General features: G+C 72.0%; 53 protein-coding genes, 1 tRNA gene and 1 pseudogene (1 of these 55 cut by a window edge). 16 read left to right on the forward strand and 39 right to left on the reverse strand.

The window, feature by feature from the left end:
• Positions 1-829, reverse strand: a pseudogene (locus tag ISG29_RS14345) (hypothetical protein); the annotation flags it as partial.
• A 648-nt stretch (positions 830-1,477) separates the two neighbouring features.
• Here ISG29_RS14345 and ISG29_RS14350 point away from each other — a divergent pair.
• Positions 1,478-1,843, forward strand: a complete 366-nt coding sequence (locus tag ISG29_RS14350; protein WP_194504144.1) for a VOC family protein — start codon at positions 1,478-1,480, stop codon at positions 1,841-1,843.
• Here the strand turns inward: ISG29_RS14350 and ISG29_RS14355 are convergent.
• Complete coding sequence (locus ISG29_RS14355; RefSeq protein WP_235959945.1) at positions 1,840-3,594, reverse strand: chloride channel protein; 1,755 nt, start codon at positions 3,592-3,594, stop codon at positions 1,840-1,842. The two genes, ISG29_RS14350 and ISG29_RS14355, sit on opposite strands and share 4 nt — an antisense overlap.
• Positions 3,595-3,657: 63 nt before the next feature.
• Between ISG29_RS14355 and ISG29_RS14360 the strand changes: the two genes are divergently transcribed.
• Complete coding sequence (locus ISG29_RS14360; RefSeq protein WP_207793153.1) at positions 3,658-4,149, forward strand: MarR family winged helix-turn-helix transcriptional regulator; 492 nt, start codon at positions 3,658-3,660, stop codon at positions 4,147-4,149.
• A gap of 40 nt (positions 4,150-4,189) precedes the next feature.
• Entirely contained in the window at positions 4,190-5,530 is a 1,341-nt protein-coding gene (locus tag ISG29_RS14365; RefSeq protein WP_194504147.1) for an ABC1 kinase family protein, read from the forward strand.
• A 31-nt stretch (positions 5,531-5,561) separates the two neighbouring features.
• Here ISG29_RS14365 and ISG29_RS14370 read toward each other — a convergent pair whose 3' ends face one another.
• Genes ISG29_RS14370 through ISG29_RS14385 form a run of 4 tightly spaced genes read right to left on the reverse strand, consistent with a single transcriptional unit; the run spans position 5,562 to position 7,712 of the window.
• On the reverse strand, positions 5,562-6,062 hold the full coding sequence (locus ISG29_RS14370; protein WP_328829238.1) for a GNAT family N-acetyltransferase: 501 nt from the start codon (positions 6,060-6,062) through the stop codon (positions 5,562-5,564).
• On the reverse strand, positions 6,059-6,577 hold the full coding sequence (locus ISG29_RS14375) for a DinB family protein (RefSeq protein WP_194504289.1): 519 nt from the start codon (positions 6,575-6,577) through the stop codon (positions 6,059-6,061). The genes ISG29_RS14370 and ISG29_RS14375 overlap by 4 nt, the downstream gene beginning before the upstream one ends.
• Entirely contained in the window at positions 6,577-7,347 is a 771-nt protein-coding gene (locus ISG29_RS14380; RefSeq protein WP_194504148.1) for a VOC family protein, read from the reverse strand. Before ISG29_RS14380 ends, ISG29_RS14375 begins: the two co-directional genes overlap by 1 nt.
• Complete coding sequence (locus tag ISG29_RS14385) at positions 7,347-7,712, reverse strand: pyridoxamine 5'-phosphate oxidase (protein WP_194504149.1); 366 nt, start codon at positions 7,710-7,712, stop codon at positions 7,347-7,349. The genes ISG29_RS14380 and ISG29_RS14385 overlap by 1 nt, the downstream gene beginning before the upstream one ends.
• A 64-nt stretch (positions 7,713-7,776) precedes the next feature.
• On the opposite strand from ISG29_RS14385, the gene ISG29_RS14390 reads away from it, so the two are divergent.
• Positions 7,777-8,907 (forward strand): glycosyltransferase, encoded by a 1,131-nt coding sequence (locus ISG29_RS14390; RefSeq protein ID WP_207793155.1) that lies wholly within the window; start codon positions 7,777-7,779, stop codon positions 8,905-8,907.
• Between the two features lie 7 nt (positions 8,908-8,914).
• Here the strand turns inward: ISG29_RS14390 and ISG29_RS14395 are convergent, their stop codons facing one another.
• Together ISG29_RS14395 and ISG29_RS14400 are read right to left on the reverse strand one after the other, a co-directional pair.
• Positions 8,915-9,541 (reverse strand): YigZ family protein, encoded by a 627-nt coding sequence (locus tag ISG29_RS14395; RefSeq protein ID WP_328829242.1) that lies wholly within the window; start codon positions 9,539-9,541, stop codon positions 8,915-8,917.
• The gene (locus ISG29_RS14400; protein WP_194504151.1) at positions 9,538-10,311 is read right to left on the reverse strand and encodes a sulfite exporter TauE/SafE family protein; all 774 of its coding nucleotides are present in this window, start codon (positions 10,309-10,311) and stop codon (positions 9,538-9,540) included. Before ISG29_RS14400 ends, ISG29_RS14395 begins: the two co-directional genes overlap by 4 nt.
• Before the next feature lie 23 nt (positions 10,312-10,334).
• Between ISG29_RS14400 and ISG29_RS14405 the strand changes: the two genes are divergently transcribed.
• On the forward strand, positions 10,335-11,210 hold the full coding sequence (locus ISG29_RS14405; protein ID WP_194504152.1) for an ABC transporter substrate-binding protein: 876 nt from the start codon (positions 10,335-10,337) through the stop codon (positions 11,208-11,210).
• Between the two features lie 174 nt (positions 11,211-11,384).
• Here ISG29_RS14405 and ISG29_RS14410 read toward each other — a convergent pair whose 3' ends face one another.
• From ISG29_RS14410 to ISG29_RS14420, 3 genes are read right to left on the reverse strand one after another with little or no spacing between them, the layout of a single operon-like run.
• On the reverse strand, positions 11,385-13,427 hold the full coding sequence (locus tag ISG29_RS14410) for a vWA domain-containing protein (RefSeq protein ID WP_194504153.1): 2,043 nt from the start codon (positions 13,425-13,427) through the stop codon (positions 11,385-11,387).
• Complete coding sequence (locus tag ISG29_RS14415) at positions 13,420-13,959, reverse strand: GNAT family N-acetyltransferase (protein ID WP_194504154.1); 540 nt, start codon at positions 13,957-13,959, stop codon at positions 13,420-13,422. Before ISG29_RS14415 ends, ISG29_RS14410 begins: the two co-directional genes overlap by 8 nt.
• Entirely contained in the window at positions 13,952-15,367 is a 1,416-nt protein-coding gene (locus ISG29_RS14420) for an ATP-binding protein (RefSeq protein WP_328829249.1), read from the reverse strand. Before ISG29_RS14420 ends, ISG29_RS14415 begins: the two co-directional genes overlap by 8 nt.
• A gap of 74 nt (positions 15,368-15,441) precedes the next feature.
• Between ISG29_RS14420 and ISG29_RS14425 the strand changes: the two genes are divergently transcribed.
• Positions 15,442-16,278, forward strand: a complete 837-nt coding sequence (locus ISG29_RS14425) for an adenylate/guanylate cyclase domain-containing protein (protein ID WP_194504155.1) — start codon at positions 15,442-15,444, stop codon at positions 16,276-16,278.
• Positions 16,278-17,846, forward strand: coding sequence for a GAF domain-containing sensor histidine kinase (locus ISG29_RS14430; RefSeq protein WP_194504156.1), 1,569 nt, complete (start codon positions 16,278-16,280; stop codon positions 17,844-17,846). Before ISG29_RS14425 ends, ISG29_RS14430 begins: the two co-directional genes overlap by 1 nt.
• A 38-nt stretch (positions 17,847-17,884) precedes the next feature.
• On the opposite strand, the gene ISG29_RS14435 is transcribed toward ISG29_RS14430, so the two are convergent.
• Genes ISG29_RS14435 through ISG29_RS14450 form a run of 4 tightly spaced genes read right to left on the reverse strand, consistent with a single transcriptional unit; the run spans position 17,885 to position 21,060 of the window.
• Positions 17,885-18,550 carry a response regulator gene (locus ISG29_RS14435; protein WP_194504157.1) on the reverse strand — a complete coding sequence of 222 codons (666 nt, stop codon included), beginning with the start codon at positions 18,548-18,550 and terminating at the stop codon, positions 17,885-17,887.
• A gap of 47 nt (positions 18,551-18,597) precedes the next feature.
• Positions 18,598-19,410 carry an aminoglycoside phosphotransferase/kinase family protein gene (locus tag ISG29_RS14440; RefSeq protein ID WP_194504158.1) on the reverse strand — a complete coding sequence of 271 codons (813 nt, stop codon included), beginning with the start codon at positions 19,408-19,410 and terminating at the stop codon, positions 18,598-18,600.
• Between the two features lie 28 nt (positions 19,411-19,438).
• Positions 19,439-20,629, reverse strand: coding sequence for a lipid-transfer protein (locus ISG29_RS14445; RefSeq protein WP_194504159.1), 1,191 nt, complete (start codon positions 20,627-20,629; stop codon positions 19,439-19,441).
• Positions 20,626-21,060 carry a Zn-ribbon domain-containing OB-fold protein gene (locus ISG29_RS14450; protein WP_194504160.1) on the reverse strand — a complete coding sequence of 145 codons (435 nt, stop codon included), beginning with the start codon at positions 21,058-21,060 and terminating at the stop codon, positions 20,626-20,628. The genes ISG29_RS14445 and ISG29_RS14450 overlap by 4 nt, the downstream gene beginning before the upstream one ends.
• A gap of 155 nt (positions 21,061-21,215) precedes the next feature.
• Here ISG29_RS14450 and ISG29_RS14455 point away from each other — a divergent pair, with 155 nt between their 5' ends.
• Positions 21,216-21,899 carry a hypothetical protein gene (locus ISG29_RS14455; RefSeq protein ID WP_194504161.1) on the forward strand — a complete coding sequence of 228 codons (684 nt, stop codon included), beginning with the start codon at positions 21,216-21,218 and terminating at the stop codon, positions 21,897-21,899.
• On the opposite strand, the gene ISG29_RS14460 is transcribed toward ISG29_RS14455, so the two are convergent.
• Positions 21,859-23,274 (reverse strand): cystathionine beta-synthase, encoded by a 1,416-nt coding sequence (locus ISG29_RS14460; RefSeq protein WP_194504162.1) that lies wholly within the window; start codon positions 23,272-23,274, stop codon positions 21,859-21,861. The two genes, ISG29_RS14455 and ISG29_RS14460, sit on opposite strands and share 41 nt — an antisense overlap.
• Before the next feature lie 55 nt (positions 23,275-23,329).
• On the opposite strand from ISG29_RS14460, the gene ISG29_RS14465 reads away from it, so the two are divergent.
• Positions 23,330-24,352: an SGNH/GDSL hydrolase family protein gene (locus ISG29_RS14465; protein WP_194504163.1), complete on the forward strand. Its 1,023-nt coding sequence runs from the start codon at positions 23,330-23,332 to the stop codon at positions 24,350-24,352.
• 194 nt (positions 24,353-24,546) lie between these two features.
• Here ISG29_RS14465 and ISG29_RS14470 read toward each other — a convergent pair whose 3' ends face one another.
• Both ISG29_RS14470 and ISG29_RS14475 read right to left on the reverse strand, forming a co-directional pair.
• Positions 24,547-25,425 carry a Bax inhibitor-1/YccA family protein gene (locus ISG29_RS14470; RefSeq protein ID WP_194504164.1) on the reverse strand — a complete coding sequence of 293 codons (879 nt, stop codon included), beginning with the start codon at positions 25,423-25,425 and terminating at the stop codon, positions 24,547-24,549.
• A 617-nt stretch (positions 25,426-26,042) separates the two neighbouring features.
• Positions 26,043-26,116 (reverse strand) — tRNA-Leu (locus ISG29_RS14475).
• A 29-nt stretch (positions 26,117-26,145) separates the two neighbouring features.
• On the opposite strand from ISG29_RS14475, the gene ISG29_RS14480 reads away from it, so the two are divergent.
• The 3 genes from ISG29_RS14480 to def are packed head-to-tail and all read left to right on the forward strand — an operon-like array spanning position 26,146 to position 27,985.
• Positions 26,146-26,868: a uracil-DNA glycosylase gene (locus tag ISG29_RS14480; protein ID WP_194504165.1), complete on the forward strand. Its 723-nt coding sequence runs from the start codon at positions 26,146-26,148 to the stop codon at positions 26,866-26,868.
• The gene (locus ISG29_RS14485) at positions 26,865-27,404 is read left to right on the forward strand and encodes a glycine cleavage system protein R (RefSeq protein ID WP_194504166.1); all 540 of its coding nucleotides are present in this window, start codon (positions 26,865-26,867) and stop codon (positions 27,402-27,404) included. The genes ISG29_RS14480 and ISG29_RS14485 overlap by 4 nt, the downstream gene beginning before the upstream one ends.
• On the forward strand, positions 27,401-27,985 hold the full coding sequence (gene def / locus ISG29_RS14490) for a peptide deformylase (RefSeq protein WP_194504167.1): 585 nt from the start codon (positions 27,401-27,403) through the stop codon (positions 27,983-27,985). Before ISG29_RS14485 ends, def begins: the two co-directional genes overlap by 4 nt.
• Before the next feature lie 485 nt (positions 27,986-28,470).
• Here def and ISG29_RS14495 read toward each other — a convergent pair whose 3' ends face one another.
• The 4 genes from ISG29_RS14495 to eno are packed head-to-tail and all read right to left on the reverse strand — an operon-like array spanning position 28,471 to position 31,821.
• Positions 28,471-29,403: a Ppx/GppA phosphatase family protein gene (locus ISG29_RS14495; RefSeq protein WP_194504168.1), complete on the reverse strand. Its 933-nt coding sequence runs from the start codon at positions 29,401-29,403 to the stop codon at positions 28,471-28,473.
• Positions 29,394-29,897, reverse strand: coding sequence for a DUF501 domain-containing protein (locus tag ISG29_RS14500; protein WP_194504169.1), 504 nt, complete (start codon positions 29,895-29,897; stop codon positions 29,394-29,396). The genes ISG29_RS14495 and ISG29_RS14500 overlap by 10 nt, the downstream gene beginning before the upstream one ends.
• Complete coding sequence (locus ISG29_RS14505; RefSeq protein WP_194504170.1) at positions 29,894-30,529, reverse strand: FtsB family cell division protein; 636 nt, start codon at positions 30,527-30,529, stop codon at positions 29,894-29,896. Before ISG29_RS14505 ends, ISG29_RS14500 begins: the two co-directional genes overlap by 4 nt.
• Positions 30,530-30,543: 14 nt before the next feature.
• The gene (eno, locus tag ISG29_RS14510; RefSeq protein ID WP_194504171.1) at positions 30,544-31,821 is read right to left on the reverse strand and encodes a phosphopyruvate hydratase; all 1,278 of its coding nucleotides are present in this window, start codon (positions 31,819-31,821) and stop codon (positions 30,544-30,546) included.
• Positions 31,822-32,059: 238 nt separating this feature from the next.
• On the opposite strand from eno, the gene ISG29_RS14515 reads away from it, so the two are divergent.
• Positions 32,060-33,934: an ATP-binding protein gene (locus tag ISG29_RS14515; protein WP_194504172.1), complete on the forward strand. Its 1,875-nt coding sequence runs from the start codon at positions 32,060-32,062 to the stop codon at positions 33,932-33,934.
• Here ISG29_RS14515 and ISG29_RS14520 read toward each other — a convergent pair.
• From ISG29_RS14520 to glmS, 10 genes are all read right to left on the reverse strand, one after another.
• The gene (locus tag ISG29_RS14520; protein ID WP_194504173.1) at positions 33,830-34,456 is read right to left on the reverse strand and encodes a MazG nucleotide pyrophosphohydrolase domain-containing protein; all 627 of its coding nucleotides are present in this window, start codon (positions 34,454-34,456) and stop codon (positions 33,830-33,832) included. The genes ISG29_RS14515 and ISG29_RS14520 overlap by 105 nt on opposite strands.
• Before the next feature lie 24 nt (positions 34,457-34,480).
• On the reverse strand, positions 34,481-35,185 hold the full coding sequence (locus tag ISG29_RS14525; protein WP_194504174.1) for a hypothetical protein: 705 nt from the start codon (positions 35,183-35,185) through the stop codon (positions 34,481-34,483).
• Positions 35,186-35,434: 249 nt separating this feature from the next.
• Positions 35,435-39,025: a transcription-repair coupling factor gene (mfd, locus tag ISG29_RS14530; protein WP_194504175.1), complete on the reverse strand. Its 3,591-nt coding sequence runs from the start codon at positions 39,023-39,025 to the stop codon at positions 35,435-35,437.
• Positions 39,026-39,118: 93 nt separating this feature from the next.
• Positions 39,119-39,691 (reverse strand): hypothetical protein, encoded by a 573-nt coding sequence (locus tag ISG29_RS14535; RefSeq protein WP_194504176.1) that lies wholly within the window; start codon positions 39,689-39,691, stop codon positions 39,119-39,121.
• A 41-nt stretch (positions 39,692-39,732) separates the two neighbouring features.
• A complete protein-coding gene (gene tsaE / locus ISG29_RS21725) occupies positions 39,733-40,710 on the reverse strand; it encodes a tRNA (adenosine(37)-N6)-threonylcarbamoyltransferase complex ATPase subunit type 1 TsaE (protein WP_194504177.1) in 978 nt (325 codons plus the stop codon).
• Complete coding sequence (locus ISG29_RS14545; RefSeq protein ID WP_194504178.1) at positions 40,707-41,774, reverse strand: alpha/beta fold hydrolase; 1,068 nt, start codon at positions 41,772-41,774, stop codon at positions 40,707-40,709. The genes tsaE and ISG29_RS14545 overlap by 4 nt, the downstream gene beginning before the upstream one ends.
• Entirely contained in the window at positions 41,771-42,928 is a 1,158-nt protein-coding gene (gene alr / locus ISG29_RS14550; RefSeq protein WP_194504179.1) for an alanine racemase, read from the reverse strand. Before alr ends, ISG29_RS14545 begins: the two co-directional genes overlap by 4 nt.
• A 137-nt stretch (positions 42,929-43,065) precedes the next feature.
• Positions 43,066-44,529: an NAD(P)H-hydrate dehydratase gene (locus tag ISG29_RS14555; protein ID WP_194504180.1), complete on the reverse strand. Its 1,464-nt coding sequence runs from the start codon at positions 44,527-44,529 to the stop codon at positions 43,066-43,068.
• A 73-nt stretch (positions 44,530-44,602) separates the two neighbouring features.
• Entirely contained in the window at positions 44,603-44,956 is a 354-nt protein-coding gene (locus tag ISG29_RS14560) for a holo-ACP synthase (protein WP_194504181.1), read from the reverse strand.
• 84 nt (positions 44,957-45,040) lie between these two features.
• Positions 45,041-46,885, reverse strand: coding sequence for a glutamine--fructose-6-phosphate transaminase (isomerizing) (glmS, locus tag ISG29_RS14565; protein WP_194504182.1), 1,845 nt, complete (start codon positions 46,883-46,885; stop codon positions 45,041-45,043).
• Between the two features lie 80 nt (positions 46,886-46,965).
• On the opposite strand from glmS, the gene coaA reads away from it, so the two are divergent.
• The 3 genes from coaA to ISG29_RS21010 are packed head-to-tail and all read left to right on the forward strand — an operon-like array spanning position 46,966 to position 50,051.
• Positions 46,966-47,946: a type I pantothenate kinase gene (gene coaA, locus ISG29_RS14570; protein ID WP_194504183.1), complete on the forward strand. Its 981-nt coding sequence runs from the start codon at positions 46,966-46,968 to the stop codon at positions 47,944-47,946.
• A gap of 35 nt (positions 47,947-47,981) precedes the next feature.
• Positions 47,982-49,037: a glycoside hydrolase family 6 protein gene (locus ISG29_RS14575; protein WP_194504184.1), complete on the forward strand. Its 1,056-nt coding sequence runs from the start codon at positions 47,982-47,984 to the stop codon at positions 49,035-49,037.
• A gap of 51 nt (positions 49,038-49,088) precedes the next feature.
• Positions 49,089-50,051, forward strand: coding sequence for a response regulator transcription factor (locus ISG29_RS21010; protein WP_194504185.1), 963 nt, complete (start codon positions 49,089-49,091; stop codon positions 50,049-50,051).
• A 60-nt stretch (positions 50,052-50,111) separates the two neighbouring features.
• Here the strand turns inward: ISG29_RS21010 and ISG29_RS14585 are convergent, their stop codons facing one another.
• The 7 genes from ISG29_RS14585 to glmM all read right to left on the reverse strand — a co-directional run.
• Complete coding sequence (locus ISG29_RS14585; protein WP_194504186.1) at positions 50,112-50,828, reverse strand: hypothetical protein; 717 nt, start codon at positions 50,826-50,828, stop codon at positions 50,112-50,114.
• Between the two features lie 41 nt (positions 50,829-50,869).
• Positions 50,870-52,309 (reverse strand): glycosyltransferase family 2 protein, encoded by a 1,440-nt coding sequence (locus ISG29_RS14590; RefSeq protein ID WP_194504187.1) that lies wholly within the window; start codon positions 52,307-52,309, stop codon positions 50,870-50,872.
• Complete coding sequence (locus tag ISG29_RS14595) at positions 52,306-53,634, reverse strand: carboxypeptidase-like regulatory domain-containing protein (protein WP_194504188.1); 1,329 nt, start codon at positions 53,632-53,634, stop codon at positions 52,306-52,308. The genes ISG29_RS14590 and ISG29_RS14595 overlap by 4 nt, the downstream gene beginning before the upstream one ends.
• A gap of 110 nt (positions 53,635-53,744) precedes the next feature.
• A complete protein-coding gene (locus tag ISG29_RS14600) occupies positions 53,745-54,479 on the reverse strand; it encodes a hypothetical protein (RefSeq protein ID WP_194504189.1) in 735 nt (244 codons plus the stop codon).
• A gap of 87 nt (positions 54,480-54,566) precedes the next feature.
• A complete protein-coding gene (locus tag ISG29_RS14605) occupies positions 54,567-55,373 on the reverse strand; it encodes an ABC transporter permease (protein WP_194504190.1) in 807 nt (268 codons plus the stop codon).
• Positions 55,370-56,314, reverse strand: coding sequence for an ATP-binding cassette domain-containing protein (locus ISG29_RS14610; RefSeq protein ID WP_194504191.1), 945 nt, complete (start codon positions 56,312-56,314; stop codon positions 55,370-55,372). The genes ISG29_RS14605 and ISG29_RS14610 overlap by 4 nt, the downstream gene beginning before the upstream one ends.
• Positions 56,315-56,334: 20 nt before the next feature.
• A protein-coding gene (glmM, locus tag ISG29_RS14615; RefSeq protein ID WP_194504192.1) for a phosphoglucosamine mutase crosses the window boundary here: on the reverse strand, positions 56,335-56,623 show its 3' portion. 1,052 nt of this gene lie beyond the right edge of the window; the window shows 289 of its 1,341 coding nt (coding positions 1,053-1,341); the start codon falls outside the window, past its right edge; the stop codon is at positions 56,335-56,337.

Here is a 56,623-nt window from a genome sequence, read left to right on the forward strand (position 1 = left end):
CACCGAGGTCGAGCATGGTCTGGTTCCGCGCGAGCTGGCCCAGGGCGGCGGCACGTCGTTCGCCGAGGTCCAGCGGTGAGCCGAGCGCGGACTGCTCGGCGGCGAGGTGGCGGAGGGCGTGGTCGAGATCCTCGGCGTCAGCCCGGTCGAGGAGTCCGTCGAGGCGCACGAGGCCGTCGAACGCACACACCGCTCCCTGGATAGTCGATCGGCCGGGCTGGTCGAGCTCGATCGTGACGTGCTTGGCGGCGTGGGCGTCGGCGATGTCGGCCTCAGCGGTTTCGGGCTGGTAGCGGGCGATCGCGTCCGCGACGAGCCCGTCCAGGGCCCGCAGGCCGGTCTTGTGCGCGACCGGGGTGATCATCCGGTCTACAAAGGCGGCAGCCTCGGCACCGACCTTCATCGTCTCTTCGGCGATGCGGCGTACCCGCCACGGAGCCACGCGCCCGGAGGTCATGGCCTCCCAGAGCAGTGGGAGGCGGAACCGGGTCTCCATCACCGCCCCCACGAACGCCCGACCAGAAGCATCGGAGCGTCCCAGGGCGGTGGCGAGCTCGATGACCGCGAACTGAGCCACCAGCGGCGTGCCCGGGCCACCGGCCCCGATGAGCCGGTCACCACCCTCGACCTCATAGGCCGCCAGCAACTCATCGGTCACGACGCCGAGCGGGCCGCCGGCGACACAGTCCGGCACATGCCCCTCGGCGTGTGCGGCACACCACTCCGCGGCCGCCTCCCAGAGCCGGGTCTCGGCGGCCTGGGCTTCGCGTTGCGCCGACACCGCACATGCCAGCAGCCCTGAGGGCTGGGGTGCGGGCGCTGGCGTCATGACCCGATTCTAGTCGAACACCTGTTCTATTGAAAGGGTCTGGCCGCGAACTGTGGAGAAGTCGTTGCCTGCCCGTTGCGGGGTTTCGACGCGCTCGTCGCTGGCGCTCCTCCCGGCTCAACCACCGGCGGTGTCGCTCGGTTTCGACGCGCTCGTCGCTGGCGCTCCTCCCGGCTCAACCACCGGTGCGTCAGCGCCGTGCGGGGTTTCGACGCGCTCGGCCGTGGACGGCCTCACGGCTCAACCACCGGTGCGTCAGCGTCGTGCGGGGTTTCGACGCGCTCGTCGCTGGCGCTCCTCACGGCTCAACCACCGGTGCGTCAGCGCTGCGCTTCACGTAGCGCAGGCCCTCACAGTGAAGCGTCGACGATCCGGACGCCGCGGGGAGCCGCGGGGAGCCGCGGGGAGCCGCGGCGACGATGACGCCGTCGGAGTGGCGAAGGACGGACCGGCCTCGATGGCCTGGGCCACCAGCATCCGGTCGCAGGGATCGCTGGAGCACCTCCGCGCCACCAGTTCAGGCAGGTCAGCAGGCACGACCAGCTTGCCGAGATCGGCCATGACATCGGCGAAGGTCTCGCCGTCGTGGGCGATGCCGCGGCCCCAGCCCGGACACGATGTGTCGGCACCCGCCGCTACGGTCGAGGCATGGCCATCGCCGCACACCCCTCCCTCGTCGTCGACTGCCCCGACCCCCGCGTGCTGGCGGAGTTCTACGGCGCACTGCTCGGGTGGAGCGTCGAGGTCGACCCCGACGGCGGCTGGGCCGAGATCCGGCCCGAGGAGAAGACCCAGTGCTACTGCTTCCAGCGGGTCGAGGGCTACCAGGCCCCCGACTGGCCCGGCCAGGAGCGTCCGCAGCAAGCCCACCTCGACGTGATGGTGCGCAGCTTCGAGGAGGCCGAGCCCGAGGTGCTGGCGCTCGGCGCCACCAGGCACGAGGTGCAGCCGGGCACCACGTTCCGGGTCTACCTCGACCCGGCCGGCCACCCGTTCTGCCTCTGCCTCGGCTAGGTGCGGACGCCCACCAGCGCATCTTGGTAGGTGATCCAGCCGACGACGCGGTCGGAATCGAGGTCGTCGTCGGCCCCGTGCACCGGCACCGCGGCGGCCCCGGCCGAGGAGAGGACGTCGAGAGCGCGACGCAGCGAGTCGCCCGCGAGCAGGCGCGTGGGGTACTCGCGGACCAGCTCGACGGGGTCGGCGTCCCGCCCGGTGGCCAGCGCCTCCGCGACGACGCGGGCGGTGACGGTGCCGACGAAGAGGCCGTCCTCGTCGACGACCGGCAGCACGCCGGAGGCGGACGTCGCGAGCAGCGCGGCGGCGTCGCGCAGCGACATGCCCTGCTCGACGGGCGCGGGCACGGCCTGCATGACGTCGCGCACCCGACGGCGGGTCGCGATGGTCTCGGGCCCGCGACCGAGGTCGACGCCGCGGCGGACCAGCTTGAGGGTGTAGATCGTCTCCTTCGAGATGCGGTGGCTGATGCCGGCGGCGATCACGATCGCGACCATCAGCGGCAAAATCACCGAGTACTCGCCGGTGAGCTCGAAGAGGATGAGCACGGCCGTGATGGGCGCGCGGGCGGACCCCGCGAAGACGGCGCCCATGCCGATCACGGCATAGGCACCGGCGCCGGCGACCGACGAGCCGGCGATCAGCCCGGCCGTCTCACCGAACGCCGCGCCCAGAGCCGCACCGATGAAGAGGCTGGGCGCGAACACGCCACCCGAGCCGCCGATGCCGATCGTGAGTGACGTGGCGACCATCTTGCCCACGATGAGCACCAGCAGGAACCAGATGGCGTACCGGCCGTCGACGGCATTGCCGAGCACCGGGTAGCCCACGCCGTACATCTGCGGCAGCACGAGCAGGACGACGCCGAGCAGCAGGCCGCCGACGACCGGGCGCAGCCACTCCGGGCCGCGCCACACGGCGTCGCAGGCGTCCTCGATCGCGTACAGCACCCGGGTGAAGAGCACGCCGGCGAGCCCGCCGAGCACGCCGAGGAGGGCGAAGAGCAGGTACTCCCAGTGGTGCACGAGATGGAACTGCGGCAGCGCCAGGAACGGCTCGTCGCCGAGCAGGGTGCGGCCGATCACCGAGGCGGTCACCGCGGAGATGACGACCATGCCGAAGCTCTGCGCGGCCCAGCTGGCGAGGATCAGCTCCATGGCGAAGAAGACGCCGGCCAGGGGGGCGTTGAACGTAGCGGCGATGCCGCCGGCGGCGCCGCACGCGACGAGCACCTGGAGCCGGGCCTCGTCGAGCTTGGTGCGCACGCCGAGGGTGGAGCCGATGGCCGAGCCGATCTGCACGATCGGGCCCTCCCGCCCCACCGACCCGCCGCCACCGATGCACAGCGCCGACGCGAGCGCCTTGACGATCGCCACCTGCGGGCGGATGCGGCCGCCGTTCTGGGCGACGGCGTACATCACCTCGGGCACGCCGTGGCCGCGCGCCTCGGGGGCGAAGTAGCGCACCAGCGGGCCGTAGAGGAGGCCGGCGAGCATCGGGGCCAGTAGCACGAAGAACGGGCCGAGCCAGGGCACGTGCGGGTTGTCGGCGCCCGGGGTGGCCGCGTAGTCCTCGTGGCCGGAGAAGACGGTGGTGAAGAAGCCGATCAGCCAGCGGAACACGACGGCGAAGAGCCCCGCCCCTGCCCCCACGAGCAGCGCGAGCGTGAGCAGCCCGCCGTCGGAGGTGCGCAGCCAGCCACCGAGGTCGCGGCCGGGACGTCGGGACTGGAGCGTTGCAGAAGGCATGAGTTGCATAGAGCAATCATTGTACGCATGAATCGTTGCCCTGGCTCACGTAAGGTTCCTCACGTGGACGCACAGCCCGAGCAGCCCGACGAGCTCGACGCCCTGGTCGGGACGCTGCTGACGGCGTCCCGAGCGTTGGTCGGCGTCTCGGCGCGGTCTCTTGCCGATGTCGAGGAGCACGTGACGTTGGCCCAGTTCCGCACCCTCGTGGTGCTGCACAGCCATGGCCCCACGCGGCTCAACCAGCTCGCCGACCGGCTCGGCGTCGGGTCCAGCACCGCACTGCGCGCCGTCGATCGACTCATCACCTCCGGCTACGCCGAGCGTCGCGAGAACGACCAGGACCGGCGCGAAGTCGTGATCGAGGCGAGCCCGCGCGGCTCCGCCCTCGTGGGCGAGGTGACCGGACGCCGTCGCGCCGCCATCGAGCAGATCGTGCTGGCCATGCCGGCCCGCGACCGCGGTGGTCTCGTGCGCGCGCTCGCCGCCTTCGCCGAGGCGGCCGACGAGCCGACCTCCACGAACGCCGACAGCGCCACACTGCTCGGCTGGTGACCTCACCCGCTGCGCTGGGCGCGTCGGGCAGGATGAGGGTGTGAAGGACACGCCCCGCAAGGCGGCCGCCCGCACCGCGCGCCTCGCCTCGCTCCCCCTCGGCTACGCGGGCCGCTCCGCGCTCGGGCTGGGCAAACGGCTCGGCGGGGCGTCGGCCGAGCAGGTCATGAGCGAGGTGCAGCAGCGCACCGCGGAGCAGGTCTTCCGCACCCTCGGTGAACTCAAGGGCGGCGCCATGAAGTTCGGTCAGGCGCTCTCGGTGCTCGAGGCCGCGTTCCCGGAGGAGATGGCCGGCCCCTACCGCGAACAGCTCACCAAGCTCCAAGACGCCGCTCCACCGATGCCCACCTCCACCGTGCGTGAGGTGCTCGCCCGCGAGCTGGGCGACGACTGGCGCGAGCGCCTGGTCTGGCTCGACGGCGGCCCGGCGGCCGCCGCGTCGATCGGCCAGGTGCACCGCGGTCGCTGGGCCGACGACGACGGCCAGGAGCGTGAGGTCGCCGTCAAGGTGCAGTACCCGCACGCGGCCGAGGCGCTCCAGGCCGACCTGCGCCAGATTGGCCGGCTGGGCCGTACCGTCGCGCCGCTCATCCCGGGCATCGACATCAAGCCGCTGGTCGAGGAACTCCAGGCCCGTGCCGTCGAGGAGCTCGACTACGGCCTCGAGGCGCAGGCGCAGCGGGCCTTCCACGCCGCCTTCGCGGGTGACCCCGAGATCGTCGTGCCCGACGTGGTCGAGGTGGGCCCGACGGTGCTCGTGACCGAGTGGCTGGAGAGCCCCTACTCCCTGGCCCGCGTGATCGCCGAGGGCACCCGGGCCGAGCGTGACCACTACGGCGAGCTGTTCACCCGGTTCCTCTTCGCCAGCCCCGCACGCACCGGCATGCTGCACGCCGACCCGCACCCCGGCAACTTCCGGGCGATCCCCGCCGACGACGGCTCCCCCGGGCGGCTGGGCGTGCTCGACTACGGTGCCGTCGCTCGGCTCGAGGGCGGGTTCCCGCCGGCCATGGGCCGACTCATCAGCATCGCCGCGACCCGGTCGGGCGAAGACCTCGTCGACGCGCTCCGCGACGAGGGGTTCATTAAGGACCGCACCCGCGTCGAGCCCGAGCTCGTCCTCGACTACCTGATGCCGTTCGTCGAGCCCACGCTCGACGACACCTTCCGGTTCTCACGCGAGTGGATGCGCGGGGTGTTCGCCAAGATCAACGATCCGCGCGACCCGGCGTACACCGTGGGCCTCAAGCTCAACCTCCCGCCGAGCTACCTGCTCATCCACCGCACCTGGCTCGGCGGTCTGGGCGTGCTGAGCCAGCTCGAGGCCGAGGCTCCGTTCCGCGCCATCCTCAGCGAGCACCTGCCCGGATTCGAGGTCTGACCTCACCGCCCGGTCGGACCGGCGCCGGGAGCTAGGAGCGCAGGTCGAGATGCATGACCTGCAGGCCGACCAGCCCGTGCGCCCGGGAGTCGAAGGCGCGCGGAACCGTGCCGATCACCTCGAACCCCAGCGAGCGCCACAACGCCACCGCCGCGGTGTTGGTCTCGACGACGGCGTTGAACTGGATCGCCGTGTAGCCGTGCTGGCGGTGCCAGGCCACGACGTGCTCGCCCAGGCGGCGTCCGACTCCTCGCCCCCGGGCGGACGGGCTGACCATGAACGACGCCGTGCCGACATGCGACCCGCGGCCGGGTCGGTTGGGCCCCATCTTCGCGGTGCCGAGCACCTCGCCGTGCTCCTCGAGCACCACCGCGTGGCCCGGCGGCGGCTCCAGCCACAGCGCCCGAGCGTCGTCCGAGGCGAGGTTTTCGGGGTAGGCATAGGTCTCGCCGGCCGCGACGATGTCACCGAAGATCGGCCAGATCGCGGCCCAGTCGTCGCTGGTGGCGGGCCTGATGCTCGGGTCGCTCACAGGTCGGTGGCCCCGTCGATGGACTGCCGGATCAGGTCGGCATGGCCGCAGTGGCGGGCGTACTCCTCGACCATGTGCACCAGGATCCAGCGCACCGTCATGGGGGCGCCGCTGCGCGACGGCGCGACCGCCACCGCCTCGCACCCCTGGCCCGGCGCGAGGGCCTCGTCGAGGCGAACGTCGGCATCGGCCACCGCCTCGTCGAACCAGGCACGCAGCTCCTCGGGCTGGCGGCCGGCGGCCACGTGCCAGTCGTGGTCGTTGTCGGCGCCCCAGTCGACACCGGCCCATCGCTCGTGCGGCGCAGACCCGTGCAGGATCTCGCCGAACCACCACTGCTCCACGAAGGCCATGTGCGCCAGCAGCCCGCCCAGACTCACATCGGACGGCGCCAGGGTCACGCCGAGCGCGGCCGCGTCGAGGCCGTCAGCCTGGCGCCGCAGCGTCGCCCGGAAGTGGTCGAGGAAGCCACGCAGGGTGTGGACCTCGTCGAGGTCGGTGGCGACGGGGATCATCACGTGGACAGCCTCCCACTGACGGGGTCGCGGTCGGTGATGCAGTAGGTGCTGCCGGCGGGGCCGCGCAGCACGGTCCACCGCGAGTGCTCGCCGACCACGTGCGCACCCAGCGCCACGTGTCGCTCGACCTCACGGACGCGGTCGGAGGCGGCGAGGTCGACGTGACCGGTGACGGCGTCTCCTGGCCCACTCTCCGCACGACGCTGCACCAGCAGGCGGACGGGCTGGCCCGGGGGCTGGTCGAGCGGGACGAAGTCGGGCGAGACCCCCGATGTGCCCACCCGCCATCCGGTCAGCGCCGCCCAGAAGGCCACCTCCTCGTCGAAGTCGCGGCCCGGCACGTCGAGGCAGACCTGGTCGAGCACGGAGGTGTGGCCGCCCGGCCACGCGGCAGGGACGGCCTTGACCAGGCCCGGTTGGGTCACGAAGCAGAAGGTGAAGCCGCCAGGCGAGGTCGAGACGACGTAGCCGTGGTCGGCCACGACGGTGGCGCCGAGGCGCTCGGCCGCCGTCGCGGCGGCCTGCGGGTCGGCCACGTGCAGGTCGAGGTGCACCCCGGTGTGGCCCTCGCCGAGCCGCTGCACCCGTAGATGGTCGTCGCCCTCCGCCGGCACCAGGGTGCCGAACTCACGTTGCTCACCACGCAACCCCGAGAGCCCGTAGCCCGTGACCTGGGCCCAGAAGGAGACGCCTCTGTCCCAATGCTCGCCCGCGAGGTCGAGGAAGGCGCTGACCCAGAACGGGCGGGTCGCCGCGGAGACCGGCATCAGTGGCCGCACCCGCCCGGCACGGCCGGGCCGTCGGTGTTGCCGGCGGGCTTGTGCAGCACTGCCCAGGTCGGGCTGACCAGCACGTCGTCGCCCTCCGTGGTCGCCTCGCCGTCGACCAGCAAGGTGAACCCGGGCGGCTCGGTGGCCGCCTGGGGCGGCCACATCAGGGTCACGCTCGGCCGTGCGTCCGCGTTGGCCACCGACCCACGCCCGGGCGCGCTCACCCGCAGCGTGCCGTCGTCGGAGAGCCGCGGCAGCACGGCCACCGCCTTGACCTGCTCACCCGAGGTGGTCAGCAGGTACGCCGGCCCGAAGCGCTCGAGCTGAACGGGCAGGTCTGCGAGGTCGACCGGGATGCTCACTGGGCTCGCTCCATACCGGCCACCCTAGGGGCCGACGAGGGCGCTGCCACTAGGGTTTCCTGGCGTGAGCCGGCGACGCGTGACCGTGGTCGGCTCCGGCATGACCTTCTTCAGCGGCATCAGCCTCTACACGTGCCGTCTGGCCAATGCGTTGGCCGACGAGAACGACGTCTCGGTGATCCTGATGCGTCGGCTGCTGCCGCGTCGGCTCTACCCCGGCGGGTCGCGCGTCGGCGAGCAGCTGACGACGGCCACCTATCGCGACGAGGTGCCCGTCTTCGACGGCGTCGACTGGTTCGTGCTGCCGAGCCTGGTGCGGGCGCTGCGATTCCTCAAGCAGCAGCGGCCCGAGGTGCTGGTGCTCCAGTGGTGGACCGGCGCCGTGCTGCACAGCTTCCTCGTGCTCGCGCTGGCCGCCCGGCTGCGTCGCATCCCGGTGGTGCTGGAGATGCACGAGGTGCAGGACACCGGCGAGGCCGCCATCGGCTGGGTGCGCCGCTACACCGAGGCACTGATCCGCCCGCTGCTCGCCATGACCGCCGCGTTCGTCGTGCACAGCCGCGTGGACGCCGAGGTCGTGGCCGAGTCCGGCTGGAGCGGACGCAAGCCGGTGCGCGTCATCAAGCACGGGCCCTACGACCACCTCGCACCCGCCGTCGATGCTCCCCCGCGCGAGCCGGGCGACGACTTCACCTACCTCTACTTCGGCACGATCCGGCCGTACAAGGGCGTGGAGCACCTGGTCGATGCCTTCGACTCCCTCGACTCAGCTGATGCGCGGCTGCTGGTCGTGGGCGAGACCTGGGAGGGGCATGCGCTACCCGCCGAGCGCATCGCCGCCGCCCGGCACGGTGACCGCATCGAGTTCGTCAACCGCTACGTGCACGACGACGAGGCCGCCGGCTTCTTCGCCCGCGCCGACGCGGTCGTGCTGCCCTACCTGCGCTCCTCGGCGAGCGGTCCGCTGCACATCGCCATGAGCCACGGACTGCCCGTCGTGCTCTCAGACGTCGGCGGCCTCACCGAGGCCGCCGAGGGCTACGAGGGCATCCGCTTCGTCACCCCCGGCGACGTGCCCGGCATCGCCGAGGCGCTGCGCGAGGTGCGGTCGTGGCCGGTCCGGCGCTACCCCGACCCGTGCAGCTGGGAGGCCACCACCCGGCACTTCGGCGAGCTGTTCGACGAACTGCTCTGAGCCGCCCTCACGCGTCGACCCAGAGTTCCCCGCTCGCGCGTGGCCGCGCTGCGCCGGCGGTGACCTCGGCCAGGGCCGCGCTCACGGCGTGCACCTTCGACGGCGAGACGCCGAGCGTCAGGCCGACCTGGACGCCGTAGGCCGTGTCGAGCACGCGGACGCCGCGGGCCCGCAGATCGCTCTCGACGCGACCGGCGTCGGCGTGGTCGAGCGTCACCTCGACCCGCATCAGCAGGTGGCGCTCCCGGGTGCCGGCGACCTCGATCGCCGCCCGGACGGCGTCACCGTAGGCCCGCACGAGCCCGCCGGCGCCGAGCAGCGTGCCGCCGAACCAGCGGGTCACCACGGCGACCGTGTCGGACAGCTCGGCCCCGCGCACCACTTCGAGCATGGGTGAGCCGGCAGTGCCCGCGGGCTCGCCGTCGTCGGAGGACCGCTCGAGCGGTTGCGGGGGCGGTCCGAGACGGAAGGCCGTGCAGTGGTGGCGGGCGTCGTGGTGGGCGCGCCGCACCTCCTCGACGACCGCGCGGGCGGCGTCCTCGGTCTCGACACGGCGCAGGATGCAGAGGAAGCGCGAGCGCTTCTCCTCGATCTCGGCCCGGGCGTCGCGGCGCGGCACCAGGTAGCCGGTCACCACACCCCCAGCACCTGCCCACCGAGCCGCACCACGAACGCGGCCACGACCACGATGAAGAACACGCGCACGAAGGCCGATCCGCGGGCCACAGCGGTACGGGCGCCGAGGTAGCCGCCGACGAGGTTGGCCGCGCCCATGAGCAAGCCGATCTTCCAGAGCACCGCGCCCTGGGGCACGAACACGGCCAGGGCGGCGAGGTTGGTGGCCCAGTTGGCCATCCGCGCCTTGGCCGAGGCCTCGAGGAACCCGTAGCCGAGCAGGCCCACGAGCGTGAACACGAAGAAGGATCCGGTGCCCGGCCCGAGCGCGCCGTCGTAGAAGCCCACCACCAACCCGGTGCCGACCGCGGCGAGCGTGTGGCGGCGTCCGGCGAAGCGCAGCGCGGTGACCGAGCCGAGGTCGGGCTTGGCCACGACGTAGGCGCCGACCACGATCAGCGCCACGAGCACGATCGGCTCGAACGCCGACCGCGGCAGGTGGGAGGCCACCGCGGCCCCGGCGGCCGATCCGGTGAAGGCCAGCAGCATGAGCGGCACGAAGGTGCGGGGGTCGGGACGCACCCGCCGGTAGTAGGTGAGCGAACTGACGCTGGTGCCGCAGATCGAGCCGAGCTTGTTGGTGGCCAGGATCTGCACCGGCGCGGCATTCGGCAGGCCCAACAGCAGCGCCGGCAGCTGGATCAGCCCGCCCCCGCCCACCACCGCGTCGACGAATCCGGCCGACAGCGCCGCCAGGGCCAACAGCGCGAGGGTGGTCGGGTCGGTCACTGGCAGCAGCCTACGGTGACCCCGTGCGCATCGTGTCCCTCCTGCCGTCGACCACGGAGATCTGCTTCGCGCTCGGAGTGGGCGACGACGTGGTCGGTGTGACCTTCGAGTGCGACTTCCCTCCCGAGGCTCGCAGCCGCCGCGTCGTGTCGTCGACGACGATGCCCCACGGGCTGACCCCGGCCGAGATCGACGCGTTCGTCGTGGCCGCCACCCGGGCCGGTGAGGATCTCTACCGGCTCGACGCCGGCGCACTCGCCGAGCTGGACGCCGACCTCGTGCTCACCCAGGATCTGTGCGCGGTCTGCGCGATCGACGTGGCCGACGTCGACGCCGCGCTCGCGCACCTCGGCTGCACCGCGACGGTGCACTCCTTCGACCCCCACACGCTGACCGAGATCGCCGAGTCGATCCGGGCCATCGGTCGCGCCGTCGACCGGCCCGAGGCCGCGGACGCCCTGGCCGCCACCCTCGACCTGCCCGCTCCCCCGCCCTATCCGCGCCCGCGCGTGGTGGTGCTGGAGTGGACCGACCCGCCCTATGCCCCCGGCCACTGGATCCCCGAGATGGTGGCCGCCGCGGGCGGTGAGTGCGTGCTCGGCGCCGCCGGGCAGAAGTCCGAGCGCGTCACCTGGGACGACGTCCGCGACGCCCGCCCCGACTTCATCGTCGTCGCGCCGTGCGGCTACGACCGGAACGGTGCCCAGGAGCAGGCCGACGCCCTGGTCGCCGCGAACGTGCTCCCACCCGGCGTCCCCGTGCACGCGGTCGACGCGAACGCGCACTGGGCCCGCCCCGGCCCGCGGGTCATCGAGGGTGTCGCCGACCTCGCGAGCGCGCTACAGACGCTGGTTGAGCCGGGCGAGGCGCTAGCCGAGTCCCGTGTCGAAACCCCGTGAGGAGACCGGCGGAGCTCATTTCAGAGTTGCGGGTTTCGACGCGCTCGGCCGTGAACGGCCTCACGGCTCAACCACCGCAAGGCGCGCTCGGCCGTGAACGGCCTCACGGCTCAACCACCGCAAGGCGCGCTCGGCCGTGAACGGCCTCACGGCTCAACCACCACGGCAGGCGCGTCAGCCGACCCAGAACCCCCGGCCCCCGAACCAGTCGCCCATGCCGCCGCCACCCATCCGGCCGTACGACGACCGGTCGCCGAGGTAGGAGCCGACCACCGCGGCGCCGAGGTCGTCGAGCTCGGGGGCGACCACGCGCCCGTCGACGCGGTGCGCCATCGACTCGATGAAGCGCGCGAGACCGGGGTCGTCTCCGAGGCGGAAGAACGTCGTCTGGGCCCCGAGCCGGCGTGCGTTGTCGAGCTCGCGCACCGCGTAGGCGATGGTGAGCGGGTGCGGCGGGTAGGAGAACATCACCTCGCCGTTCGACTCCAGGTGCGAGGTGGGCTCGCCGTCGGTGACGATGAGCAGCACCGGCTGGGCGTTGGGGTGCTTGCGGAAGTGCCGGTTGGCCAGCAACAGACCGTGGTGCAGGTTCGTGCCCTTGTCGTACATCGCGTCGAGCGCGGTGAGCTGCTCGATCTCCATCGTCTGCGCGTGACGGCCGAAGGCGATCAGCTGCAGCGCGTCACCACGGAAGCGCGAGCGGATCAGCGTGTGCAGCGCCAGAGCCGTGCGCTTCATCGGCACCCAGCGACCGTCCATCGCCATCGAGAACGACGTGTCGACCAGCAGCGCCACGGCCGCCTGGGTGCGGGCCTCGGTCTCCTGCACCTCGACGTCGTCGATCGTCAACCGCACGGAGGGGCCCGAGCGCGGGCCCTCCCCCGCCTCGCGCACGATGGCGTTGGTCAACGAGCGGGTGACGTCCCAGGGCTCGGTGTCGCCGAACGCCCACGGCCGCGTCGCCCCCGACCGCTCACCGGCGGCACCGGCCTTGTTCATGTCGCGCTGGCCGGCGCGCCCCGACATCCGGTCGGCGACGTCGCGCAGCAGCTGCTTGCCGAGCTGACGCATCGCCTTGGGCGTCAGCCGCAGCTGCCCGTCGGAGCCCCGCTGCACGGTGCCCGACTCGCGTAGCGCCTTCTCCAGCTGCTGGAGGGTGCGGGCCTCGACGGCCGCCTCGTCGCCGAGCTGACGGCGCAGCGCGTCCAGGTCGAGGTCACCCATGTCGGCGCCGCGGTAGCTCTGGGAGAGCTGCTCGGCGAGCTGGTCGAGCTCGGCGAGATCCTGGAAGACACCGGTGCCGTCGCCCAGACCGAGCCCCTCGCCGCCGTCCATCTGCTCCGAGCCGTACCAGTCCTCACCGGGCCGCAGCGACTGCAGATTGCCGTCGAGGCGACCCAGCTGCTCCATCAGCGCGGGCGAGCCGAACGCCTGCGCCGAGAGCTCCATCAGCTGCTGGCGCTGCTCGGGGCTCATCGAGTTCATCATCCGCTGGGCTGCTGCGGCGCGCTGCGCCATGGCGTCCATCAGCTCGTCGAGATCCTGCGGGTTCTCGGGGAAGAACTCCCCGTGCTTGGCCATGAAGTCCTCGAAGTCGGCCCGCGTGTCCTCGCCGCGCTGACGCTTCTCGAGCAGGTCGTTGAGGTCGCCGAGCATCCCGTTGATGGCCGCGCGGTCCTCGTCTCCTGCGTTCTCGAGCGCCTGCTTCATACCCTCGAAGCGCTGGTCGAGCAGCTCGCGGCCGAGGAGATCCTTGATCTCCTCGTACGCCTCGCGCGCCTCGCGACTGGCCCACTCGTAGTTCGACAGCTCGGTGACAGCGGCCGCCGGGTTGGGCGGCAGCGAGTCGAGCTGCAGCTCGCGCAGGGCGCGGTCGGTGTCGTCCATGTCGATGTCGCGGGCCAGCTGCTTGCGCTCCTCCAGCACCGCCTTCTCGAGCAGCTCCTTGACCTGCTCCAGCGTGCCGTCGAGGTTGTGCTTGCTGGCCAGATCGCGGCGGCGCTCGGCGATCCGTCGCGCCAGGTCGTCGAGGCCGCTCTGATCGCGGCCGCCGCGTCGCAGGAACTCCCGCATCGCCCGCTCGGGGCTGTAGCCGGCCATGACGTCCTCGCCGATGGCGTCCAACGCCTCGGAAAGATCGACGGGCGGGGCGAGCGGGTCGCCGCCGCCGTAGCGGCCGTAACGGCTCGCGCGCCGCTGGGTCCAGAAGTCAGCCATGACGTGCCCCTCCCACCGGGTCGCCGCTCGGCTCGCGGCGCATCCACACGAACTCCAGGCCGGGGATCGTGGCCGAGCTGTCGCGCGAGGCCTCCTCGAAGCCGGACGCCGCGTAGAACGCCGCGGCCCGCTCGTTCCCGGCGACGTACTGCAGCACCAACGGCGCCTGACGCACCTCCCGCACGTGCGCGAGCACCGCGTCGAGCAGGCTCCTGCCGAGTCCGCTGCGGTGGTGGTCGGGGCGCACGTAGAGCTTCCACAGCACCGGCTCGGGTTGGCCGTCGGCGTCCGCCCGCTGGCCGAGGTTGGCCACGCCCACGATCTCGCCGTCGACCTCGGCCACCCAGTGCGGCAGGCGTTCGAGCTGGTCCTCGACGGCCGCGAGCGACCAGAACTGCTCGGCGCACCATTCGGCGTACGCGGGAGAGATCGACCCGTAGGTCGCCGGGACGACGACCTCGCCGAGCGCGACCAGCGCCGCGGCGTCGTCGGTGGTGGCGCGCCGCAGCTCGATGAGCCCCGGATCAGCCATACACCGTCTCGCCCTCGCCGGACTCCTTGCTGACCTTGCGCGCGAGGTACAGCGCCTCGAGTGCGAGCTCGATCGCGCCGGCCCGCTCGCCGTCGTCGGTCGCCCCGGCTGCGTCGCAGATGCGGTCGTAGAGGTCGCTCTCGCCGAGCACGGGCAGGCCCTCGAGGAAGGTTCTCGCCGCTACCTGGTCGCCGGTCGAGATCATGACGCCGACCTCCAATCGCTCCACCAACGGCCCGAGGTCGATGCCGCGCAGCACGGTGCGGCAGGTCTCGGCGGTGGCGGTGCGCAGCAGGTGGGTGAGCACCTCGGCCTCGCGGCCCTCCTCACCGGACTCGAACTCGATCTTGCCGCCGAGCACGTCGACGGCGGTCTCGAGGTCGACGACGCGCGCCACGGCGCGGTCCTCGTGTTGCACGGTGGCGCGGTGCAGCGCCGCCGCGGCGATGGTCTCGGCCCCGGCGATCGCGAACCGCGCGGAGACGCCGGAGCGCTGGTCGACCGCGGTGGAGTCGCGCAGGTGGCGGGTGAACCGGGCGAGGATCTCGAGCAGGTGGTCGGGCACGTGCGCGACGAGGTCGGCCTCCTGCCGGATCACCGCGATCTCGTCGGCGAGCGCCAGCGGGTAGTGCGTGCGGATCTCGGCGCCGAAGCGGTCCTTGAGCGGGGTGATGATGCGCCCGCGGTTGGTGTAGTCCTCGGGGTTGGCGCTGGCCACGACGAGGACGTCGAGCGGCAGTCGCAGCACGTAGCCGCGGATCTGGATGTCGCGCTCCTCCATCACGTTGAGCATCGCGACCTGGATGCGCTCGGCGAGGTCGGGCAGCTCGTTGATGGCCACGATGCCGCGGTGGCTGCGCGGGATGAGCCCGAAGTGGATGGTCTCGGGGTCGCCCAGCGAGCGGCCCTCGGCCACCTTCATCGGGTCGACGTCGCCGATGAGGTCGGCCACCGACGTGTCGGGGGTGGCCAGCTTCTCGGCGTACCGCTCGTCGCGGTGCACCCACGAGACGCGCAGCTCGTCGCCGTGCTCGGCGACCGCGGCCAACGAACCCGGCGTGACCGGCTCGTAGGGGTGCTCCCCGAGCTCGGAGCCGGAGATGACCGGCGTCCACTCGTCGAGCAGGCCGATCATGGTGCGCAGCAGCCGGGTCTTGCCCTGCCCGCGCTCGCCGAGCAGCACCACGTCGTGCCCGGCGATGAGCGCCCGCTCGAGCTGCGGGATCACGGTGTCCTGGAGGCCGTGCAGACCCGGCCACGGATCCGCACCATCGCGCAGCTTCGACAACAAGTTGTCGCGGATCTCGGTGCGCAGCGCCTTGTGCTCGTGGCCGCTGGCGCGCAACTCGCCCAGCGTGGCGATCGTGGGAGCAGGAGAAGAGGTCGACGGGGAGGGAGAGCTCGTCACCCCAGCCACGCTACGCCTCGAGACAAAGGTCCAGGTCACGGCCGGATGACGTCACCGGGCACTACCGTGGAGCCGTGACGCTGCCCGTGGTGTGCTGCCTGCTGGCGCTCGCCCTGCTCGTGGCCATCGCCACGGCGACGAGCCTGCGGCGCCGGCTGACGACGTCCGAGGCGATGGTGCGCCAGCTCGAGGCCGACCTCGACGCGGCACTGCGGCCCCCGACGCCTGCCAGTCCGGCGGAGCGCGCGCTGCGGGCGGTCGTCGGGACCGCGGCGCGCGTGCGCGAGCAGGGTGTGCGCCAAGGCGTGTCGTCGTGGCTGACGGCCAGCCTCGACGAGGTCGCGTCGTGGGCCCTGGACCAGCGCCCCGACATGCTCCGCGTCGCGGCCCCCGACGGCAGCGTGGCGCTGATGTTCTCCGACATCGTCGACTCCACCAGCCTCAACGACAAGCTCGGCGACAAGGCCTGGGTGCGGGTTCTGGAGTCTCACGACCAGCTCGTGCGCGGCGCGGTGGAGCGACGGCACGGCCAGGTCGTCAAGACCGGCGGCGACTCGTTCATGGTCGCCTTCCGCGACCCGCGTTCCGCGGTGCTGGCGGCCCGCCGCATCCAGCGGCAGCTGGCCCGCACCCTCGACCCGAGGCTGCGGCTCAACCGCATCCGGGTGCGTATCGGTGTGCACTGCGGCGTCGTGGTCTCGCGCGACGGCGACTACTTCGGCCGCAACGTCGCCATGGCTGCCCGGGTCGCGGCCCTCGCCGACGGCGGTGAGGTGCTGCTGACCGACGACGTCCGCGAGGCTGTCGAGGGGGCCGAAGACGCCCGCATGCGATTCGAGGATCTCGGCAGTGTCGAACTCAAGGGCCTTCCCGGCGAGCATCGGCTCTGGCGCCTGGTGGTCGAGACCTGATGCCCTACCGACGCCAGGAGCTCACCGGCTCCGCCCCAGCGCTCCTCGACGCCGTGGTCGCGATCTCCTCCGAGGCCGACCTGCCCAGCGTGCTCTCTCGCATCGTGGAGTCGGCCTGCCTGCTCACCGACGCCCGCTACGGCGCGTTGGGTGTCCTCGGCCCGGACGGCGATCTCGCCGATCTGATCACCTACGGCCTCGACCGGGAGTCGTCGGACATCACGGAGTTCCCGCACGGCCGCGGCATCCTGCGCCTGCTCATCGACGCCCCCGAACCGCTGCGTCTGGAAGATCTCACCACCCACCCACATCGGGTCGGCTTCCCGGCCGGACATCCCGAGATGCGCTCGTTCCTCGGGGTGCCGGTGCGGTTGCGCGGCTGGATCTTCGGCAACCTCTACCTGGCCGAGAAGGCCGACGGCACGTTCACCGAGGACGACGAGCTCCTGGTCGTCGCGCTGGCCGCTGCGGCCGCGCACGTGGTCGACCGGGCGCGGGACTTCGACGTCAGTGAGCGCAGCCGGCAGTGGCTCCAGGCGAGCACCGACCTGGTGGCGGCTCTCCAGCCGCCCCTGGAGATGCACACGGCGCTGACCCGCATCGCCACCACGGCCGCCGAGGTGTCCGAGGGCAGTGGGGCGGCCGTGGTCCGGATGCCCCATGGCGGCGACGACGCCGTCGTCGCAGGCGACGATGTCGAAGGCTCGCGGGCGCTGCTGAGCCAGAGCCTGGCCGAACTGGGGCAGCTGACCCGGCCCGCCGAGTGGGAGCACCCGCAGGGACGACTCCAGCTGGTGCCCCTCGACGCCCACGCGGCCTCCGATCTGGCCCTGGTGACCTTCCACGGGCCCGACCACCCGGTGCTGGTGGTCGAGGAGCGTGAGCTGCTGGCGCGCTTCGCGGGTCAGGCGGCCCTGGCGTTGGACCGCGCCGAGGCCGTGGCCCAGCAGGCGACCCTCGCGGTGCTCTCGGACCGTGAGCGCATCGCCCGCGACCTGCACGACACCGCCATCCAGCGTCTCTTCGCAGCGGGCCTCGCGCTCCAAGGGCTCAGCGCGAGCCTCGACCCCGACCGGGCCGACCAGCATGAGCGCGTCGACCACCTGATCGACGAGCTCGACCATGTGGTGCGCGACGTCCGCGGCACCATCGCAGCGCTGCGCCAGGGCCTGGACACCTCGCTCACGACCGCAGTGCGTGCCCTGGCCCGCGAGTACGCGACGTCGTTGGGGTTCACCCCCACCGTGCACACCCTCGGGCCGGTCGACGCCGTGGTCTCCGACACGGTCGCCGACGAGCTGCTGCCGGTGCTGCGCGAGGCGCTGTCCAACGTCTCACGGCACGCGGGAGCAACGGCGGCCTGGATCTACCTCACGGTGGACCCGCTCGACAGCGCGACCCCGGGAGTCACCCTGCATGTCGAGGACGACGGGGTGGGCGCGCAGCCGGGCAGCCGGTCCAGCGGGCTCCAGAACGTGTGGCAACGGGCGGTCTCGCTCGGAGGCACCTCGCGACTCCTGCCCCGTGACCCGCACGGCACCGTCTTCGCGTGGCGGGTTCCGATCTGAGCTGATCTGACCCGACCTGGCCCGAGCCGGCCCAGGGGTCAGCTCCGGGGTCGGCCCTCGGCGTCCAGCAGCCTGCTGGCGAGCACGGCGGCCTGGGTGCGCCGCTCCAGCCCGAGCTTGGCCAGGATGGCCGAGACGTAGTTCTTCACGGTCTTCTCGGCCAGGAACATCCGCTCGCCGATCTGACGGTTGGTCAGCCCCTCGGCGATGAGCGCGATCAGTCGCCGCTCCTGCTCGGTGAGGCGAGCCAGCTCCGGAGCGCGACGCGGCGCCGAACCGCTGCGCACCTTCTCCAGCACTCGCGCGGTCAGGGCCGGGTTGATCAGGCTGCGCCCTGCTGCCACGTCTCGCACGGCCCCGAGCAGATCCATGCCCTTGACGTCTTTGAGCAGGTAGCCGGCGGCGCCAGCCATGATCGCCGCGAACAGGGCCTCGTCGTCGTCGTAGGAGGTCAAGATGAGCGCCTTGAGCCCGGGATCCTGGGCGCGGACGGCGCGGCACACCTCGATGCCGGATCCGTCGGGCAGGCGGGCGTCGAGGATCGCCACGTGTGCGTGGGCCGCAGGGATCAGGGCGCCCGCCTCCTCGGCGGTGCCGGCCTCACCCACGACCTCGATGTCGGGCGCCGCGTCGAGCATGCTGCGCAGCCCTTGCCGGACGACCTCGTGGTCATCCAGCAGGAACACCCGGATCGTGTCCCCCATGGCACGGCCTCCTGACCCAAGAAGAAGAGCGCCGTTACCTCCGGCTGTTAGGAGTTTAAACGCTTACCCAACAGAAGCCCACAGAGCGCCGAGACGTCGGGATCGGGGTCGCTGAGCAGCCGGAAGACGCCGGCGCGCAACCAGGCACCGCGCTGCGCCCCCAGGCGCCATCCCTCGGCCAGGCCCACCGGGGCGCCCAGCGAGGCGACGGCATCGAGTACGGCGACGGCCTCCGCCCATGACGGCGCGCGCCACGCGGGCGACACGTCGACGACGAGCGGAGCGCCGGCCAGGTCCAGCAGGACGTTGCCCGCGAGGTCGACGTGCACGAGCTGCGCGGGCTCGAGCGACGGCGCCTGGTCGGCGACGGCCAGCGCGGCGGCTGTGAGCTCGCGCACCGCGCTCGGCGTGTCGTCCGGGATCGGCACCTCGCCGAACGCGACCGCCTCGGCGCGGGCCCACCGGTCGGTGCGCGCGAGCGGCGGACGGGTCGGGAAGGCGACCGCGAGGTGGGCGTGCAGCAGGTGCCCGGCGCGGCGGATCACCTCGACGTCGTGGCACACCTCGGTGCCCGGTTCGAAGCGCGTGGCACCCCAACCCTCGACGACCCAGCTGCCGTCTCTCGCCGGCACCGGCACGCCCACCCGCAGGTCACGGGCGGTTCGCCGGGGATCCTCGTCGAGCCGCACGCCCAGGCGGGCCAGCGCGGGCGAGAGCCACGCGGCGACGTCGGCGTCCCGCCCCGGCGAGAGCACGAGGTCACCCGCGCGCACGCTGCGACCCGGCCCGCCGGGCAGCCGCTCGGGGTTCGCGGGCACGGCGAAGAGGTCCAGCACCTGCTCGCTCGGCCCGTCGTCCACGCGCCCCAGTGTGTCGTAGCGGGAGCGTTCAGCGGGTGAGCAGCACCGAGCTGCCATGACCGAAGAGGCCCTGGTTGGCGGTGATGCCGACGCGGGCGCCCTCGACCTGGCGACCCCTCGCCCGACCACGCAGCTGCCAGGTGAGCTCGCAGACCTGGGCGAGCGCCTGCGCGGGCACGGCCTCACCGAAGCAGGCCAGCCCCCCGGAGGGATTGACCGGGATGCGACCGCCGATGGTGGTGTCACCGGCGCGCAGCAGCGCCTCGGCCTCGCCACGTTTGCACAACCCCAGATCCTCCATCCAGTCCAGCTCCAGGGCAGTCGAGAGGTCGTAGACCTCGGCGACATCGACGTCGCCCGGCTCGATGCCGGCTTCGGCGTAGACGGCGTCGCCGATGGACTCCTTGAAGGTGCGCTCGGGGTCGACTCCCCCACTGGCGTCGGTGGCCAGCATCGGCATGTCGAGCACGGTGTTCGGGAACGTGGGCGTCACCGTGGCGATGCCGGCGATCCGCACCGGGTCGGTGAGCCCGGCCTTCGCGGCGTAGGCCTCGGAGACCAGCACGACGGCGGCAGCCCCGTCGGAGGTCGCGCAGATGTCGAGCAGGTGCAGCGGATCACTGACCACGGCCGAGCCGAGCACGTCGTCGACGCTGACCTCTTTGCGGTAGCGCGCGTTGGGGTTGGCCAGACCGTGCTTGGCGTTCTTGACCTTGACCTGCGCGAAGTCCTCGCTCGTCGCGCCGTAGAGATCCATCCGGCGGCGGGCGTACATCGCGAAGTACGCCGGGTTGGTCATGCCCAGGAGTCGGAACCGCAGCCAGTCGGGGTCGTCCCAGCGCTCACCGGCATTGGGCGCGAGGAAGCCCTTCGGCGTGGTGTCGGCTCCGACGACGACGGCCACCTCGCTCATGCCGGCGAGGATGCGGGCCCGGGCGGTGTCGAGGGCCTGCGCACCCGTCGCGCAGGCGGCGTACGACGTCGCGATCCGGGCGCCGTTCCACCCCAGGGCCTGGGCGAAGGTCGATCCGGCCACGTAGCCGGCGTACCCGTTGCGCACGGTCTCACCGCCGACCACGAGGTCGACGTCGGTCCAGGGCACGCCGGCGTCCTGCAGCGCCTCGCGGGCGGCGTGGATGCCGTACTGCACGAACGAGCGACCCCACTTGCCCCAGGGGTGCATGCCGACGCCGGCGACGATCACGGGCTGCACGCTCATGCGGCGCTCCCCTCGGCGAGGGGCTTCCAACGCCAGATGAGGGCCTCGCCGGTGTGCTCGGGCTCGACCACGAGCTCGACGTGCATGCCGACGCGCAAGTCGTCGGGCCCGTAGCCGGCAGCGACCTGACCCAGCACGACGATGCCCTCGGGCAGCTCGACGGCAGCGAGCCCGAACGGCGCGAACGGCTCGGGCGCGGAGTAGGGCGGCGGAGGCTGGTAGCGGGTGTCGGTGTAGGACCACACCGTGCCGCGGCGAGAGAGCTCGACCTGCTCGAACTCGGTGCCCTCGCAGCGCGGGTTGCGGCAGAAGCCGGCCGCGGCCGCGGTGGGCGGGAAGTAGGAGGTGGCGCAGGTGGTGCACCTCTCCCCGATCAGGGCGGGCTGGTCACCGGTGGTGAACCAGCCCTCGATGGCGGGTGTGGCTGTCATCGCGCCTCCATGTCGAGCGAGCGCCGGGCCGGCACCGAGCGAGCACCGAACGAGCACCGGGCGAACACCTGAGCAAAACTAGAACGTGTTCTCTCACAGTAGCGGAACAACCGGCGGGTGGCCCCCCGGTGTCCGCGTGGTCCGATCATCGAACGATGCCTCCCGACGCACCCCTGCGCCTGCGCTGCTACGCCGACCAACCCGCGCGCCGCACTCTCCAGATCGTGGGCGACCTGGCCGCACTGCTCGTGGTGCTGCTCGCGATCTGGCTGGGTCACCAGGCCAACGACGGCATCGACGGGCTCGGTGAGCGGGTGCTGCGCGTCGACTCCGCCGCCTCGAGCCTCTCCTCGGGCCTCGACGAGACCGGCGATGTGCTCTCGCGCGCGCCGCTGGTCGGCGACGACGCCGCCGAACCGCTGCGACGGGCCGCGGAGTCCTCCGACGGCATCGGCCGGGCCAGTCGTGACACCGCCGCGACCATCGACACGGTCGGCACCGCCGTCGGCGTCGGCGTGACGCTGGCGGTGCTCCTCGCCGCCGCTCCGTGGTGGCTGCCGAACCGGATCCGATTCGTCGTGACGGCCACCCTGCTCGACCGCTACCTGCGCGGCGGAGGAGACCCCGACCTGCTGGCACTGCGCGCCCTGGCCCGGCAGCCGGTCACGCTGCTGGTGCGCCGGTACCCCGAGGCCGCGGCCGGGTGGCGCGCGGGCGATCCGGACGTCGTTGCAGCGCTCGCCGAGCTCGAGCTGGGCGCGGCCGGCCTCGGTGCCCGGTCGCTCGACCCCGGATCGTTCAGGCGCGGGCCAGGAAGGCCAGCAGATCCTGCCGGGTGACGACGCCGACCGGCTTGCCGTCCTCGTGCACGAGTAGGGCGTCGGCGCCCTCGAGGAGGTGGACCGCCGCCGTGGCCTCCTCGGACGAGCCGATCGTGGGCAACGGGGCACCCATGTGGTCCTCGACCCGGTCGGTCAGCGACGCGTGGCCGGCGAAGAGCGCATCGAGCAGGGCGCGGTCGGAGACCGAACCGGCAACCTCGGCCGCCACCACGGGCGGCTCGGCACGCACCACGGGCATCTGCGAGACGCCGTACTCCTGGAGGATCGCGACCGCTTCGGCGATGGTCTCGCCGGGGTGGGTGTGCACCAGATCGGGCAGTCGGCCGGACTTGCCGCGCAGAACCTCGCCGACCGTGCGGACGTCGTCTGCGGCGTCCGAGGTCGGAAAGCCGTACTGCGCCAGCCAGTCGTCGTTGAAGACCTTGGTGAGGTAGCCGCGCCCCGAGTCGGGCAGCAGGACCACGATCACGGCGTCGGTGCGCCCCTGCTCGGCGAGCTCGTGGGCGAGCTTCTTGGCGGCGAAGGCCGCCATGCCGGCCGAGCCGCCCACCAGCAGCGCCTCCTCGCGCGCCAAACGACGGGTGAAGGCGAAGGAGTCGGCGTCGGAGACCTCGATGACCCGGTCGGCCACCGAGCGGTCGTAGGTGTCGGGCCAGAAGTCCTCGCCCACACCCTCGACGAGATAGGGGCGGCCGGTGCCGCCGGAGTAGACCGAGCCCGACGGGTCGGCGCCGACGACCTGGACGTCGGGCCCACCCCGTTCGGCACTGCGCTCCTTGAGGTAGCGCCCGACGCCCGAGATGGTGCCGCCGGTACCCATGCCCGTGACGAAGTGGGTGATGCGGCCTGAAGTCTGCTCCCAGATCTCCGGGCCGGTGGTCTCGTAGTGGGAGCGCGGGTTGTGCGGGTTCGCGTACTGGTCGGGCTTCCAGGCGCCTGGCTGCGAGGCGAGGCGGTCGGAGACGTTGTAGTAGGAGTCCGGGTGCTCCGGCGCGACCGCCGTCGGGCAGACGACGACCTCGGCGCCGTAGGCGCGCAGCACGTTGCGCTTGTCCTCGCTCACCTTGTCGGGGCACACGAAGACGCACTGGTAGCCCTTCTTCTGGGCCACCATCGCCAGGCCGACTCCGGTGTTGCCGGAGGTGGGCTCGACGATGGTGCCGCCCGGCTGCAACGCGCCCGAGGCCTCTGCAGCCTCGATCATCCGGATGGCGATGCGGTCCTTCACCGAGCCGCCGGGGTTGAGGTACTCGACCTTGGCGAGCACCAGCGGGCCGTCATCCCCCTGACCGGGCTGCCAGTCCATCGTGCGCTGGAGGCGCAGGAGCGGGGTGTTGCCGATGAGATCCAGGAGCGAGTCGACGTACTGCACCCGATCACCGTAGTACCGCGCGAGCGCCGGAGCGCGATCTCTAGACTGGTGCATCGTGAGCAGAGCCGGAGCAGCACGCAAGCTCGCCGCCGCGGCGGCGTACGGCGGTGGTGGGCTCTCGGTCGTCGGCGGCGCGCTCTACGGGGTGCTGGCCACCGAGGCACGGCTGGCCAAGAAGACGATCGGCCCGATGAACGAGCACGCTCCGCCGGACTCATCGGGCTGGTACGGCCGCGGCCGCCCCGGTCCTGCCCTCAAGATCGCTCTGCTCGGCGACTCCAGCGCCGCGGGGTACGGCGTGGAGCGCGTCGAGGAGACGCCCGGTGCGCTGCTCGCCAGCGGCGTCGCCGAGCACGCCGACCGGCGCGTGTTCCTGCGCGAGCTGGCGGTCGTGGGCGCGAAGTCCTCCGACCTCGGCGAGCAGATCGACCGGGCCCTGCCCACCGAGCCCGACGTCGCCGTCATCTTCATCGGCGCCAACGACGTGACCCACCTGATCACTCCCTCGGCCTCGGTCGGCAATCTCTCCGAGGGGGTGCGCCGACTGCGCGCGGCCGGGGTCGCGGTCGTGGTGGGCACCTGCCCCGACCTGGGCACGCTGAAGCCGATCGCGCCGCCGCTGAAGCAGATCGCGCGCGCCTGGTCGCGCCGTCTCGCGGCCGGTCAGACCATCGCGGTCGTCGAGCAGGGCGGCCGCTCGGTGTCCCTCGGCTCGATCCTGGGCCCGGAGTTCGCGGCCGCACCGGCGCTGCTCTTCGGCCCCGACCAGTTCCACCCCTCGGCTGCCGGCTACCGCTCGCTCGCGGCCACCATGGTGCCGTCCGTACTGGCGGCGCTCGGAGTCGTCGAGGCCAGCGAGGACGGCCTCGAGACGTTGCGGGGCGAGGGTGTGCTGCCCATCACGGACGCCGCCCTGCGGGCCGTGTCGGTGCCGGGCACCGAGATCGACGGCAGCGACCACGACCAACGCCGCGGCGTGCGCGGGGTGTGGGTGGAACTGCGGCACCGACGCAGGCGCCCGCACACCGACGGCGAGACCCCCACCGAGCACGACGAAGACTCCCCCGCCGCCGAGTGACCCGCGAGGGGTCGCGTATTGCTGCCCGAGGGGTCGCGTATTGCTGCCCGAGGGGTCGCGTATTGCTGCCCGAGGGGTCGCGTATTGCTGCTCCAGGAGTCGAAAAATGCGGCCCGCGAGGGGCCGGTACCGACCCCTCGCGGGACATTTTGCGACCCCTCGCGGGACGATTCGCGACCCCTCGCGGGTGTGGATCAGTCGCCGCGCAGGATGGCGAGGATGCGCAGCAGGTTCGTGTAGATCCAGACCAGGCTGACGGTCAGGGCGAAGGCGGCTCGCCACGACTCGCGCTCGGGCAGGCCGTTGGCGATGCCCTGCTCGACGAAGTCGAAGTCCAGGATGAGCATGAACACGCCCAGGGCGAGACCCGCGATGGCGAAGACCAAGCCGATGGTGCCGAAGCCGAAGACGCCCAGCGCGCTGCCGAAGACGCTCAACACCATCTCGAGCAGGCCGAGGGCGACCATGCCGAACATGGCGGCCATCACGAACGTGCGGAACTTGTCGCCGACGCGGATGTTGAGGAACTTGTAGGCGGCGAGCGTGCCGGCGAAGGCGGCGAAGGTGCCGATCACGGCCTGGACCACGATCGACCCCTGGCCGGGCTGTACGTAGAGGGCCTCGATGATCTTCGAGAAAGCACCGAGGCTCACGCCCTCGAGGGCACAGAAGGCCAGCACCAGGGCCGGGCTGACGACCCGCTTGAACGAGTTGACCATCGACAACGCGAAGGCGCCGAAGCCGCCGATCATGAGTGCTGCGTAGAGGGGCCCGAGCGAGGCGCCGAAGTCGCGCAGGTCGGGCGTGAGGAACCACGTGGCGAAGGCGGCGACGAACACGACGCCGAGGCTCATGGCCGTCTTCTGCACCACCGAGTCGATGGTCATCACGCCGCCCTGATCGGGCTTGGCGGAGTACACTTCGCCCGGCGCGCCGGTGCCCCAGGTCGAGGGGTCGGTGCCGTACCCGGAGTGGGTCGCGCCGTTGCCGGCGTAGGTCTGGTTGCCGTAGGCGTTCATGCCGGGGCGGTTGAACTCCTCCGACCGGCGGAACACCGGGTTGTTGCTCTGCATGGTTGGTCTCTCCTTGGAGGCCGACTGCGATCGTCCGTTGTGACGAAGGTGGGGCCCCACCTTAGGGCTCCTACCGAGTAGAACGCTCGACCCCGCTCGGACGTTCCCGCCGAGGAGGGTGACGGCAGGGCCGGGGACGTGCCGCGTCACTCGCGTGGGGTCGCGAGGAGCGACCGGCCCTGCCGGGGGTAGGCGGGACTCCGCACGCCGCATCCATGGGGTGATACGGCAGCCCCGATGCTCCCTCCCCGCCGTCCACCATGCCTGACCCACCGCACTACTTCCGAGTATGTGACCCAGGTCACACCGTCGCCGACCGGATGCGGCGGGCGGAGCGACTCGGCTCCGCCCGCCGCGTGAGGGTGGGGATTCTCGAGAGGCATCTCGAGGATCCGGGGTCGCGACGACGGGCGCCGCGACCCCGGGCAGTCGTCCGTCCCCCAACGGACGATCTACTCGACCATCGTCCTGCGCTCAGAGTGCTCTGATGGCTGCCGAGGGTCCCTCTCGCGTGAAGACACGATGAGGATCATGCTGATCCTGTGAATGATGTTGCACCTGGTCCAGATGTCTGTTCCCCGGTGGGGAGTCGGTCGATCTCGCCCGGGATCCTCGGGTGCCCCCGGCGGGACTCGAACCCGCACCTGGCCGCTTTTAAGGCGGCTTCCTCTGCCAGTTGGGACACAGGGGCCACTGCTTCGGCAGCGTAGCGTCGTCGACATGTGCACGGAGCCGACCGACGAGCCCCTCGAGCATGCCTCACTCGTCGCCTTGGCTCGGCGGCTGGTGGAGTGCCGGGCCTGTCCTCGCCTCGTCGACTGGCGCGAGCAGGTGGCTCGCGAGAAGCGCGCGTCGTTCGCCGACGAGACCTACTGGGGTCGACCGGTGCCGGGCTGGGGCGACCCCACGCCTCGCATCCTCATCGTCGGGCTGGCGCCCGCCGCCCACGGCGCCAACCGCACCGGGCGCGTCTTCACCGGAGACCGCTCCGGCGACTGGCTCTTCGCCTCCCTGCACCGCGTGGGCCTGGCGGCGATCCCCACCAGCACCCACCCCGACGACGGACAGCGCCTCGTCGAGACCCGTATGGTCGCGGCGGTGCGGTGCGCTCCTCCGCAGAACAAGCCGACCACCATCGAGCGCGACACCTGCGCCCCCTGGCTCGACGAGGAGTTGGCGATCGTGCTCCCGCACGTGCGCGTCGTGGTGGCCCTCGGCGGCTTCGGGTGGACGGCGGCACTCACCGCGCTCGGCCGCGCCGGCGTCGACGTGCCTGCGCCGAGGCCCCGGTTCGGCCACGGCGCCGAGGTGACCCTGGGCGAGCTCTCCCTGCTCGGCTGCTACCACCCGAGCCAGCAGAACACCTTCACCGGGCGCCTCACGGAGCCGATGCTCGACGAGGTGCTGGGCCGCGCCACAAGGCTTGCGAGAATGCACGCGTGACCGATCCGACCACACTCCACGCCGTGACCGTGCTGGGCCACGACCGCCCGGGCATCATCGCCGACACGACCGCTCGCCTGGCCGACCTCGGGCTCAACCTCGAGGACTCGACGATGACCCTGCTGCGGGGGCAGTTCGCCATGATGCTGCTCTGCGCAGGCGGCGACGCCACCTTGACGCAGGGCGAGATCGAGGCCGCCCTGGCGCCCCTGACCGTCGACGGCACGCTCGACGTCACCGTGCGTGAGGTGCGCAGCCCCGGCCCCGGCGCCGGCGCCGGGAGCCCGTGGCTCCTCACCGTGCACGGTGGCGACCGCCCGGGCATCGTGTCGAGCCTGGTCTCCCGCATCGCCGAGGTGGGCGGCAACATCACCGACCTCACCACGCGGCTGGCCGGCGGGCTCTACCTGCTCATCGCCGAGATCGACCTGCCAGCGCAGGCGGACGCCGACGCACTCGTCGCCGTCGTCGGCGAGACGGCGGCGAGCCTGGACGTCACCGCCACGCTGCGCCCGACCGACCCTGACGAGCTGTGAGCACACCCCCCGCGGAGCCCTCGGAAGAGCACTCCGCCCGGTTGCGCGACTGGAGCCCCGACCTCCTCGGGACCGTAGGCCGCGTACTCGACGTCGTCCGAGCCCCGGCGCCGGTGCTCGGCACGGTCGGCGAGCCGGTCGACCCCTGCTCCGCGGAGGCGGTGCAGCTGGCCGCCGACCTCATCGCCACCATGCGGGTCAGCCCGGGCTGCGTGGGCCTCGCCGCGCCCCAGGTGGGAGCGAGCAGCCAGCTGTTCTGCGTCGACGTCTCCGAGCACCCCAAGACCCGCGACCACCACGGCACCTTCGCTCTGTGCAATGCCGAGGTGGTCTCGGCCAGTCGCAACGAGAAGGCCCGTGAGGGCTGCATGAGCGTGCCCGACCTGACCGGCGACGTGAAGCGCGGCTCGCGCCTGGTGGTGCGCGGCCACCTGCCCGGCACCGGCGAGGAGGTCGTGATCGCCGCCAACGCCTTCGAGGCACGCTGCCTCCAGCACGAGATCGACCACTGCCAGGGGCTGCTGTTCGTCGATCGGGTGGCCGGTGCGCACGCCATCTACGCCCGCCAGACCTACCTCTGACCCACCGGTGGTTGAGCCGGGCGAGGCGCTAGCCGAGTCCCGTGCCCACCGGTGGTTGAGCCGGGCGAGGCGCTAGCCGAGTCCCGTGCCCACCGGTGGTTGAGCCGGGCGAGGCGCTAGCCGAGTCCCGTGCCCTCCGGTGGTTGAGCCGGGCGAGGCGCTAGCCGAGTCCCGTGTCGAAACCCAGTGAGGTGGAAAGCAGCGCTGCCTTCACAGTCGCCGGGTTTCGACGCGCTCGTCGCTAGCGCTCCTCACGGCTCAACCACCGGGGCCACCGCGGGTGGTTGAGCCGGGCGAGGCGCTAGCCGAGTCCCGTGTCGAAACCCAGTGAGACGGAAAGCAGCGCTGCCTTCACAGTCGCCGGGTTTCGACGCGCTCGTCGCTGGCGCTCCTCACGGCTCAACCACCGCGGGACACGCTCGTCGCTGGCGCTCCTCACGGCTCAACCACCGCCCAGCGCGCTCGTCGCTGGCGCTCCTCACGGCTCAACCACCCGCGGCGAGATCCCAGGCGATGCCGTCGAGGATGTCGCTCTCGCTGACCACGAGCTCCGTGGCGCTCGTGCGTGCCAGCACGCGAGCGAGGACGACCGCTCCGGCGACGATCACGTCGGCGCGCCCGGGGTGCAGCCACGCCAGCTCCCGGCGTCCGGCCGCGTCGAGGGTCAGCAGGTGCTGGGTCAGCGCTTCGAGGTCGGCGTAGGAGAGCACCGCGCCGTCGATGGCCTCGCGGGAGTACTCGGTGAGCCCGAGCACGCCGGCGGCAAGAGTCGTGACGGTGCCCGCCACGCCGACCACCGTGGCCGCCGCAGCGGGGTCGACCCCGGCCGCGAGCGCCTGGTCGAGGGCGGCGTCGACGTCGGCCGCCGCCGCCGCGATCTGCGCAGCCGTCGGTGGATCGTCGGCGAGGTGCCGCTCGGTCAGTCGCACCGAGCCGACGTCCATCGAAGAGGCGGCGTCGGGCGTCTCGCCCGAGCCGAGCACGAGCTCGGTCGAACCTCCCCCGACGTCGATCACCAGCACCGGGTCGGGGCGCCGGACGCCACGGGTGGCACCGGCGTAGGAGAGGGCGGCCTCCTCGGCGCCGGTGAGTACGTCGGGTACCACACCCAACCGCTGCTCGACTCCGGCGGCGAACTCGGCTGCATTCGCGGCATCACGGGTGGCCGAGGTGGCGCAGAAGCGGAGCGTGTCGACCCCGTGCCGTGAGAGCAGGTCGGCGTACTCCTCGCATGCCGCGAAGGTGCGCTCGAGTGCCTCGGGGGCGAGCCGGCCGGTGCGGTCGACGCCCTGGCCGAGCCGGACGATCCGCATCTCGCGCTCGAGCTCCAGGGGCGCGCCCGCAGTGTCGGCGGTGTCGGTCTGAAGCACCAGCAGCTTGATGGTGTTGGTGCCACAGTCGATGGCCGCTACACGCACGGACCGGACTCCCACCACGGGCCGAGCGCAGCGAGCACCTCGTCGCCGAGCGGGTTGACGCCGCGACCCATGGCCAGCGCCTGGCCGGCGAGCACGTGCAGGCACTTGACCCGAGTCGGCATGCCGCCGGCGCTGATGCCCTCGATCTCGGGAACCTCGGCGCCCACCTCGGCAGCCAGCTCGCTGCGGAAGGCGAGGTACCGCTCGTGCGCTGCGCGGTAGGCGGCCGCCAGCTCGGGATCCGCAGCGATGCGGGCCTCCATCTCTCGCATCGTGCCCTCGCCCTCGAGGGTGCCGATGCGCGAGGCGGCCCGCGGGCAGGTCAGGTAGAAGGTGGTCGGGAACGGCGTGCCGTTCGGCAGCCGCGGCTCGGTCGTGACGACATCGGGGTTGCCGCACGGGCAGCGGTGCGCGACCGCGTGCACACCGCGGGGCTCCCGGCCGAGCTGGGCGTGCACCGCTTCGCGGTCACCATCGGCGAAAGGCTCGCTCACTGGTCGTCGCTCTGGTCGTCGCTCCGGTCGTCGCTCTGGCCGTCGATGTGGGATGCCGGCGGGGTGCCGCTGTTCTTCGGCGGGTTGCCGGCCAGCAGCACGGAGTCCCAGGCGTCGTCGAAGAACGGCTGCTTCTGCTCGGGCGCCACCGTGCCCGGGGCCGCGAGGCGGTGCTGGGTCTCCATCGGCTCGCCGTTCTGGTCGAGCACCACGTACGAGGTCTCACCGGGCATCACGTAGCCGAGCTCGCGCGCCTGCTGGGCCACGTAGGCGGGATCCTTCCAGCGGTCGGTCTCGCCCTCGAGCTCGTCGATGGATGCCTGACGCTGGGCGATCTCGGTGCGCAGCTGGTCGAGCTCGGCGCGCTGCTGGAGGTAGGCGCGCGCCGAGGACGCGTACGACACCGCCAGCACCAGCAGCACGAGCACCAAGATCACGGCACGCCGCGTCGGCTTGGGACGCCGCACGGCCTGGAGACGCTCGGGGAGCCGTCCGCGCCAGCCCGCGACGTCCGGACGCCGAACGTTCTCGCGTGCGCCCTCACGGCCCATCTCACGCCCAGCGCTGCGCCCGGGGCCGGTGCGTCCGCGCGGACCCGACCCGCGCGAGGGCGTGCGTGAGCGATCCGGCATGCCCCTAGGGTGACTCAGGAGGTGTACCGCGGGAACGCCGACACACCGGCGTAGCGCGCAGCGGCTCCCAACTCGTCCTCGATGCGCAGCAGCTGGTTGTACTTCGCGACTCGCTCCGAGCGCGCCGGGGCACCGGTCTTGATCTGGCCGCAGTTGGTGGCGACGGCCAGGTCGGCGATGGTGGTGTCCTCGGTCTCGCCGGAGCGGTGGCTCATCATGCACATGAACCCGTTGCGCTGAGCCAGGGCGACCGAGTCGAGGGTCTCGGTGAGCGAGCCGATCTGGTTCACCTTGACCAGCAGCGCATTGGCCTGGCCGCCGTCGATGCCGCGCTGGAGCCGCTCGACGTTGGTGACGAAGAGGTCGTCGCCCACGAGCTGGACCTTCTCGCCCAGCTGGTCGGTGATGGTCTTCCAGCCCTCCCAGTCGTCCTCGTCGAGGGGATCCTCGATCGAGACGATCGGGTAGTTCTCGCACAACTCCGCGTAGTAGGCGGTCATCTCCGCCGCGGTCCGCTGCTGGCCCTCGAAGGTGTAGGAGTCCCCTGCGCAGAACTCGGTGGCTGCGACGTCGAGGGCGAGCACGACATCGGTGCCGAGCGAGTACCCGGCCTCGGCGACCGCCTCGCCGATCAGGTCGAGCGCGGCCCGGTTGGACTCCAGGTCGGGGGCGAAACCGCCCTCGTCGCCGACGCCGGTGCCCAGGCCCTTGGCCTTCAGCACCGACTTCAAGGCGTGGTAGACCTCGGCGCCCATGCGCAGCGCCTCACGGAAGGATGGCGCACCGATCGGAGCGATCATGAACTCCTGGATGTCGACGTTCGTGTCGGCGTGGGCACCGCCGTTGAGGATGTTCATCATCGGCACCGGGAGCACGTGCGCGTTGGAGCCGCCCACGTAGCGGTAGAGCGGCAACTCGGCGGAGTCGGCGGCAGCACGCGCCACGGCGAGCGAGACACCGAGGATGGCGTTGGCACCGAGCTGGGCCTTATTGGGAGTGCCGTCGGCGTCGAGCATCGCCTGGTCGATGCCGCGCTGGTCGGCGGCGTCGAGGCCGGTCACCGCGGGGCCGATGGTCATGAGGACGGCGTCGACGGCCTGCTGGACGCCCTTGCCGGCGTACCGGTCGCCGCCGTCGCGCACCTCGACGGCCTCGAAGGCGCCGGTGGAGGCGCCCGAGGGCACGGCGGCGCGCGCGAAGGTGCCGTCGTCGAGCACGACCTCTACCTCGACGGTGGGGTTGCCTCGGGAGTCGAGGATCTCGCGAGCGCCGACTGCTTCGATGGTTGCCACGGTGTACTGCTCCTGGAGGACGGGGACGGGGACGTCGGTTCGGGCCGGCTCGAGCCTAGCGCTGGGCGGGCTCGCGCTCCGCGCCGGTCGCGGGTGGGGCCTCACCGCGCGGGCCCAACCCGGCATCGGTTTCTGTCCGATCCGGCTGTGCCGACCCTGCCCGCGCGACACAATGGCCCCGGGTCCTCGACCCCCGGGGGATCTAGCCGAGCGATGCGCACGGGGCCGGGAGTATTGCGTGAACCACGACGACGACGAACTGCGGCTGCTGCGTGAGTCGGCCCAGATGGTGGCCGAGGGGCTGACCGAGTCGACCGGCTTCGCCGTGGCCATGATCGCGCTCGCCCGCGGCGGCGACGACGACCAGCTGACGACGATCGCGGTGGCCGGGAACGAGGACGCACGTCGACAGCTGCTGGGGCGTCAGCTGCCGATCCACGAGATGGAGGCGGACCTCGCCCTGGCCGACGTCTGGGGATCCCTCCGGTTCGTCCCGGGCGAACGAGTGGCCGACGAGACCGACCGCGACCTCGGGTGGATCCCCGACATCGAGGCCAGCGACGACCCCACCCGGTGGCATCCCCTCGACCTGCTCGTCGCGCCCTTCCACGACGAGCTGGGCCGCCTGCGCGGCCACCTGTGCGTCGATCTCCCGCGCGATGGCCGACGCCCCGACATCGCGACCCGCGCCCAGCTGGAGCGGTTCGCCGAGCAGGCCCGGCGTGTCGTCTTCCTCCTGCTCGACCGGGAACAGCTCACCACTCGGCTCCGCCTCGCCGAACGCACTCGCGACCTCGTGCGCTCGGCGAGCGCCGCCGTCGACCTCGACCAGATGCTCGACACGATGCAGACGGCCCTGCTCGACGGCTTCTTGGCGCGCAGCGGCTGGCTGCAGACCTTCGACCACGTGGGCGTGCGGGCGATCCGTTCCTTCGGCGAGGTCGGCCAGGTGCGGCTCGCGGACGACTACCTGGACTGGCTCACCCAGCTCGCCACCCGGCTCTGGCGCGATCAGCTGACCCTGGAGGTTCCTCGCCGGCCGGGCTCGCCCTGCCCCGTGCCCGGCCACGTCGTGGAGAGGCTCGAGGAGGCGTTGCGCGCGCTCGACGAGCAGAAGGCCCTGGTCGTTCCTCTGGGCGTGGCCGGCAAGTGCCTGGGCATCATCATCCTGGGCCGCGCCTCGGACGACCCGGCCTGGTCGGACAGTGAGGCGACGGCGGCGCTCGACATCGGCCACGACCTCGGCCGTGTGGTGCTCAACGCACGCAACCTCGCCCGCGAGAGGGCGCTGGTCGAGGAGCTGCGGGAGCTCGACGCCTACAAGCGTCAGCTCATCGCCACCGTGTCGCACGAGCTCAAGGCGCCTCTCACCGCCACCGTCGGTCACCTCGAGCTGTTGGAGTCCCTCGATCTCCCCGCCCCGGTGCGCGACTCGCTCGAGGTGATCCAGCGCGCCTCCGAGCGCACCGGTCGCACCGTCGACTCCCTGCTCCTGCTCTCCCGCGTGACCGACCCGGACGCCTCCGTGCGCGCCGAGCCCGTCGACCTGCGCGACGTGGTCCGCGACTCTCTGCCGCTGCTCGCCCAGGCGGCTGCGGCTCAGGGCGTGCGGGTGACCACCGACCTGCCGCCGTCCCCGGTCGTGGTCGTCGGCGACCACGACGAGCTCGAGCGGGTCACGCTCAACCTGCTCGGCAACGCGATCAAGTACTCGACGGCTGGCGGCCAGGTGCAGGTCGGCCTGACCGTCAGCCCGTCGGGTTCCCACCGTTCCGGCGGCGCGACGTGTGCGCTCTCGGTCACCGACACCGGGCTCGGCATCTCCGTCGAGGACCAGGAGCGCCTCTTCGACGAGTTCTTCCGCTCGACCAACCCCCATGCGCTCCAGCGCCCGGGCACGGGGTTGGGCCTGGCCATCGTGCGGCGCATCGCCGAACGCCACGCGGGTCGCATCGAGGTCGTCTCGGAGCTGGGTCGCGGCAGCACCTTCACCGTCACGCTGCCGTGGTCAGAGGCGGCGACGGACGGCGGCACGCAGGGCCTGCTCGGCGTCGACTCCGCCCACGCGGGCCTCCACGACCAGAGCCAGCAGCCGTTCTCCCACATCCGCTGAGCCCTCGTCGACCCCGACGCGCCGACCGGACCGCTCGAGACGATCGAGCAGCTTGTCGGCATAGAGCAGCGCCGGCAGCGCGCTCGGCAGGCCGTCGTCGAGCTCTGCTCGATCGGCCTTCTCCTCGGCCTTGATCCGCTGCCACCTGTCGTTGACGGCGGCCGCGGTCCGCTCCTCGTCTCCCGGACCCTCACCGGACCGCTCCTCCCCGAACACGTGCGGGTTGCGGCGCACCATCTTGGCGATGATGCCGCGGGCGACGTCGTCGAGGTCGAACGCGCCTCGCTCCGCGGCGAGCGCCGCGTGGAAGTACACCTGCAGCAGCAGGTCGCCGAGCTCCTCGGCGAGATGCGCGTCGTCCGGCGGCTCGACATCGAGCACCTCGAGGGTCTCGTAGGTCTCCTCGAGCAGGTAGCGCGCGAGCGAACGGTGGGTCTGCTCGCGCTTCCACGGACACTCGGCTCGCAGCCGGGCCATCACCGCTCGGAAGACCAGCAGCGGCTCCGGGTCGGCGTCGTGCATGGGCTCAGCGCACGCTCATGGGAGTCAGCTGCACTTCTGAGACGCCGGCAGCGCGGCGTAGTCGGACGCCGAGATCGGCGTGCGCGACGCGGCCACGGCCGTCGAGCTGACGGGCACCGACAGCTCCTGGGAGACCGAGCCACCCTGCTGGGTGGTGAAGCCGGCGAAGCGCGGGTTGACCACGATCGGGTGCTTGGTGCTCCACTGCTGGAGGTAGTCGGCGTAGGCCTGGTCGGTGTCGGCCAGCTGATCGGCGCTCAGCGTGGGCTCGACCAGCTTCTTCATCACCAGCACGAAGAAGGGATAGGCCGCGACGACGTCGATCGCCTTCTCGTCGTCGGACCCCAGCGAGAGGTTCGAGCGCGCCTGCTGGCGAGCCTGCTCGCGCAGGGGCGCGGTGTCGAGATCCGCCTGCTGGGCGAGCTCGTCGGCGAAGGTGGAGTAGACGAGCTGGCGGACGACGAGGTCGTTCGCCTGAGCCCGCGTGACCGGCGACTGGGTCAGCTCGGGGTGCGCCTGGAGAAGGTCGCAGGTGGCCTCGGCGTCGCGTGAGACGGTGTCGAAGCTGATGGTGGCATCGCCCACCTGGGCGCCCACGCCCGGCTGCGGGGTCGTGCCGTCGGCCGCTACGCCGCAGCCGGACAGCGCACCCGTGGCGAGCAGCGCGAGCCCGGCGAGGCCCACCCCAGCTCGACGCAGGGGGACGCGAGACGTTGGGCGTGCGCTCACTTCTGGCTCCTCGCGGGGTTGCTTCGACGTCGGGACCATTGAACCAGCCGGGGTGTCGCCTCCGGTGGCCGGTGGCTGCGGTGGGGTGGCGGTGGTGGGGGCAATTCACCGGACGTCCGGTGAATTGCCCCCCGGGACGGTGGAATAGCACCGTCCGAGCAGCAGAATCACCGTCCCACCCACCGAGGAGAGGGCCCGCCGGTGCGTCAGCGACCTCGGGCGGGACGCACGACGCCAGGGACGGCGGACTCAGTCGGCGATGATCTGCTCGACGACGCCTCCGGCCCATTCCAGCAGGGCGAGGCCGTCGAGCGGTCGGCCACCGACCTTGGCGGTGAGGGGACGCGGCACCAGGATCGTGTCGAGCTGGGGCTTGACCAGCGACTTCGGGTAGAGCCGCTGCAACCGCACCACCCGCGACTCCGGCAGCGAGACCGGTGCGAACCGCACGTTCTTGCCGGCGATGGTCACCTCGCCCACCCCGGCCGCCCGTGCCCGGGCGCGGAAGCGAGCCACGAGCAGCAGCGACACGACCACGAGCGGCGGGTCGCCGTAGCGGTCCTTGAGCTCGGCCTCGATCTCGTCGACGTCGGCATCGGTGCGCACCTCGGCGAGACGCTTGTACATCTCCAGGCGCAGCCGCTCCGAGCCGATGTAGTCGTGCGGCAGGTGCGCGTCGACGGGCAGCTCGATGCGCACCTCGGCGAGATCCTCGTTGCCCTCGCCCTTGAAGTCGGCCACGGCCTCCCCGACCAGGCGCACGTAGAGGTCGAAGCCGACGTCGGCGATGTGGCCGGACTGCTCACCGCCCAGCAGGTTGCCGGCACCGCGGATCTCGAGGTCCTTCATGGCGATCGCCATGCCGCCGCCCAGGTCGGAGTGCTGGGCCAGCGTGGCGAGCCGCTCGTGGGCGGTCTCGGTGAGCGGCTTCTCGCCCGGGAAGAGGAAGTAGGCGTAGGCGCGCTCGCGCGAGCGACCCACCCGGCCACGCAGCTGGTGCAACTGCGAGAGGCCCATGGTGTCGGCGCGCTCGACGATCATCGTGTTGGCGTTCGAGACGTCGAGACCGGACTCCACCAGCGTGGTGCACACCAGCACGTCGAAGCGCTTCTCCCAGAAGTCGAGCATCACCTGCTCGAGCGCCTTCTCGTTCATCTGCCCGTGCGCGGTGGCGACGCGCGCCTCGGGCACCAGTTCGCGGATGCGGGCGGCGGCCTTCTCGATCGACTGCACCCGGTTGTGGATGTAGAACACCTGGCCGTCGCGCAGCAGTTCGCGACGGACCGCGGCGGTGACCTGGCGGTCCTCGTAGACACCGACGTAGGTGAGCACCGGGTGCCGCTCCTCGGGCGGCGTGGTGATCGTCGACATCTCACGGATGCCCGTGATCGCCATCTCGAGCGTGCGCGGGATCGGCGTCGCCGACATCGAGAGCACGTCGACGGCGGTGCGCAGCCGCTTGAGCTGCTCCTTGTGCTCGACGCCGAAGCGCTGCTCCTCGTCGACGATGATCAGGCCGAGATCCTTGAACCGGATGTCGGGGTTCAGCAGCCGGTGCGTACCCACGACGATGTCGACGCTGCCCTCGGTCATCTGCGCCATCACCTCCCGGGCCTCCTTGTCGGTCTGGAACCGCGAGAGACCCTTGACCACCACCGGGAAGCCCGCCATGCGCTCGGAGAAGGTGGAGAGGTGCTGGGTGACCAGCAGGGTGGTCGGCACGAGCACGGCCACCTGCTTGCCGTCCTGCACCGCCTTGAAGGCCGCCCGGACGGCGATCTCGGTCTTGCCGTAGCCGACGTCGCCGCAGATGAGGCGGTCCATCGGCACGACCTGCCGCATGTCGGACTTGACCTCCTCGACGGTGGTCAACTGGTCGACCGTCTCGGTGAAGGGGAAGGCGTCCTCCAGCTCGCGCTGCCAGGGGGTGTCCGGGCCGAAGGCGTGGCCCTTGGTGGCCCGACGCGCGGCGTAGAGCTTGATCAGCTCGGCGGCGATCTCGCGCACCGCCTTGCGGGCGCGACCCTTGCGCTTGGCCCAGTCGCCGCCGCCCAGACGGTCCAGGCTCGGCTGCTCGCCGCCGACGTAGCGGGTCACCTGGTCGAGGGCGTCGGCCGGCACGTAGAGCCGGTCGGGCGGGGCGCCGCGCTTGGAGGCGCCGTACTCGAGCACGAGGTACTCACGCGTGGCCCCGCCGACCTCGCGCTGCTTCATCTCGATGAAGCGGCCGACCCCGTGCTGCTCGTGCACCACGTAGTCACCGGTCTTCAGCTCGAGCGGATCGATCTGCTTGCGCCGCCGGGCGGGCATCGAGCGCATGTCACGGGTTGAGGAACGTTGGCCGGAGAGATCCTCGCCGGTGACGAGCACCAGCTTGTTCACCTCGTCGACGAACCCGTGTGCCAGGGCGCCGCAGGTGACGGTGACGACGCCGAGCTGCCACAGCTCGGGATCCTCGCCGGAGGCGTCGACCAGCCGGGCGGGCACGTCGGCGTCGCCGAGCGCCTCGACCATGCGAGACGCCGGCCCGTGGCCGGCGTGCACCACCACGACCCGGTACCCGTCGGCGCGCCAGGCGTCGAGCTGGGCCAGTGCGCGGTCGACGTCGCCGCGGTAGGCCTCGACCGGGGCCGCGGGCAGGGCGCGGGTGGGCACCACGCCGTCGTGCACGTCGACGTCGACGCGCACCACCTCGCCGGTCTCGTCGCGTAGCGGCTCGTCGTCGCGCCCGTCGTCGGGCGCGATGCCGAACGGACTGACCGACCACCAGGCCTGGCCTCGCTCGAGCACGTGGGCGCGCACGTCGGCGAGGCTGCGATAGGACGCCGCGCCGAGGTCGATCGGCGCGGACCCGCCCCCCGCGGCCGCAGCCCACGAAGCGTCGAGGAACTCCTCGCTGGTGGCGACGAGGTCGTGGGCGCGGGCCCGCACGCGCTCGGGATCGAGCACCAACACGTGGGTGTCGTCGGGCATCAGGTCGACGAGCAGCTCCATCTCGTCGACCAGGGCCGGCGTCAGCGACTCCATACCCTCGACCGCGATGCCGTGGGCGATCTTGTCGGTGAGCTCGAGCAGTGCGGGGTGGGCACGGCCGAGCTCGGCCGCGCGTTCGCGCACCTGCGAGGTGAGCAGCAGCTCGCGACACGGCGGCGCCCAGAGCCACTCCACGGCGTCGAGGGTGCGCTGATCGGCCACGGAGAAGGAACGGATCTCCTCGACGTCATCGCCCCACAGCTCAACCCGCAGGGGGTGCTCCTCGGTGGGTGGGAAGACGTCGACGAGGCCACCGCGGACGGCGAACTCGCCCCGCTTCTCGACCAGGTCGACGCGCGTATAGGCGGCGTCGGAGAGCCGTCGCGCCAGGTCGTCGAGCGACACCGTGTCGCCGAGCGCGAGCTCGACCGGCTCGAGATCGGCGAGACCCTTGACCTGGGGCTGGAGGAGCGAGCGAACCGGGGCCACCACCACACGCACCGGGCCCGCGGTCTCGCTGCCCGGCACCGGGTGCGCCAGCCGACGCAGCACCGCGAGGCGGCGGCCGACGGTGTCGCTGCGGGGGCTCAGCCGCTCGTGGGGCAGGGTCTCCCAGCTGGGGTAGGCCACGACCGACGCTGGGTCGAGCAGATCGCCGAGGTGCTCGACGAGATCGTCGGCCTCGCGCGAGGTCGCCGTGACGGCGAGTACGTGCCGGCCGGCGCCGACCAGGCCGGCGGTGACGAAGGGGCGCAGCGCCGCGGGAGCGGTGAGGTCGAGCGCCGGCACCTGCGTACCGCGGGCGTCGTCGAGCGCCTGGGCCAGGGTCGGATCGGCGACGACGGGGGCGAGCAACGGGGTGCTCATGGCGACTCCTCGAGAGCGGTGGGCGCGCAGAGATACCCCCTGACGCTCAGCGGTAGGGGGTGCTCGGCCATCGTACGGTGGCCCGGCGACACCTCAGCCGTCGACGCCGAAGGCCTCCTGGCGCAGCCGGGCCAGGCGCTCGTCGCTGCCCGTGGGCGGGCGCCCCTGGGCCGTGGCGCGGATCTGGTCGAGCCGGGCCCGGAGGTAGGCGACGTAGGCGTCGCGCTCGCGCGCGAGCTGACGGTGCACCGACCACACAGCGACGTGTTCGCAGAGGCCCAGGGCCCCGGTGAGGCGCGGCTCGACCTTCACCGCCTCTTGGGCCAGAATCGCGTCGAGCCCGGCCCGGCTACGCTCGCTGGTCTCGAAGGCGTACGCCGGACGCAGGTACTCCTGCATGGCGCCCATCACGGCGTCGGCGCGCAGCATCGCCGCCCGCGCGTCGGTGCCACACCGATCGAGTGCCACCTGCTCGGTGGAGCGCGCCCGCTGGTCGACCAGGCCGGCGGTCAACGCTGCCAGCAGCAGCCCGACCAGCACGAGCAGGCTCCACGCGGGCGGACGCCGACGGCGAGGCGGGGTGGCGGGCTCCGCGGAGCGCCCCGACTGCGGCAGCTCGCCGAGGTCGAGCGGCTCCTCGTCGAGCCCACGGTGCGGGTCGCCCACGTGGGGCAGGGTACGCGCGGCTCCTGAGAGGACGCCGGCCCTCAGCCGAGGCCCCGGAACGACAGTGCGTGCCAGCGCGGACCGACAGGCGTGATCTCGATGCGGCGGGGGTCCAGACCCGCCACCGCGTGCGGGTCGCCGGCGGCGCCGGTGTCACGCACCACGCGCACCTCCAGTCGCGACTCGGTGAGCCCCTCGGCGAGATCCTCGCCCCACTCGACCACGGTCACGGCGTCGTCGAGGGAGGTGTCGAGGTCGAGGTCGTCGAGCTCGGCCAGGCCGTCGAGGCGGTAGGCGTCGACGTGCACGAGGCTCGGCCCCCCCACCAAAGAGGGGTGGTTGCGGGCGATGACGAACGTGGGCGAGGTGACGTGGCCGCGCACGCCCAGGCCGGCTCCGATGCCTTGGGTCAGGGTGGTCTTGCCGGCGCCGAGGTCGCCGGTCAGTACGAGCAGGTCGCCCCTCGCGAGCTGTCCGGCCAGGGATCGGCCGATCGCCCTCATGGCCTCGGCGGTCGGCGCCTGGAACACAGCGGTGCGCAGTGGTCGGCGCATCTCGACCAGCGGCGAGCGACGCCGGATCTCACGGAAGCCCTGCCGATCCCAGAAGCGGATCGTCTTGGGCAACTCCTCGCGCGCGACCACGGTGAGGTCCTCCGTGCCGGTGCCCGAGGCCAGCACGGCGTCGACCGCGGCGTCGATGAGGGCGCCGGCGATGCCGCGCCCCTGGTGCCCCGGCATCACGCCGAAGCGCCGCAGATAGGTGGTGGCGCCGACCGGGTCGAGCACCAGCGTGCCCACGGGCTCCTCGCCGATGTGCGCCAGGAGACCGCCCGTGGCCGCGAGCTTCTCGCGGATGGTGTCCTCGGTCTCCTCCAGCGCCGCGGGCACGGGATCCATCGCCGGTCGGCCCGCGAAGGCCGCCTGGACGACGCGCAGCACCGCTGCGGCGTCGTCAGGGCCGGCGGGGCGCACGACCAGGGGCAGGTGCGCGTGATCCTCGGAGGCGGGCGCGCTCATCGTCGGCCCGCCTGCTCGGTGGCCGCGGCCAGCAGTTGGTCGAGCACGGCATTGACCTGGTCGTGCCGCTCGATCTGTGCCATGTGGCCGGTGCGTTCGAGCTCCAGCAAGGTGGCGCCCTCGATGCGGCTGGCCAGCTTGCGGCTGTGCCCGATCGAGGTGAGCCGGTCGCGGGTGCCGCACATGATCGCGGTCGGCACGCGGGCGAGCACGCCGACGTGGTCGAACTTGTCGAGGGAGTGCAGGCTCGGCAGGAACTGGGCGACGACCTCGAAGGGGGTGGCGCCGAGCATCTCGTCGACGAAGCGCACGTAGTCGCTGGGCACTTCGTCGCCGAAGGCGAACCGGTCGGTGGCGACCTCGGCGACCGCCCTGCCCATCTTGCGCACCGCGTCGACGCCCCTGTGGCCGCGGCTGAGACCCCGCGCACCGCGCACGACCAGGTTGCCCCCGATGCGCGCCGGCGCCAGCGGCATCAGGATGCGACCGACGTCGAGACCGCCGGCGGTGGTGGAGATCAGCGCGACGCCGACGATGCGCTCCCCGAAGAGCTCGGGGTGCTGCTCGGCCAACGCGGCGATGGTCATCCCGCCCATCGAGTGCCCCACGAGCACGACCGGCCCTTCGGGCGCCACCTGCTCGAGCACGCACAGCAGATCCTCGGCGAGCTGGTCGATGGTGGCGTGCTTGGCGTCGGAGCGGCCCGAGCGGCCGTGCGAGCGCTGATCGTAGAAGACCGTGCGCACCAGGCCGCGGTAGCCGGCGCGCTGGAAGTGCCAAGAGTCGAGCGTCAGGCAGTAGCCGTGCGCGAAGACCACCGTCAGAGGGGTCGCGCCCGGGGCGTCGGGCTCGTCGACCTCGACATGCAGCGGCACACCGTCGGAGCACACCACGGTGATCGGTCGGGAGCGCAGCGAGCCCAGGGGGATCTTGTCGCCGGCCTTGGGCCGGGCTGCGATCGCACGGCGGTGGATCGCGACATCGACCACGCCTCCCGCGGCCGCCAGTCCGGCCACGCCCAGGGCGGCACCCGCCGTGCGGAGCACCCGCTGTCGAACACTCATGACGACCTCGCTCCCTGATCGTGCCGATTCACGTGCCGACGGACGAACCGCCCCCCGATGCGGGTGACGATCTCGTAGCTGATGGTCTCGCACGCCTCCGCCCAGTCCTGCGCCGAGGGGTGGGGCGCGGCGCCGAACAGGGTCACGTCGGCACCCGCGGCCGTCGGGTCGCCCGGGCCCAGCTCGACGACGAACTGGTCCATGCACACCCGGCCCCGGACCGGACGACGCGCCCCGGCCACGCCGACCTCGGCCCGGTTCGACGCGTGGCGTGGCACTCCGTCGCCGTACCCCACCGGCACCAGTCCGAGGACCGTGCGGTGTGGAGCGAGCCAGGTGTGGCCATAGGAGACGCCCTCACCGGCGGCAACCTCCTTGACCAGCGCCAGCGTGGCCCGCGCGGTCATCACCGGTCGCAGGTCGAGCCGCGCGGTGCCGGGCTGGCCGGGGGCGGGGTCGAGGCCATAGCTGGCGATGCCGCAACGCACCAGGTCGAAGCGAGACGTCGGTCGCAGCAGTGCGGCGGCGGAGTTGGCCAGATGGCGCACGCGTGGGTGCAGCCCGGCGCTCTCGGCGGCGGCGACCGCGTCGCGGAAGCGTTGCTCCTGGACGTCGTTGGCTCGGTGGGCGGGCTCGTCCGAGGCGGCGAAGTGGCTCCAGAGGCCGGTGACCTCGACGCGGCCCTCGCGGGCGGCGTGCACGGCCGCGGCCAGGAGCGCGGGCCACTCGGCTCCGGTGGCCCCGCCCCGGGAGAGACCGGTGTCGACCTTGAGGTGCACCCGTGCCGGCTTGCCTGCGCGCGTGGCGGCGTCGGCGATCTCCGCCAGCTCGCCGGTGCTGGACGCCGAGAGGTCGACATCGGCGACGACGGCCGGCGCGCGGTCCTCCCCCGGCGTGGTCAGCCAGGCCAGGAGGGGGCCGGAATCGCCGGCGGCACGCAGGGTGGCGGCCTCGTCGAGCGTGGCCACGCCGAGCCAGTCCGCGCCCGCCTCGCGCGCGGCTCGGGCGACCTCGAGCATGCCGTGGCCGTAGCCGTCGGCCTTGACCACGGTCATCATCGCCACGCCCTCGCCCACCTCCGCACGCAGCAGGCGCACGTTGTGGCGCAGCGCGTCGAGGTCGACGACGAGCTCGGCGCGGGGCGGGGCGGACACCCCCCGAGTCTTTCACCGACCCACGTCGGGGAGGGTGCGGGTTCTCGACCCGGGCGCGTCACGGCGCGGCTCGGGGACCGCGAGGGGTCGCGAATCGTCGCTCCAGGAGTCGCGAATCGTCGTCGTGCGGCGGGTGCTCAGGTGAGGAGGTCGGCGACGACACGAGGGACGGCGGGGGCGACGTCGCCGGCCGTGATCGGGCCACCACCGGAGGCGAGCGTGGCGGCCGCCCCGTGCAACCACGACCCGACGCTGGCGGCGTCGAAGGCGTCGAGACCGGCTGCGAGAAGTGCCCCGATGACACCGCCGAGCACATCACCGGCCCCCGCCGTCGCGAGCCACGGGGTGCCGGTGGTGGTGACGCGCACCCGGCCGTCGGGGTGGGCGACGAGCGTGTGCCGACCCTTGAGCAACACCACGGCGCGGTAGCGCTCGGCCGCCGCGCGAGCGTGGCGCAGGGGTGCCGACTCGATCTCCGCGCGGGGCGCTCCCGTCATGGCGGAGAGCTCGCCCGCGTGGGGCGTGAGCACGAGGGGCGCGTGCTCGTGGTCGGTGGTCGTCAGGTGCGCGAGCGCGTCGGCGTCGACGAGGGTCGAGACGCCGTCGGTCAGCGCCGCGCGCAGATGGTCACCGGCCTCCTCGCCGCCACCCGACCCCACCACCCACGCCTGCACCCGGCCCTCCCCCACGACCTCGGGGTGTGCCTCGCGCACTCGGTCGGCCACAGCCTGGTCGCCGACGTAGCGGACCATCCCGGCCAGACCCGTGGCGGCCCCGGCAACCGAGAGCAGACCGGCCCCCGGGTAGCTGCTCGACCCGGCCCTGATGCCCACCACGCCGCGGGTGTACTTGTGGGCGTCCTGAGTCGGCCGTGGGATCAGCGCGGTCACGTCTGCCGGCTGGAGCGCCTCGATCGTGGCCGTGGGCAGGTCGGCCGCCAGGCCGATGTCGACCAGGTGCACGGACCCGCACGCGGCGGCGGCCGGGTCGACCAGGTGGGCCGGCTTGAGGGTGCCGAACGTGACGGTGAGGTCGGCGCGCACGTGACGGTCGGCGTCCTGCGCGGAGGAGCGCTGGGCCCCTTGCTGGGACGACGGCAGCTCGCCGGTGTCGACGTCGATCCCGCTGGGCGTGTCGACCGCCACGACCGGCACGCCGCGGAGCGCAGCCAACGCCTCGAGTGCGCTCGCCCTCAACCCCGGGCGACCACCGATGCCGACGATGCCGTCGACCACCACGTCGGGTCGTGGCCCGAGAAGTGTGCCCGCAGCCGCTTCTCGGCGCGCCGCCGGCCGCTCGACCCGTCCGCCCGCGGCTCGCAGCGCCGCCAGACCCTGCTCGTGCACGTGGTCGCCCAGCAGCCAGGCCTCGACGCCGGCTCCCCGGCGCGCGAGCACCGCGCCGGCGTACAGGGCGTCGCCGCCGTTGTCGCCCGAGCCGACCAGCAGCAGGACGCGCCGCCCGTAGGCGCCGCCCAGGAAGTCGGAGACCGCGAGCGCCAGCCCGTACGCCGCCCGCTGCATCAAGGCGCCGTCGGGTAGTCGCGCCATCAGCGCCGACTCCGCCGCGCGCACCTGCTCCACCGTGTGGGCTCGCCTCATGGGCTCACCGTAGAGGGCGGGCGGGATCACCGGAGGTCCGGTGAATCCGCCGGATCCCCCGGCAGGCGCACGGTCAGGACTCGAGCACGACCATGGCGGAGGCGATGCCGGCGTCGTGGGAGAGCGAGAGGTGCACGTGCGCCACTCCCAGCTCGGCTGCGCGGGCGGCGACGGTGCCGTGCACCTCGAAGCGTGGACGGCCCGACGACTCGGACACCACCTCGGCGTCGTGCCAGGCCATCCCCACCGGGGCGCCGAGCGCCTTGGCCAGGGCCTCCTTAGCGGCGAACCGGGCCGCCAGGGAGGCGAGCGGTCGACCAGCCTCGTCGGGAGTGAACAGCCGCCCGCGCAGGCCGGGCGTGCGGTCGAGCGAGACGCCGAACCGCTCGATGTCGCACACATCGATGCCGACCCCGATCACCGTCATGCCCGGAGCCTAGTGCGAGCACCACCCGAGGCGGCCCTCCCGAACCCCACCCCCAGCCAGCCGACCGAGAGCGGAGCCGACCGATTATTCGACCGTGACCGACTTCGCGAGGTTGCGAGGCTGGTCGACGTCGTGGCCGAGCGTGGTGGCGAGCTCGCAGGCGAACAGTTGGAGCGGCACGACGGCCACGAGCGGCTGGAGCAACACGGGCACGTGGGGCAGCCGGATGACGGTGTCGGCGTAGGCGTCGATGACGTCGTCGCCCTCCTCGGCCAGGCAGATGGTGCGGGCACCGCGGGCACGGACCTCCTGGATGCCGCTGATCATCTTGCCGTGCAGCTGATCGCGACCCCTCGGGGGCACGACGCACAGCACGGGGACGCCGTCGTCGACGAGCGCGATCGGGCCGTGCTTGAGCTCGCCCGCCGCGAATCCCTCGGCGTGCAGGTAGGCGAGCTCCTTGAGCTTGAGCGCCCCCTCGAGCGCCACCGGGTACCCGGCGTGGCGCCCGAGGAACAGCACCGACGGCGTACGCGCGTGAGCGCGGGCGAGTTCGTAGACCTGCTCGTGCCCGGCGAGCACGGCCTCGATGTGGCCGGGCATCGCCTCGAGTTGGCGCAGTACCTCGTCGATCTCGTCGCCGTACTTGGTGCCCTTGACCTGGGCGAGGTAGAGCCCCAGCAGGTAGCAGGCCACGAGCTGGGTGAGGAACCCCTTGGTCGAGGCGACGCCGATCTCGGGTCCGGCGTGGGTGTAGATGACCGCGTCGGACTCCCGCGGGATGGTCGACCCGTTGGTGTTGCAGATCGCGAGCACCTTCGAGCGCTGCTCGCGGGCGTGCCGGATCGCCTGGAGGGTGTCCGCGGTCTCCCCGGACTGGCTGATCGCGACGACGAGCGTCGTGTAGTCGAGGATCGGGTCGCGGTAGCGGAACTCGCTGGCCAGCTCGACCTCGCACGGGATCCGGCACCAGTGCTCGATGGCGTACTTGGCCACCAGCCCGGCGTAGAACGACGTGCCGCAGGCGATGACGATGACCTTGTCGATGTCGCGCAGCTCCTGGTCCGAGAGCCGCATCTCGTCGAGTCGGAGCGCGCCGCGCGAGGTGCGTCGTCCGATGAGGGAGTCGGCCACGGCGCGCGGCTGCTCGAAGATCTCCTTGCGCATGAACCAGTCGTGGCCGTCCTTCTCGGCCGCGGCGAGATCCCAGTCGACGTGGAAGCTGGTGCCCTGCACCGGGGTGCCGTCGAAGGTCGTGACGCTCACGGCGTCGCGAGTCAGGGTGACGACCTGGTCCTGCCCCAACTCCAGCGCCTCGCGCGTGTGCTCGATGAACGCCGCGACGTCGGAGCCCAGGAAGTTCTCGCCCTCGCCCAGCCCCACCACCAGGGGAGAGTTGCGCCGCGCCGCGACGACGACGTCGGGCCGCTCGGCGTCGACCGCCACGAGCGTGAACGCGCCGTCGAGCACCGAGCAGACCCGCTGCATCGCGGTGGTGAGATCCTCACCGGAGGCGACCTGGAGCTCCAAGAGGTGCGCCGCGATCTCGGTGTCGGTCTCGGAGGCGAACACGAGGTCGTCGGCCTCGATGCGCCGGCGCAGCTCGTCGACGTTCTCGATGATCCCGTTGTGGACGACGGCCACCCGGCCGCCGTAGCCCAGGTGCGGGTGCGCGTTGGCGTCGGTCGGGCCGCCGTGGGTGGCCCACCGGGTGTGCCCGATGCCCAGGGACGAGGCCGGCAGCGGGGAGTCGGCGATCTCCTTCTCGAGGTTCGCCAGCTTGCCGGCCTTCTTGCGCCAGGCGACCCGGCCGTCGTCGACCAGCGCGATGCCGGCGGAGTCGTAGCCGCGGTACTCCAGACGTCGCAGCCCCTCGATCACGACCTCTTGCGCGGGCCGGTGCCCGACGTATCCCACGATCCCGCACATAGGGGTCGATCGTAGTGCCCGACCCGCGCTGTTCCGGGGGTGGCGCCGCCGAGCGCGGCGATGATGGAAGAATCCCGCGCATGTCCTCGCACGGCCGGGGCCACCACGGCCACGACGATGCCCGCGAGGCGACCCCGTACATCGAGCTCGACCGAGCCGCCTGGGCGGCGCTCGCGGCCGAGACGGAGAGCCCCTTGAGCGCCGGCGAGGTACGCAGCCTGCGCGGCCTGGGCGACTCTCTCGACCTCGACGAGGTGCGCGAGGTCTACCTGCCGCTCTCGCGGCTGCTGTCGATGTACGTCGAGTCGGCGGGCCGGCTGCACCGCGAGCAGGAGCACTTCTTGCACCAGCGCACTCCGCCGCGCACGCCCTTCGTGATCGGCCTGGCGGGCTCGGTGGCCGTCGGCAAGTCGACCACGGCGCGCGTGCTCCAGCAGATGCTCGCCCACTGGCCCCAGCACCCCAACGTCGCACTCGTCACCACGGACGGGTTCCTCTACCCCAACGCCGAGCTCGAGCAGCGCGGCCTCCTCCAGCGCAAGGGCTTCCCCGAATCCTACGACCGCCGGGCACTGCTCAAGTTCGTCGTCGACATCAAGTCCGGCAAGGACGAGGTCGAGGCACCCACCTACTCCCACCTGGTCTACGACGTGGTGCCCGAGGAGCGGGTCGTCGTCAACCGGCCCGACATCGTGATCATCGAGGGCCTCAACGTGCTCCAGCCTGCCCGCACCCACGAGGACGGCCGCACCGGCCTGGCCGTCAGCGACTTCTTCGACTTCTCGGTGTACGTCGACGCCGACACCCGGCACATCCGGCAGTGGTACGTCGACCGGTTCCTCCGGCTGCGCGAGACCGCGTTCCGCGACCCGGGCTCCTACTTCGCCAAGTACGTCGACCTCGAGCACGGCGCGGCCATCACCGAGGCCGAGCGCATCTGGGACACCATCAACGGCCCCAACCTCACCGACAACGTCTCCCCCACCCGCTCGCGCGCCACCCTGGTACTGCGCAAGGACCGCGACCACTCGGTGCGGTACGTGCGACTTCGCAAGCTCTGACCACGAAGAGTGCCCAGACCGGGCACCATGGGCGCGTGCCCCTCCCCCCGGTGCGGCTGCGACGCCGCCTGCTCATGGTGACGTGCGTCGTGCTGTTCTGCGCTGCGCCCCTGCTCGGTTGCTCCGACGACACGGGCTCCGACGACGGGGGCTCCGGCGCCACGGACTCCGGAACCAGCGACGCGGCGGCACGCTCCGGCGCACCCCTCGAGGGCAACCCGTGGACGGGCGAGGAGCAGTACGTGCTGCCCTCACCCAGGCTCGATGCAGCCGCGCAACAGGCCTCCGCCGACGGCGACGCGCAGGCCTCCGACATCCTGCGACGGATCGCCGCCGTCCCCTCGGGCATCTGGTTGACCCCGGAGCGGTACCCCTCGGGCCAGGTCGGGCCGTTCGTCGCCTCGGTCGTCGCGGCGGCCGGCAACGAGGTTCCTCTCTTCGTGGTCTACGGCGTCCCCGACCGCGACTGCACGGGCGCCCAGTCGACGGGGGGCCTGACCGACGACACCTACCTGCCCTGGGTGAGCGAGATCGCGGGGGCGGCGGGCGACCACAGCGTCGTCGTGCTCGAACCCGACGCCCTCGCCTCGGCCGGATCCTGTGGGGGTGACCAGCGGCTACCACTCCTCGGCGAGGCCGTCGGCGTCCTGGCGGACGACGGGGTGGCGACCTACATCGATGCCGGCCACTCCTCGTGGATCGACTCCGCGACGATCGCCCAGCGGCTCGCCGAGGTGGGGGTCGAGCGCGTGCGTGGCTTCGCCACCAACGTGGCCAACTACCAGCCGATGTCGGCCGAGCTGGACTACGCCCGGGCGGTCGCGTCGCAGGTCGGCGGAACGCACTTCGTGATCGACACCGGCCGCGACGGCGACCCCGACGGCGCTGGCGATCCGGTCACCGAGTGGTGCAATCCGTCCGGACAGTCGCTGGGCCGGGCCCCAGGAGTGGTGGACGACCAGACCGGACTCGACGCCCTCCTCTGGGTCAAACCGCCGGCCGAGAGCGACGGCACCTGCAACGGAGGGCCCGCCGCGGGAGAGGTCTGGGTGGCACGCGCGGTGGAGCTGGGGCGTTCCGCAGGCTGGTGAAGCCTGGCCGAAAAGCGCCGAGGTGGGCCAATCTGCCCTAGGCTCGACGTCGTGCCTCCCCAGCCGTCCCAACGACTCGTGGCCGTCGTCGCCGAGGATGACCTCGATGTGCGCGACCTCATTCAACTCGTGCTCGAGCAGTCTGGGTTCCGCACCGTGATGGCCGAGGACGGTCCCGCCGCGATCGAAGCGGTGCGCGAGCACTCCCCCTTGCTGACCACGCTCGACGTCAACATGCCCGGCATCGACGGCTTCGCGGTGGCCAAGCGACTGCGCGAGTTCAGCAGCACCTACCTGATCATGATCACCGCGCTGGACCAGGAGGTCGACCTCATCCGCGGTTTCGAGGCGGGTGCGGACGACTATCTGGTCAAACCCTTCCGCCCACGCGAGCTGCGGGCCCGCGCCGACGCCATGCTGCGTCGCGTGCGGTACACCCAGCGCCCACCCGACACCTCGGGTGGGATGGTCGCCGCACCCCTCTCGCCGTCGTGGGCCGCCCAAGCGGCAGCGGAGTTCCGTCAGTCCATGGATCCTCCGGCCGAGCCCACCACCGACTCGCCCACGCGCGCCCACGCGCCCGCGCCTGCGCCCGCGCCTGCGCCCGCGCCGGCACCCTTGCCCGAGCCGGCAGCACCACCTGCTGCCGACCGACCCGTGCGGGCGCCGGCGCGCGAATCGGGCTCCGACGCCGTGCTGCGCCACGGACTGCTCGAGCTCGACACCTCCACGGGCCGGACGACGTTGAACGGACGCGGGATCGAACTGAGCCGCTCGGAGCTCGACGTGTTGACCGCCTTGATGCGCACGGGCAATCGGGTGCGCAGTCGTGCCGACCTGGTGCTGGCGCTGCGCGGAGAGCAGTACGTCACCTCGCACTTCGTCAACGAGGCCGAGAAGCGTGCGGTCGAGGCCCATGTGATGACCGTCAAGCGCAAGCTGGACGACGACACCACCGAGCCGCGCTACATCGAGGTCGTCAAGGGTGTCGGCTTCCGGATGGTCGCCGCCTGACTCGAGGCTGGATCACAGCCCGGATCGAAGCCTGGGTCCGGGCCCGGATCGGGGCCCGGATCAGTTGGCGTCGACGGGGATCGACGACACCTCGGTGGGCTTGTCGGACTCGAAGATCTGGATCGGTACGGTCTGCTTGATCACTCGGCGCACGTAGGCCGACCCGCCCACCTTCGCTTGAACGAACACGACCGCGGTGAAGGAGAGCTCCAGGCCCCGCGTCTTCAGCGAGGTCGGCGCGATCCGCTGGTTGCGCAGCTCGAAGGCACCCTTCGGGGAGCTGATGAGCATGCTCTGCCGCAAGGTCAGGGGCTCGGGGTCGAAGGTGACGTCCTTGGCCAGGGCCTCGAGGCGGTAGGGGTGCTGGGTCTTGCCTCCATCGACGGTGATGGTGTTCGAGGTGACCTTCATGGTCTGGAGGTAGACCTTGCGCTTGGTCGCGAACGGCGCGCGGATCTTCTGCGAGAGGTCGTAGGCCTGGAAGGTGAACGAGAAGTACTTGCTGCCTCGTGGGAACCACTCGTTGGTGCGCGGCGTCGACTTGGTCGGATAGAGGGTGTAGACGAAGTCGATGCCCTTGACGCCGTCGGCGGAGATGTGGGACTGGAAGGTGCCGTCGCGCGTGAACTGGGAGTCGACCAGGGGCTGGCTCGTGGCAGTCGAGGTGGACGACGGCGTCCCGCTCGCGTCGTCGGAGGCTCCGCTCCGGTCGAGCACGGAGCAACTGCTCAGACACGCGACCAGGGCCGCGACCACCAGGCCGCTGAGACCCGACATCGCACGTCGCCGCCCGCGGGGGCTCCTACCGATGAACTGATTCACGCCTTGAACCCCCGGTGACGCCGCATGATCTTCAGGGCCATCCAGGCCGTCTGGAGCACCGTGATGACCCCCAGGATCGGCCAGCCGACGGCGAGGATGTCCGAGCGCAGGGAGATCGGCACCTGCACCCAGATCGCGAACGCGGCGACGAGGAAGACCATCAGCACGACGTAGGGGTACAGCCATGCGACTCCCTTGCCGCGCTCCGCCTTGGCCTGGGCCGCCCAGTTGTCGGTCTGCTGGTGACTGAAGAACTTCAACCAGGCACGAGTGAAGTGACCCATGCGTAGCCACATGTACAGCTCGGCGGGAGCCAGCAGCAGCGCGAAGAGATAGTCACGACGGTGCGCGAACTCCATCGAGCGGGCGACCTTGAGGTTGAGCAGGATCGCCATCGCCGGCGGGGTGACCCACCACGCCTGGAACACGAGGGCGTGGATGGACAGCGACCCGACGAGCAGCAGCACGAACATCAGACGCGTCACGATGTTGATGACCATGGAGCAGTGCTCGAACCACCGCAGCCGCAGGTTGGGGTGGAGCGGCTGCCCCCGCGTGTCACCGCGCTGCCCCGGCCACATCAGGTCGATCGCGCCGAAGTTCCACTTCACCTGCTGCGCGTCGAGGCTGCGCAGGGTCGTCATGCCACCGACGTGGGCGCGCGCCGAGGCGCTGATCTTGGTCAGGTAGCCGGCGCTCTTGATCTGGAGCGAGAGCAGGGAGTCCTCGACCTCGCTGTCGCTCACCCACGGGGTCGTTTGGTGGGTCTCGCGCAGCACATCGCGCAGCGCCTTGGTGGAGAAGATCGAGAACTGTCCCCCCAGGACAGCCATGTTGCGACCCTTGAGCAGGTTCTGCATGTTGAACGCCGAGAACTGCGCTCGCTGACCGGCGATCAGCCACTTGGCCACCACGTTGTCGAGGGCGCTGTCGTCGATCGAGTAGATCGCCGAGATACCGCCGATGCGGGCGTCGCTGCTGATCTCGGCGACCAGAGCCTCGACCGCGTCGGGCTCGGGCGTGGTGTCGCCGTCGACGCCGAGCAGGTAGTCCATGTGCTCGACCAGGTGATACCCGTAGTTCAGGGCGCCGACCTTCTTGTCGGGGTTCTTGCCGATGTCGTGCACGTAGATGGTCGTGCGCTGTTCGCCGACCGCGGTCATGCGGACGTGGGGACCTGCGTAGTGACTCGCGATCTCGACCGAGTCGTCGGTGGTGTTGTTGACGATCACGTGGATCTCGTCGGGCAGCCGGGTCTGCATGAGCAGCGAGTCGAGCACGCCGGCGATCGTCTCGCCCTCGTTGTAGGCCGGGATCACGCATCCCACCGACGCGCGCTGCTCGGGGATCGCGGCGACCTGTTCGAGGTACTCCGCGGCGTACGCGGAGAGCTCGCGGTCGGGTACGCGCACGTACGGCGACTCGGTGTCGGTCATCGGCGGGCCTCCTGGGCGGCTGGGTCCTCGGGGACACAGTTGGGGTCGTCCTGCGTGGCTTTGCGTCGGAGGGCGACGTCACCGAGTGCCGTCTCCTGGCCCGTGACGATCGAGAAGGCAGCGGACGTCGTGGTGGTGAACTCGCAGCGATTGGGCGAGGTACCGAGGTAGTCGCTGTACGGGCCGGGGCCGTAGCGGACGGTCAGGCCGTCCTGGGTGACCAGCTGGCCCTCGAAGAGGAAGGTGCCGTCGTCGCTCGATGTCGTGGTGGCGAGCACCGCTCCGGAGGCGTCGAGCAGCGAGACACTCGCGCCGGAGAGCGCGCTGCTCGGTGACTCCTGGTCGACGACGCGACCGCTCACCCAGGCACCGCGTTCGCTCAGACGGACGCTGCCGAACGCCGCGCGTCCCGGCTTGACCTTGCCGGAGACGCTGCGGGTGGCGCCGAAGTAGTTGCCGATGCCGGGAACCACGATGCGGTACTTGCCCGGGTAGAGGCCGCGGAACGTCACGGAGCCCTGCCGGGCCTTGGCGGTCCAGAACTGACCGGTGGTGCGGCTGACAGCGGTCAGGTAGGCGTTCGACCCCTGCCAGGCCGTGTCCCCCAGGTAGATGTCGACCAGCAGCGAGCCCGCCCGCGTGGTCAGGGTCGGCTTGATCGAGCGGTACTGGCCGACCCGCAACCGCTTGATGTAGATGCTCTTGCCGACGAAGCGGTGCCGCTTGTCGTAGGTGAAGATCGAGTAGGTGCCGGCGGGCAGGCCGCCCAAGGCGAACTGGCCCCGTTTGTTGGCTGTCGTCGACCACGACCGCTCGTCCTTGTTGGCGGCCACCACCTTGGCGCCGCGCGCGAGCTTGCCCCCCGCTCTCGCGACACCGCCGATGGCACCCCCCGGGCGCATGCGCACCGAGGCGACCGTCGTGGTGCCCGCCGTCACCTGCACCCGCTTGTCGGTCGGGGCGTAGCGGCTGACGTCGTAGCTGGGACGCTGGTCGGTGAACTGGAGGCGGTAACGACCCTCGGGCAGGTTCAGCGAGTACGCCCCACCGGTGAACGAGCGGCTACCGAGTTGCTGCCAGTCGAGGGTGAACCAGGCGACCTTCACCTTGGGTGTTCCCTGACCCTTGGCGCCGAGGATCTCGCCGCGGACCCGGCCGGTGGTGGCGGTCGCGGCGGACGTCGTGACGGTGGTGGCGACTCCGGCCGCCTTCGCCGAAGCCTCTGCGGGCGCCGGTGCGGACGCCAGGAGCGACAGCACGAGGGCAGCGGCCAGCGCCAGACCGACGCTTCGCAGGCGGCTGATGGGGGGTGGGAGCAGTGTCATCACGGGGTTCCTGTCCCGAGAGGACCGACAGGGGGGCAGCACATAGTCAATCGTGTTCTGCGACTCCGTGTGCGGAATCAGCAGATCCCGTAGGGCGACGCAGATCTCACTCAAGAATTGCGCAGGGTGGGCGTCCCGCGCAGGTCGGCCTGCACCGAGGTGCCCCCTCGAGCCACGGCGGAGGCCCGCGCCCCGTCGAGCAGGAGGTCGGCCGCCGCGTCGCCGAGTGCGCCGTCGACGCCCACGTCGCGCACCAAGACGATCGTCGCCACCCCCCGCGAGGTGCGGGCCGAGAGCACACTGACCGCTACCCGCGGCGGCTGGCAGGGCCCGTTGCGCCGGTTGCGCAGCACCAGGTCAGTACGCATCCGGCCCTCGCCGGCGTCGACCCGGTGCACCCGCGGCCGACCACCCACACCGATCGCGAGGCCGGTCCGCCATCGCCGCAGCGCGGCCCGGTGCGCGGCCAGAAGACGCTGATCGCTCACCTCGGCCAACCCGACGAACCCTCGCGAGGAGTCCGGAACCTCGGGGCACACTCCCGGCTCGAGCACGGCGGCGCCGGTGACGACCGCCAGCGGCTGCCCGCGTCGTCCGGGGTAGAACAGACGCGTGCCGGGGTCGGTCGCCTCGAAGGACGCCGGCAGTGGCACGTCGAGGCCGCCGAGGTGCAACACGGGTGCCGAGGGCGGCGCCGGTTCGGACGGTGCCCGCAGCGCCATCGCGATGCCCGACCCGGCCGTCAGCGCGAGGCACAGTGCGACCACGCACCACAGCGCGCGGGTGCGCACCTGGCCGGGGGCGCGTGGCGGCCGGGCGACGTGGCTGGGAGTCGGACGGGTCATGCCCCAGGTCTACGTCAGATCCGAGGATCCTGCCGACGGCTGTCCACAGGCCTCCCACAGTGCTCCCACGGGCCTCCAGGGCGCGACCTAGGTGACGTCGCGGGCGAACGTGGTGCGCCAGCCGAGGACCACGAGCACGACGCCGTAGCCGAGCAGGACCAGCGCCCCGCCCCAGGCCGGGAGCAGGTCGACGGCGCCGGTGCCCACGGAGGAGTAGAGGCTCGACCCGACCACGGCGTCGGCGGCAGCGCCGGGGAGGTACGAGGCGACCGGCGCGAGCGACGAGACCGCGCTCAGGCCGACGCGTGCGATGGGCTCGACCAGCTGCGTGAAGGCCAGGAGCACGACGATGGCGGCGACCTGGTTGGTGACCACGGACCCGAACGCCGCGCCCAGCACCGCCCAGAGGCCGGAGACGAGGATGCCCATCACCAGCACCCGGATCACCTCGCCGTCCCCGAGGTAGGCCCCGTCGCCCGCCGTCGCGAGCGGGATCGCACCGCCGATCAGCAGACCGATCACCCCCAGCACCCCGTAGCACACCCCGACCGGGAACGACACGGCCAGTTTGGCGCTCAGCAAGCGTCCGCGCACGGGCTCGGCGAGCAGCGACTGGGTGAGGGTCCGGTGCCGCATCTCGGTCGTGACCGTGAGGGTGCCGATGACCAGCGGGAACACGTACCCGATGGCGTTGACGGTGCCGTAGACCGACAGCGCCGCCGCCTTCCCGGTGAGCGGCTGGACGCCGGTCGCATCCGAGCCGGAGACCATCGAGAAGGCCAGCACCGCGCCGATGAAGGCGAGGTAGCCGACCATGCCGATCGCCAGCACCCACCACATCGCCGTGCTGGTGAGCTTGCGCTTCTCGGCGATCAGCGCCTCGCGCCACCTCATGCCGCCCCCTCGCCCACGGTGGGATCGGCGGCGTGCCCGGTGAGCCTGAAGAACACGTCTTCGAGGTCGGTGCCCCGGGTCGCGAGCTGGTGCAGCTCGAGACCGACGGCGAAGCACGCGGCACCCACCTCCGCGGCGGACGCCCCCACGACGTCCGCGCCGACCCCGGGCGTGCCGCCGCGGCCGGCGACGGGGTGCGTGCTCCACCCCCGGTCGGCGGCCAGGCGTGCGAACGCCTCCGCGTCGGGAGCGACCACGCGGGTGACCTGGTCGGCCAGCTCGGCAAGACCAGAGAGCGAGGAGGCGTGCACCAGCTGCCCGGCCTTGATGATGACCACGTCGTCGACCGTGTGCTGCACCTCGCCGAGCACGTGGCTGGAGACCAGCACGGTGCGCCCCTGCTCGGCGAGGTGGCGCAGGAACTGCCTCAGCCACACGATGCCCTCGGGGTCGAGCCCGTTGACGGGTTCGTCGAGCACCAGGGCCGGCGGATCGGCCAGCAGCGCGGTGGCCAGGCCGAGTCGTTGCCGCATGCCGAGGGAGTAGCCGCCGACCTTGCGCCCCGCTGCCTCGCTCATGCCCACCATCCCCAGCACCTCGCGGGCGCGGGCGCGGTCGGCGCCGACCTGGGCGGCGTACACCTCGAGGTGGCCGAGCCCGGTGCGGCCGGGGTGGAAGCCCGTGGCCTCGAGCGCGGCGCCGACCAGCGCACCCGGCACCGGATGCTCGGCGTAGGGCCGGTCACCCACCAGGGCGCGGCCCTCGGTGGGTCGGACCAGCCCCAGCAGCATGCGCAGGGTCGTGGTCTTGCCCGAGCCGTTGGGCCCCAGGAAGCCGGTGACCCGGCCGGGCTCCACGCGGAAGGAGAGATCGTGCACCGCGCGCACGGAGCCGAAGGACTTGCCGAGGCCCTCGATCACGAAGGGCGGTGCCGCCGCCATGCACCCAGCCTAGTGGCCGATCAGGCGAGGGCGAGCCGAGCGCGGACGACGTCGGCGAGGCGGTCGGCGATCGCCTGCGCCTCGTCCTGCGTGGCCGCCTCGACCATGACGCGCACCAGCGGCTCGGTGCCCGAGGGTCGCAGCAGCACCCGGCCGTTGTCGCCCAGACGAGCCTCCTCGGCACTGACCGCGCCGAGCAGCTCGGGGTCGTCGGTGCGGGTCTTGTCGACCCCGGGCACGTTGACGAGCACCTGCGGCAGCCGCTTGACGCGCGAGGCGAGTCCGCGCAGCGAGCGCCCGCTGCGCTTC

Source organism: Nocardioides acrostichi (assembly GCF_015319165.1).
In the GTDB taxonomy this organism is placed as follows: Bacteria; Actinomycetota; Actinomycetes; order Propionibacteriales; family Nocardioidaceae; genus Nocardioides; species Nocardioides acrostichi.

Coding starts and splice junctions, on each gene's coding strand:
- mfd (WP_194504175.1), bottom strand. CDS start 39,025: ATGAGCACCCCGTTGCTCGCCCCCGTCGTCGCCGATCCGACCCTGGCC.
- ISG29_RS14560 (WP_194504181.1), bottom strand. CDS start 44,956: ATGACGGTGATCGGGGTCGGCATCGATGTGTGCGACATCGAGCGGTTC.
- ISG29_RS14505 (WP_194504170.1), bottom strand. CDS start 30,529: ATGCCGGATCGCTCACGCACGCCCTCGCGCGGGTCGGGTCCGCGCGGA.
- ISG29_RS14555 (WP_194504180.1), bottom strand. CDS start 44,529: ATGAGGCGAGCCCACACGGTGGAGCAGGTGCGCGCGGCGGAGTCGGCG.
- ISG29_RS14590 (WP_194504187.1), bottom strand. CDS start 52,309: ATGACCGACACCGAGTCGCCGTACGTGCGCGTACCCGACCGCGAGCTC.
- ISG29_RS14410 (WP_194504153.1), bottom strand. CDS start 13,427: ATGGCTGACTTCTGGACCCAGCGGCGCGCGAGCCGTTACGGCCGCTAC.
- ISG29_RS14595 (WP_194504188.1), bottom strand. CDS start 53,634: ATGACACTGCTCCCACCCCCCATCAGCCGCCTGCGAAGCGTCGGTCTG.
- glmS (WP_194504182.1), bottom strand. CDS start 46,885: ATGTGCGGGATCGTGGGATACGTCGGGCACCGGCCCGCGCAAGAGGTC.
- ISG29_RS14450 (WP_194504160.1), bottom strand. CDS start 21,060: ATGACAGCCACACCCGCCATCGAGGGCTGGTTCACCACCGGTGACCAG.
- ISG29_RS14605 (WP_194504190.1), bottom strand. CDS start 55,373: ATGAGGTGGCGCGAGGCGCTGATCGCCGAGAAGCGCAAGCTCACCAGC.
- tsaE (WP_194504177.1), bottom strand. CDS start 40,710: ATGAGCGCGCCCGCCTCCGAGGATCACGCGCACCTGCCCCTGGTCGTG.
- ISG29_RS14435 (WP_194504157.1), bottom strand. CDS start 18,550: ATGGGGGACACGATCCGGGTGTTCCTGCTGGATGACCACGAGGTCGTC.
- ISG29_RS14480 (WP_194504165.1), top strand. CDS start 26,146: ATGTGCACGGAGCCGACCGACGAGCCCCTCGAGCATGCCTCACTCGTC.
- ISG29_RS14455 (WP_194504161.1), top strand. CDS start 21,216: ATGCCTCCCGACGCACCCCTGCGCCTGCGCTGCTACGCCGACCAACCC.
- ISG29_RS14610 (WP_194504191.1), bottom strand. CDS start 56,314: ATGGCGGCGGCACCGCCCTTCGTGATCGAGGGCCTCGGCAAGTCCTTC.
- ISG29_RS14430 (WP_194504156.1), top strand. CDS start 16,278: ATGCCCTACCGACGCCAGGAGCTCACCGGCTCCGCCCCAGCGCTCCTC.
- ISG29_RS14380 (WP_194504148.1), bottom strand. CDS start 7,347: ATGCCGGTCTCCGCGGCGACCCGCCCGTTCTGGGTCAGCGCCTTCCTC.
- ISG29_RS14355 (WP_235959945.1), bottom strand. CDS start 3,594: ATGCCTTCTGCAACGCTCCAGTCCCGACGTCCCGGCCGCGACCTCGGT.
- ISG29_RS14375 (WP_194504289.1), bottom strand. CDS start 6,577: ATGATCCCCGTCGCCACCGACCTCGACGAGGTCCACACCCTGCGTGGC.
- ISG29_RS14350 (WP_194504144.1), top strand. CDS start 1,478: ATGGCCATCGCCGCACACCCCTCCCTCGTCGTCGACTGCCCCGACCCC.
- coaA (WP_194504183.1), top strand. CDS start 46,966: ATGTCCTCGCACGGCCGGGGCCACCACGGCCACGACGATGCCCGCGAG.
- ISG29_RS14545 (WP_194504178.1), bottom strand. CDS start 41,774: ATGAGTGTTCGACAGCGGGTGCTCCGCACGGCGGGTGCCGCCCTGGGC.
- ISG29_RS14600 (WP_194504189.1), bottom strand. CDS start 54,479: ATGACCCGTCCGACTCCCAGCCACGTCGCCCGGCCGCCACGCGCCCCC.
- ISG29_RS14470 (WP_194504164.1), bottom strand. CDS start 25,425: ATGCAGAGCAACAACCCGGTGTTCCGCCGGTCGGAGGAGTTCAACCGC.
- ISG29_RS14445 (WP_194504159.1), bottom strand. CDS start 20,629: ATGAGCGTGCAGCCCGTGATCGTCGCCGGCGTCGGCATGCACCCCTGG.
- ISG29_RS14415 (WP_194504154.1), bottom strand. CDS start 13,959: ATGGCTGATCCGGGGCTCATCGAGCTGCGGCGCGCCACCACCGACGAC.
- ISG29_RS14520 (WP_194504173.1), bottom strand. CDS start 34,456: ATGCACGACGCCGACCCGGAGCCGCTGCTGGTCTTCCGAGCGGTGATG.
- ISG29_RS14585 (WP_194504186.1), bottom strand. CDS start 50,828: ATGTCGGGTCTCAGCGGCCTGGTGGTCGCGGCCCTGGTCGCGTGTCTG.